The 57671-nt window shown below is 40.7% G+C and carries 60 protein-coding genes and 1 pseudogene (2 of these 61 cut by a window edge); 43 read left to right on the forward strand and 18 right to left on the reverse strand.

What is annotated here, in order from left to right; genetic code table 11:
• Nucleotides 1-522, forward strand: partial view of a sucrose-specific PTS transporter subunit IIBC gene (locus J7E77_RS14060; RefSeq protein WP_285290567.1) — the 3' portion only. 876 nt of this gene lie to the left of the window's left edge; only the last 522 of its 1398 coding nucleotides appear in the window; the start codon falls outside the window, past its left edge; it ends in the stop codon at nucleotides 520-522.
• A 59-nt stretch (nucleotides 523-581) separates the two neighbouring features.
• Entirely contained in the window at nucleotides 582-1436 is an 855-nt protein-coding gene (locus J7E77_RS14065) for a PRD domain-containing protein (protein ID WP_214715158.1), read from the forward strand.
• Between the two features lie 85 nt (nucleotides 1437-1521).
• Here J7E77_RS14065 and J7E77_RS14070 read toward each other — a convergent pair whose 3' ends face one another.
• Entirely contained in the window at nucleotides 1522-5952 is a 4431-nt protein-coding gene (locus tag J7E77_RS14070) for a pullulanase X25 domain-containing protein (protein WP_214715159.1), read from the reverse strand.
• A 391-nt stretch (nucleotides 5953-6343) separates the two neighbouring features.
• Between J7E77_RS14070 and J7E77_RS14075 the strand changes: the two genes are divergently transcribed.
• Together J7E77_RS14075 and J7E77_RS14080 are read left to right on the forward strand one after the other, a co-directional pair.
• Nucleotides 6344-7411, forward strand: a complete 1068-nt coding sequence (locus tag J7E77_RS14075) for a LacI family DNA-binding transcriptional regulator (protein WP_214715160.1) — start codon at nucleotides 6344-6346, stop codon at nucleotides 7409-7411.
• Between the two features lie 483 nt (nucleotides 7412-7894).
• Nucleotides 7895-8971, forward strand: a complete 1077-nt coding sequence (locus tag J7E77_RS14080; protein ID WP_214715161.1) for a Gfo/Idh/MocA family protein — start codon at nucleotides 7895-7897, stop codon at nucleotides 8969-8971.
• Nucleotides 8972-9121: 150 nt separating this feature from the next.
• On the opposite strand, the gene J7E77_RS14085 is transcribed toward J7E77_RS14080, so the two are convergent.
• Complete coding sequence (locus J7E77_RS14085) at nucleotides 9122-9898, reverse strand: AraC family transcriptional regulator (protein WP_214715162.1); 777 nt, start codon at nucleotides 9896-9898, stop codon at nucleotides 9122-9124.
• A gap of 136 nt (nucleotides 9899-10034) precedes the next feature.
• On the opposite strand from J7E77_RS14085, the gene J7E77_RS14090 reads away from it, so the two are divergent.
• From J7E77_RS14090 to J7E77_RS14155, 14 genes are all read left to right on the forward strand, one after another.
• Nucleotides 10035-10796: a sugar phosphate isomerase/epimerase family protein gene (locus J7E77_RS14090; protein WP_214715163.1), complete on the forward strand. Its 762-nt coding sequence runs from the start codon at nucleotides 10035-10037 to the stop codon at nucleotides 10794-10796.
• Nucleotides 10797-10957: 161 nt separating this feature from the next.
• Nucleotides 10958-11941 carry an ROK family glucokinase gene (locus J7E77_RS14095; protein ID WP_214715165.1) on the forward strand — a complete coding sequence of 328 codons (984 nt, stop codon included), beginning with the start codon at nucleotides 10958-10960 and terminating at the stop codon, nucleotides 11939-11941.
• 39 nt (nucleotides 11942-11980) lie between these two features.
• Complete coding sequence (locus J7E77_RS14100; protein WP_214715166.1) at nucleotides 11981-12178, forward strand: hypothetical protein; 198 nt, start codon at nucleotides 11981-11983, stop codon at nucleotides 12176-12178.
• Between the two features lie 225 nt (nucleotides 12179-12403).
• A complete protein-coding gene (locus tag J7E77_RS14105) occupies nucleotides 12404-13132 on the forward strand; it encodes a ThuA domain-containing protein (RefSeq protein ID WP_214715167.1) in 729 nt (242 codons plus the stop codon).
• Complete coding sequence (locus J7E77_RS14110) at nucleotides 13132-14169, forward strand: Gfo/Idh/MocA family protein (RefSeq protein WP_214715168.1); 1038 nt, start codon at nucleotides 13132-13134, stop codon at nucleotides 14167-14169. Before J7E77_RS14105 ends, J7E77_RS14110 begins: the two co-directional genes overlap by 1 nt.
• Nucleotides 14170-14293: 124 nt before the next feature.
• Nucleotides 14294-15262 carry a sugar phosphate isomerase/epimerase family protein gene (locus J7E77_RS14115; RefSeq protein ID WP_214715169.1) on the forward strand — a complete coding sequence of 323 codons (969 nt, stop codon included), beginning with the start codon at nucleotides 14294-14296 and terminating at the stop codon, nucleotides 15260-15262.
• Nucleotides 15263-15295: 33 nt separating this feature from the next.
• Nucleotides 15296-16966, forward strand: a complete 1671-nt coding sequence (locus J7E77_RS14120; protein ID WP_214715170.1) for a glycoside hydrolase family 13 protein — start codon at nucleotides 15296-15298, stop codon at nucleotides 16964-16966.
• 701 nt (nucleotides 16967-17667) lie between these two features.
• On the forward strand, nucleotides 17668-18693 hold the full coding sequence (locus J7E77_RS14125) for a LacI family DNA-binding transcriptional regulator (protein ID WP_214715171.1): 1026 nt from the start codon (nucleotides 17668-17670) through the stop codon (nucleotides 18691-18693).
• A gap of 111 nt (nucleotides 18694-18804) precedes the next feature.
• On the forward strand, nucleotides 18805-20031 hold the full coding sequence (locus tag J7E77_RS14130) for an ABC transporter substrate-binding protein (RefSeq protein WP_214715173.1): 1227 nt from the start codon (nucleotides 18805-18807) through the stop codon (nucleotides 20029-20031).
• A gap of 136 nt (nucleotides 20032-20167) precedes the next feature.
• Entirely contained in the window at nucleotides 20168-21034 is an 867-nt protein-coding gene (locus J7E77_RS14135; RefSeq protein WP_214715370.1) for a carbohydrate ABC transporter permease, read from the forward strand.
• A complete protein-coding gene (locus tag J7E77_RS14140) occupies nucleotides 21034-21855 on the forward strand; it encodes a carbohydrate ABC transporter permease (protein WP_374102973.1) in 822 nt (273 codons plus the stop codon). Before J7E77_RS14135 ends, J7E77_RS14140 begins: the two co-directional genes overlap by 1 nt.
• Before the next feature lie 23 nt (nucleotides 21856-21878).
• Complete coding sequence (locus J7E77_RS14145) at nucleotides 21879-24074, forward strand: alpha-galactosidase (protein WP_214715174.1); 2196 nt, start codon at nucleotides 21879-21881, stop codon at nucleotides 24072-24074.
• A gap of 109 nt (nucleotides 24075-24183) precedes the next feature.
• Complete coding sequence (locus J7E77_RS14150) at nucleotides 24184-25671, forward strand: glycoside hydrolase family 32 protein (RefSeq protein ID WP_214715175.1); 1488 nt, start codon at nucleotides 24184-24186, stop codon at nucleotides 25669-25671.
• A gap of 12 nt (nucleotides 25672-25683) precedes the next feature.
• Nucleotides 25684-25953, forward strand: a complete 270-nt coding sequence (locus J7E77_RS14155) for a SemiSWEET transporter (protein ID WP_214715176.1) — start codon at nucleotides 25684-25686, stop codon at nucleotides 25951-25953.
• Between the two features lie 83 nt (nucleotides 25954-26036).
• Here J7E77_RS14155 and J7E77_RS14160 read toward each other — a convergent pair whose 3' ends face one another.
• Entirely contained in the window at nucleotides 26037-26432 is a 396-nt protein-coding gene (locus J7E77_RS14160) for a YuzC family spore coat inner layer protein (RefSeq protein ID WP_214715177.1), read from the reverse strand.
• Nucleotides 26433-26710: 278 nt separating this feature from the next.
• On the opposite strand from J7E77_RS14160, the gene J7E77_RS14165 reads away from it, so the two are divergent.
• Nucleotides 26711-27049: a rhodanese-like domain-containing protein gene (locus J7E77_RS14165; protein WP_214715178.1), complete on the forward strand. Its 339-nt coding sequence runs from the start codon at nucleotides 26711-26713 to the stop codon at nucleotides 27047-27049.
• A gap of 13 nt (nucleotides 27050-27062) precedes the next feature.
• On the forward strand, nucleotides 27063-28031 hold the full coding sequence (locus J7E77_RS14170; RefSeq protein ID WP_214715179.1) for a bile acid:sodium symporter family protein: 969 nt from the start codon (nucleotides 27063-27065) through the stop codon (nucleotides 28029-28031).
• 83 nt (nucleotides 28032-28114) lie between these two features.
• Here the strand turns inward: J7E77_RS14170 and J7E77_RS14175 are convergent, their stop codons facing one another.
• From J7E77_RS14175 to J7E77_RS14190, 4 genes are all read right to left on the reverse strand, one after another.
• Nucleotides 28115-28324 carry a hypothetical protein gene (locus tag J7E77_RS14175; protein WP_214715180.1) on the reverse strand — a complete coding sequence of 70 codons (210 nt, stop codon included), beginning with the start codon at nucleotides 28322-28324 and terminating at the stop codon, nucleotides 28115-28117.
• Nucleotides 28325-28442: 118 nt separating this feature from the next.
• A complete protein-coding gene (locus J7E77_RS14180) occupies nucleotides 28443-28610 on the reverse strand; it encodes a hypothetical protein (protein ID WP_179195723.1) in 168 nt (55 codons plus the stop codon).
• A gap of 67 nt (nucleotides 28611-28677) precedes the next feature.
• Nucleotides 28678-30414 (reverse strand): adenine deaminase, encoded by a 1737-nt coding sequence (gene ade / locus J7E77_RS14185; protein WP_214715182.1) that lies wholly within the window; start codon nucleotides 30412-30414, stop codon nucleotides 28678-28680.
• 24 nt (nucleotides 30415-30438) lie between these two features.
• Nucleotides 30439-30909 (reverse strand): nucleoside deaminase, encoded by a 471-nt coding sequence (locus J7E77_RS14190; RefSeq protein WP_088085680.1) that lies wholly within the window; start codon nucleotides 30907-30909, stop codon nucleotides 30439-30441.
• Between the two features lie 372 nt (nucleotides 30910-31281).
• Between J7E77_RS14190 and J7E77_RS14195 the strand changes: the two genes are divergently transcribed.
• From J7E77_RS14195 to J7E77_RS14275, 18 genes are all read left to right on the forward strand, one after another.
• Nucleotides 31282-31926: an NTP transferase domain-containing protein gene (locus tag J7E77_RS14195; protein WP_214715184.1), complete on the forward strand. Its 645-nt coding sequence runs from the start codon at nucleotides 31282-31284 to the stop codon at nucleotides 31924-31926.
• A 67-nt stretch (nucleotides 31927-31993) separates the two neighbouring features.
• The gene (gene uraD, locus J7E77_RS14200; RefSeq protein WP_214715186.1) at nucleotides 31994-32509 is read left to right on the forward strand and encodes a 2-oxo-4-hydroxy-4-carboxy-5-ureidoimidazoline decarboxylase; all 516 of its coding nucleotides are present in this window, start codon (nucleotides 31994-31996) and stop codon (nucleotides 32507-32509) included.
• A 14-nt stretch (nucleotides 32510-32523) separates the two neighbouring features.
• The gene (pucL, locus tag J7E77_RS14205; RefSeq protein WP_214715188.1) at nucleotides 32524-33477 is read left to right on the forward strand and encodes a factor-independent urate hydroxylase; all 954 of its coding nucleotides are present in this window, start codon (nucleotides 32524-32526) and stop codon (nucleotides 33475-33477) included.
• Nucleotides 33474-33833, forward strand: coding sequence for a hydroxyisourate hydrolase (gene uraH / locus J7E77_RS14210; protein ID WP_214715190.1), 360 nt, complete (start codon nucleotides 33474-33476; stop codon nucleotides 33831-33833). Before pucL ends, uraH begins: the two co-directional genes overlap by 4 nt.
• 13 nt (nucleotides 33834-33846) lie before the next feature.
• Nucleotides 33847-35205 (forward strand): allantoinase AllB, encoded by a 1359-nt coding sequence (gene allB, locus J7E77_RS14215; RefSeq protein WP_214715192.1) that lies wholly within the window; start codon nucleotides 33847-33849, stop codon nucleotides 35203-35205.
• A 29-nt stretch (nucleotides 35206-35234) separates the two neighbouring features.
• Nucleotides 35235-36494, forward strand: coding sequence for an ArgE/DapE family deacylase (locus J7E77_RS14220; protein WP_214715194.1), 1260 nt, complete (start codon nucleotides 35235-35237; stop codon nucleotides 36492-36494).
• The gene (locus J7E77_RS14225; RefSeq protein ID WP_214715196.1) at nucleotides 36491-36793 is read left to right on the forward strand and encodes an urease subunit gamma; all 303 of its coding nucleotides are present in this window, start codon (nucleotides 36491-36493) and stop codon (nucleotides 36791-36793) included. Before J7E77_RS14220 ends, J7E77_RS14225 begins: the two co-directional genes overlap by 4 nt.
• Before the next feature lie 32 nt (nucleotides 36794-36825).
• Nucleotides 36826-37155: an urease subunit beta gene (locus J7E77_RS14230; protein WP_214715374.1), complete on the forward strand. Its 330-nt coding sequence runs from the start codon at nucleotides 36826-36828 to the stop codon at nucleotides 37153-37155.
• Nucleotides 37152-38864, forward strand: a complete 1713-nt coding sequence (gene ureC, locus J7E77_RS14235; protein WP_214715198.1) for an urease subunit alpha — start codon at nucleotides 37152-37154, stop codon at nucleotides 38862-38864. Before J7E77_RS14230 ends, ureC begins: the two co-directional genes overlap by 4 nt.
• Nucleotides 38865-38874: 10 nt before the next feature.
• Complete coding sequence (gene ureE / locus J7E77_RS14240; RefSeq protein ID WP_214715200.1) at nucleotides 38875-39321, forward strand: urease accessory protein UreE; 447 nt, start codon at nucleotides 38875-38877, stop codon at nucleotides 39319-39321.
• Complete coding sequence (locus J7E77_RS14245) at nucleotides 39314-40000, forward strand: urease accessory protein UreF (protein ID WP_214715201.1); 687 nt, start codon at nucleotides 39314-39316, stop codon at nucleotides 39998-40000. The genes ureE and J7E77_RS14245 overlap by 8 nt, the downstream gene beginning before the upstream one ends.
• A gap of 24 nt (nucleotides 40001-40024) precedes the next feature.
• Nucleotides 40025-40636, forward strand: coding sequence for an urease accessory protein UreG (gene ureG / locus J7E77_RS14250; RefSeq protein ID WP_214715202.1), 612 nt, complete (start codon nucleotides 40025-40027; stop codon nucleotides 40634-40636).
• On the forward strand, nucleotides 40637-41455 hold the full coding sequence (locus J7E77_RS14255; protein ID WP_214715203.1) for an urease accessory protein UreD: 819 nt from the start codon (nucleotides 40637-40639) through the stop codon (nucleotides 41453-41455).
• Between the two features lie 118 nt (nucleotides 41456-41573).
• Nucleotides 41574-42032, forward strand: a complete 459-nt coding sequence (locus tag J7E77_RS14260; RefSeq protein ID WP_214715204.1) for an SRPBCC family protein — start codon at nucleotides 41574-41576, stop codon at nucleotides 42030-42032.
• Between the two features lie 98 nt (nucleotides 42033-42130).
• Nucleotides 42131-43066 (forward strand): dipeptidase, encoded by a 936-nt coding sequence (locus J7E77_RS14265; RefSeq protein WP_214715205.1) that lies wholly within the window; start codon nucleotides 42131-42133, stop codon nucleotides 43064-43066.
• Nucleotides 43063-43197: a hypothetical protein gene (locus J7E77_RS30585; RefSeq protein ID WP_374102974.1), complete on the forward strand. Its 135-nt coding sequence runs from the start codon at nucleotides 43063-43065 to the stop codon at nucleotides 43195-43197. The genes J7E77_RS14265 and J7E77_RS30585 overlap by 4 nt, the downstream gene beginning before the upstream one ends.
• A gap of 5 nt (nucleotides 43198-43202) precedes the next feature.
• Nucleotides 43203-43433 carry an excisionase family DNA-binding protein gene (locus J7E77_RS14270; RefSeq protein ID WP_214715206.1) on the forward strand — a complete coding sequence of 77 codons (231 nt, stop codon included), beginning with the start codon at nucleotides 43203-43205 and terminating at the stop codon, nucleotides 43431-43433.
• 117 nt (nucleotides 43434-43550) lie between these two features.
• On the forward strand, nucleotides 43551-43925 hold the full coding sequence (locus J7E77_RS14275; protein WP_214715208.1) for a DUF488 domain-containing protein: 375 nt from the start codon (nucleotides 43551-43553) through the stop codon (nucleotides 43923-43925).
• Between the two features lie 279 nt (nucleotides 43926-44204).
• Here J7E77_RS14275 and J7E77_RS30590 read toward each other — a convergent pair whose 3' ends face one another.
• From J7E77_RS30590 to trhA, 3 genes and pseudogenes are all read right to left on the reverse strand, one after another.
• The gene (locus J7E77_RS30590; RefSeq protein WP_214732893.1) at nucleotides 44205-44477 is read right to left on the reverse strand and encodes a DUF2179 domain-containing protein; all 273 of its coding nucleotides are present in this window, start codon (nucleotides 44475-44477) and stop codon (nucleotides 44205-44207) included.
• Nucleotides 44463-44971, reverse strand: a pseudogene (locus J7E77_RS30595) (YitT family protein); the annotation flags it as partial. The gene J7E77_RS30590 and the pseudogene J7E77_RS30595, both read right to left, overlap by 15 nt.
• A 121-nt stretch (nucleotides 44972-45092) precedes the next feature.
• The gene (gene trhA, locus J7E77_RS14285) at nucleotides 45093-45740 is read right to left on the reverse strand and encodes a PAQR family membrane homeostasis protein TrhA (protein WP_214715210.1); all 648 of its coding nucleotides are present in this window, start codon (nucleotides 45738-45740) and stop codon (nucleotides 45093-45095) included.
• Nucleotides 45741-45870: 130 nt separating this feature from the next.
• Between trhA and J7E77_RS14290 the strand changes: the two genes are divergently transcribed.
• Entirely contained in the window at nucleotides 45871-46461 is a 591-nt protein-coding gene (locus J7E77_RS14290) for a DUF1836 domain-containing protein (RefSeq protein WP_214715211.1), read from the forward strand.
• Here the strand turns inward: J7E77_RS14290 and J7E77_RS14295 are convergent.
• Complete coding sequence (locus J7E77_RS14295; RefSeq protein WP_214715212.1) at nucleotides 46452-48020, reverse strand: glycosyl hydrolase family 28-related protein; 1569 nt, start codon at nucleotides 48018-48020, stop codon at nucleotides 46452-46454. The genes J7E77_RS14290 and J7E77_RS14295 overlap by 10 nt on opposite strands.
• A gap of 122 nt (nucleotides 48021-48142) precedes the next feature.
• Between J7E77_RS14295 and J7E77_RS14300 the strand changes: the two genes are divergently transcribed.
• The 4 genes from J7E77_RS14300 to J7E77_RS14315 all read left to right on the forward strand — a co-directional run bounded on the left by J7E77_RS14300 (nucleotide 48143) and on the right by J7E77_RS14315 (nucleotide 50895).
• On the forward strand, nucleotides 48143-48796 hold the full coding sequence (locus tag J7E77_RS14300) for a glycosyltransferase (protein WP_214715213.1): 654 nt from the start codon (nucleotides 48143-48145) through the stop codon (nucleotides 48794-48796).
• A gap of 227 nt (nucleotides 48797-49023) precedes the next feature.
• A complete protein-coding gene (locus J7E77_RS14305) occupies nucleotides 49024-49926 on the forward strand; it encodes a hypothetical protein (protein ID WP_214715214.1) in 903 nt (300 codons plus the stop codon).
• Nucleotides 49927-49993: 67 nt separating this feature from the next.
• Nucleotides 49994-50308 carry a DUF3892 domain-containing protein gene (locus J7E77_RS14310; RefSeq protein ID WP_214715215.1) on the forward strand — a complete coding sequence of 105 codons (315 nt, stop codon included), beginning with the start codon at nucleotides 49994-49996 and terminating at the stop codon, nucleotides 50306-50308.
• An 11-nt stretch (nucleotides 50309-50319) separates the two neighbouring features.
• Nucleotides 50320-50895, forward strand: a complete 576-nt coding sequence (locus tag J7E77_RS14315; protein WP_214715217.1) for a GNAT family N-acetyltransferase — start codon at nucleotides 50320-50322, stop codon at nucleotides 50893-50895.
• Between the two features lie 47 nt (nucleotides 50896-50942).
• Here the strand turns inward: J7E77_RS14315 and leuD are convergent, their stop codons facing one another.
• The 7 genes from leuD to ilvB form a co-directional block, all read right to left on the reverse strand.
• A complete protein-coding gene (gene leuD / locus J7E77_RS14320; RefSeq protein ID WP_214715219.1) occupies nucleotides 50943-51527 on the reverse strand; it encodes a 3-isopropylmalate dehydratase small subunit in 585 nt (194 codons plus the stop codon).
• Nucleotides 51528-51530: 3 nt separating this feature from the next.
• Nucleotides 51531-52952, reverse strand: coding sequence for a 3-isopropylmalate dehydratase large subunit (gene leuC, locus J7E77_RS14325; RefSeq protein WP_214715221.1), 1422 nt, complete (start codon nucleotides 52950-52952; stop codon nucleotides 51531-51533).
• 109 nt (nucleotides 52953-53061) lie between these two features.
• Nucleotides 53062-54168: a 3-isopropylmalate dehydrogenase gene (gene leuB, locus J7E77_RS14330; protein ID WP_214715223.1), complete on the reverse strand. Its 1107-nt coding sequence runs from the start codon at nucleotides 54166-54168 to the stop codon at nucleotides 53062-53064.
• Between the two features lie 33 nt (nucleotides 54169-54201).
• Nucleotides 54202-55746, reverse strand: a complete 1545-nt coding sequence (locus J7E77_RS14335; RefSeq protein WP_168242129.1) for a 2-isopropylmalate synthase — start codon at nucleotides 55744-55746, stop codon at nucleotides 54202-54204.
• On the reverse strand, nucleotides 55733-56767 hold the full coding sequence (ilvC, locus tag J7E77_RS14340; protein ID WP_214715225.1) for a ketol-acid reductoisomerase: 1035 nt from the start codon (nucleotides 56765-56767) through the stop codon (nucleotides 55733-55735). The genes J7E77_RS14335 and ilvC overlap by 14 nt, the downstream gene beginning before the upstream one ends.
• 27 nt (nucleotides 56768-56794) lie before the next feature.
• Entirely contained in the window at nucleotides 56795-57316 is a 522-nt protein-coding gene (gene ilvN / locus J7E77_RS14345; protein WP_214715227.1) for an acetolactate synthase small subunit, read from the reverse strand.
• On the reverse strand, nucleotides 57313-57671 hold the 3' end of the coding sequence (gene ilvB, locus J7E77_RS14350) for a biosynthetic-type acetolactate synthase large subunit (protein ID WP_214715229.1). 1369 nt of this gene lie beyond the right edge of the window; the window shows 359 of its 1728 coding nt (coding positions 1370-1728); its start codon lies off the right edge, out of view; the stop codon is at nucleotides 57313-57315. Before ilvB ends, ilvN begins: the two co-directional genes overlap by 4 nt.

A 57671-nucleotide genomic window follows, 5' to 3' on the forward strand; every position in this document is an offset into this window, starting at 1 on the left:
CAATCTGGAGGTGCAATAGCCGGATTTTTATTTGGCGGCTTATATTCTCTCATTGTGGTAACGGGGCTGCATCATACTTTACATGCAGTTGAAATGGAATTGCTTGCAAATCCAAAGATAGGTGTTAACTTTTTATTGCCAATTTGGTCTATGGCCAATATGGCTCAAGGAGGAGCGGGGTTAGCCGTATTTTTTAAAACCAAGAATGAGAGACTGAAAAAAATTGCAATCCCTTCAGCTTTTTCAGCATTTTTAGGTATTATTGAACCGGTTATTTTTGGGATTAATATAAAACTTTTCAAACCATTTATAGGCGCAGCAATAGGAGGTGCTTTTGGAGGAGCGTACGTGGTTCTTACTCATGTAGTTGCAAACTCTTATGGCTTAACAGGAATTCCAATGATTGCTATTGTAGCTCCATTAGGGATTTCAAATTTAATGCATTACCTTATTGGTCTTGGTATCTCTGTAATTACCGCATTCATAGCTACTTTGATTCTTTGGGAGAAGGAAGAAACCTAATATTGTAGTCAAGATTAAAATCACAGGTAATGCAAGAGCAAAAGAGGAAGGTGAAAGATATGAGAATTAATAAAATCTTAAATAATAGTGCGGTTGTAGTGAAAGACATAGACGGAGAAAAGATCGTGATGGGAGAAGGAATAGGATTCCAGAAAAGAAAGAATGATCTGGTGAATCAAGCTAAAATTGATAAAGTTTTTGTCATAAAGGATTCAAATGAGCATAAAAAATTCGAAGAAATATTACAATTATTACCGGAAGAGCATATAAAAATCGCAGAAGAAATCATCACTTATGCAGAAAAGGAATTGGGTGTCATGATAAACGAGCATATCCATGTCGCTTTTTGTGATCACTTATCATTTGCCATTGAACGATTAACAAATGGCATTTCCATTAAAAATGCGCTACTTGATCAAATTAAAATTCTTTATGTAAAGGAGTTTCAAATAGGACTTTGGGCAAAGGCGTTAATCAAAGAAAAGTTAGGAGTAGAAATTCCTGAAGACGAAGTAGGTAATATTGCATTGCATATCCATACTGCTAGGATGAATGCAGGAGATATGCAGGAAACGATTGATACCACTACGACTATTCAAGAAATTACAAGAATAATTGAAAGTTGTTTAAATATAAATATTGTGGAAGATACGATGTCATATGAACGATTAATTACCCATTTGCGATTTTCGCTCAAAAGTTTATTATCAAATGAGACGAACCATGATTATGACCAAAAAATGGCTTCGATGATCAAGGAAAATTTTAAAGAAGCATTTTCCTGTGCAAAAGAAGTTGGCCAATTTGTTGAAGGGAAATACCGTGTAAAATATCCTGATGCAGAGTTAATGTATATTTCCATGCATATTCAAAGATTCTATAATCGAGCTGTTATGCGGAAACAACAGATGTGAAAGCTGATGTCAATACCAAGTCGCTTTTCTTAACTTTCGGCAAAAAAGGTCTGCCATGATTCCGGCAGACCTTTTCGATGACCACTTATTTGGTCTCGCTAATCGTTTTTGTAATGACATCGATTACATAATTCTTTGTATTCTTGTTGATGGAACCGCCGTCCCCTTTAAAGATGGTGGACTTGGTTGTATCATTTGGTGCAATGTGAACAGGTACTTGTGTCTGACCTGCTTGAACGGTAAAGGATTGAGTGAAATTCATATCATTTCCGACTGTCACTTTTTCCCCATTGATAGTGAGGTCAGCTCCCTTAATTGCATTCCCCTTTATAGTCATAGTTGATCCATTGACATCGATTTGGCTGACTGCCAGCGGCATATCAATCCAGCGCAGAATGGTATCCTGTACAACCATTTTGTTGTTCCCTTGGTTAGTGACCACAATTTTCATATCGGTTCCTGCGGCACCATAGCCGTAGTTACTAATATCGTCATCCGAATGATCGGATGGCGTATGATCTGCTAACCCTTCATGATCCCAAGTATTATCCCTCGTATATTTATACGTAAGCTCAGTTCCTTCTTCAAGCTCCACTGTGTATTCCCAATCAGGCGTGACAGCGCCATTACGGCTCATAGTCCAGGCACTAGTATTCCAACCATTCAAGCTGCCTGGTATATTGACCTGCGCTGCTAAAGGTGTATAATCCGGTGCATGAACCTTTAAGGTTACTTGTACCATAACAATTTCAGGGGTTACACTTACCTTGTTGGATTCTACATGGTTTCCAGCCTGGTCATAGACACGCACTTGATATTGGTAGGCAGTTCCATTTGCCACCTGATAATCACGGAAGGTGGCGGCGCTGCCGTCCAATGTTGAAAGAATTTGGCCGTCACGGTATATGACTGTTTTAAATGGCTGATCCGGCTGCGTGAGTTTCCAGTTCAAGTTGACCTGACCGGATTCCTTGATCGGAGTGTCCAAAGTAACATCATTAGCAGGCGGGGTAGTATCAGACGTGCTGTGTGAAAAGGTCACTTCACCAGTAATTGAGTAAACCCATGTATTCCCTAAATCCGGCGTAAAGGCCATTCGGTATTCATATGTGCCCGCCTCATACGCTGTAAAGCTTCCCTGAAACTCATTTGCCTGGTCTCCCTGAGTCTGGCCATTATACAAGGCTTGGTAAGATGTCCAAGCGGTTTGGCCTTTCATTCTTACTTGGAGATCGGCCGTGATTCCTTCTGCTGCACCAGTTTCTGACGCACCTGGCAGGTAAAAAGCTGCTTTAACATTGGAGGACTGTGCCAGATTCAGTTCTCCGTTGTCTAAAGTAGTCAGGTCCTTAATACTAGCCTTTGCAGCATCGTAATGAGGCACAAGGCCGGATGAGGCAGCAGGTACAGATTCATTACCACTTTCATTCAAGGCCGTCACAGTAAAATAGTAGGTACGACCATTATTTAAATCGGAAATGTTCACAGATGTACCTGTAGTTTCCTTCACTTTTGTCCATAATCCACCTGAAACTGTAGATTGATAGACATTGTATTTTGTACCTGTTCCTGTTCCTGTCCAGCTTAAAGTAACCTCCTTAGAACCAGCTGTGCCGGTAACTTCTTTAACAGGCTGTGGTTGTTTAACATCATTAACCGTTATTAACATTCTTCCGGACTCTGCTGGAACTGTTAATGACAGCTTGCCATCCTTCGTTGTAGTCAGATATTTAGGGTCCAATTGATCCACAAAACGAAGACCATTCGCGAGCAGCACTTTTGTATCGATATCAACCGTTTGTGTGGTTTTCCCTCTGTTAATAATGACAAGGCCAGATTTTGTTTCTTTTGTCCGGACATAGGCTAACACATCACCCTTTGCGTATAAGTGGTGCAGATCGCCATGAGCGAATAGGTCAGCATTTTCCTTGCGAATTTGACCAATCTTTTGATAGTGTGCAATCAGGTCTTTGTTTTCGTTCCCCCACGGATATGTGCGTCGGTCATCAGGGTCTTTGGATCCTGTTTGACCCGCTTCATCACCGTAATAAATGGTTGGTGCTCCAGGGTAACCCATTTGCAGGATAGAAGCCAGCTTCAATCGCTTCACACCTTCATTGAAATTGTAGTACGGATCTTGTTCTGCTCTGTTATACGTATCAGTGCCGTTGCCCAGCAGGAATACTGCCCGTGCCGTATCATGGGACCCCATCAGGTTCATGAGGGCATAAAAAGCTTCCTTTGGATAGTCCTCCTGTATAGCGAGAAGGGTGTTTTGTGCATTAGCGGCATTACCGTTCTTTAAGTAATCCAAAATGGCTCCGCGGAAACGATAGTTCATGACTGAGTCATATTGATCCCCTAAGAAGTACTTGGATGCATCATCCCATATTTCACCTAGAATAAGTGGCTCTTCTTCTTTTTGAAGTGTTTTTCCGGCTCCTATCATAGTCTTGGACTTCATTTGCTTGCGGAATTCCTGCCAGAAGGAACTGTCCACTTCATTAGCTACATCCAGGCGCCAGCCAGATGAACCTCGATCAATCCATGTTTTTCCTACTGAGTCCTTGTCATAAAAAATATAATTTGCCAATGCTGTGTTGTTAAGTTCACTTGGATGGTCAACCTTTGTGCCGTTAACGGATTCGAATACAGGAAGACTGTCGTATCCCCACCAGCCTTCATACTTATAATGCTCACCCGTCGAAACACCGTTGACTTTTTCATTTGGAACTTTAACATTTTCAATATGGAACCAGTTTTCAAAGCCGTATGGGCTAAAGGTTTGTCCTTCAGCCAGGAGTTGCTGTTTGGCCTTATCCTTAGCTGCAGTTTCAGACAATTTTTCGTTATTCATTAAATCGTAAATACGAGACCAGTATTCATAGGCACCCACTGTTTTATATTTGTGGTAGCGGTCAAAATAGATGGAATCATCAGCCACATGATTAAATACCCCGTCCAAAATCAGGTGCATGTTCCGTTTAGACAATTCCTTGGCGAAATCCTCGAATTCTTTTTCCGAGCCAAACATCGGATCCACCTGTTTATAGTCTGTTGCATCATATTTATGGTTGGACGGTGCAAGTGCAATTGGGTTTAAATATAGGGTATTGACGCCAAGTGATTGAAGGTAATCAAGCTTCGCCTTAATACCAGCAATGTCACCGCCAAAGAAGTCGTTTGTAAATTCTCCGTCCCCTGTGTAGGAGCCAGTGCCTTGTTCATATGGATTATCCGGCAAGGATGACCAGGAGTCGGGATGTTCTATTGGCTGGCTGCCTCGGGCTCCAATCTGATCCTTTACATGGTCATTTGCTTTGTTGCCGTTATAAAAACGGTCCGGATATATTTGATAAACAACAGCTTCCTTCATCCAATCCGGTGTTTGATAGCCCGGGTCGAAAACGGTCAATTGGAAGAGTCCTGCATTTTTATCCTCCGCTTTACCGGTATGACCTTCCTGTGTGTCTTCTCCGTATTCCACTGTTGTATCCTGATCCCCGGCAATGAATTTATAGCCGTGAACTCCTTTGTCAGACGGTGTAAAGGTGGCTTCCCAGAACTCAATGGCACCTTTGTCTTTTGTGTCTGACCAGCCTGTATTCTTCATTGAAAGAACCTTTGTTGTGCCTGTATTATAGTTTTTCACATACAGGCTGGCTCTGGTCAGGTCACCCTTTTTAGCCGATACTCGGAAGGTGACAGGTTTGCCTGCTGGAACTGCCCCAAACGGCGTCCGGTATACTTGGTCCCATGAATCATGATAAAGAGCATCCTTATCTATCATGCCATCAGATCCAATAGGTTTATAATCTGAATAAACTTCTTTTGTTTGGTTGTTATAGAAAAATGTGATTGTCGTATCAGAGAGTACATTCAGCTTCTCATTTGAACCAGGATAGGATTCCGTCCAGTCCTTGCCCAATACAATCTTGTATTCGTAGCTGCCTCTAGGTACCTTTGCAGTAAAGGAATAGACGTTATCAAAATGGGTGTCCTCCATTAATGCTTTTGAGTCTGCCGGACTCCATGCAGTCCCTGCGTGAATGGCAGGTTGAATGGTTCCTACTAAGCGGGGCTTTTTGTCCTCATTTAAAAGTGTGTAACGGGTACTATCAGCAATGGCATGGGTATTGTCATTGTAGTAGAAGGTGACTTTTTTTTGTTCGGTCAGAGTTAGTTTAATGTTGTTTCCACCAGGCGCGCCGCCGTCTCCGTAATTTTCGGACCAGCCTCCTCCAATGGCGATTTTGTATTCATATGTCCCTGACGGCAGTGTGCCAGTAAGGCTATACAAACCATTTCCTTGGTAATCCATTTGCGTTTTAACAGAAGATGGATCCCAATCTCCTGAATTTCCTAAAACTGCCTGCAGACTGCCAACAAGTACAACCTGCTTTGGTGTTGTTTCTGCCGCTTTGGCTGTTTGACTTGTCACAAGTCCAGAAAATAACTGAAGAATTAGTCCAACTACGGTAACAAGCGACAGTAGTGTTCTCTGATTTCTCTTCATGAAAAATCTCCTTTCCCTAACTCTATTAATATAGGAAAGCGTTTGCATGTAGTTGCACAAAAAAGCCGTATGTAAGATCCTTAGAGGACTGGGTTAGTGTGCAAACGTTTGCGCAATCACTTTCAAAATTTATTATATCTTTTTCTCAGCACAATTCAATAGAAAACCAGAAAAAAATCTAAATTTTCTGATACATCATTACCAAAATCGGGAAGTCATTATTTTTTAGCTGTATAACTGGTTGTAAACACTTTATAATAAAGGGTGGATTGTGCAACCGATTTCGTAAATGTAAGTGCTGTAAAGACGATGGAATATGCAAAAATGACCGTTTCTATTATATTAAAATTAGTAGTAGAATCAATTAACTTCGAATGAGAGGGGAGAAGAAATGGCTGTTACCATCAAGGATGTGGCAAAGCTTGCAGATGTCGCACCATCAACTGTTTCAAGAGTAATTGCCAATAATTCACGAATTAGTGAAGCAACGAAACGAAAAGTTAAAAAAGCAATGGAACAGCTAGGGTATCATCCTAACCAAAATGCCAGAAGTCTTGCCAGTCAATCAACCCAAACAATAGGGCTTGTCATGCCGAGTTCTGGAGATGTCGTTTTTCAGAATCCGTTTTTCCCTTCTATTTTACAGGGAATAAGTGAGGGGGCCCGTGAAAAAAAATATGCTTTGCAAATGACAACAGGGAAATTAGAAAAGGAAACACTTGAAGCAGTTATTAATATGGTACAAGGGAAAAGAGTAGATGGCATGATTCTTCTTAACTCCAAGGTGGAGGATAAAGTCATTTCGTACTTAAGAGAAAGGGATTTTCCTTTTGTTGTTATTGGAAAACCTTCTAAAGATGCAGAAGAAATCACACATGTTGATAATGATAATGTTCGTGCCATGAGAGAAGCTACTGAATACTTAATAGACCATGGCCATCGGAAAATTGCTTTTATTGGAGGGAACCCAGAACTAATGGTTACGGTTGACCGGTTGAATGGGTATAGGCAGGCTTTAAAAAAGGCAAACATTCCTATAAAAAATGAATATATCCTTCATGAGGAATTCCTAAGGGAAGGCGGTCAAGAGGCGGTGAGTGAGTTAATGGCACTTGAGCAACGCCCAACTTCACTCGTAGTGGTTGATGACTTAATGGCACTAGGTGTACTTAGTACATTAGATGAGCTGGGAATCAGGGTTCCGGAAGAAATCTCAGTCGTTAGTTTTAATAACGTCCTCTTAGCAGAAATGTCCAAACCACCCTTAACTTCAATGGATATTAATATTTTTGATCTTGGATACCAGGCATCCTGGAGTTTAATTCAAAAAATAGAAAACAGAACAGAACCAACCAAGCGCATTATCATTCCTCATAAATTGGTTGAACGTCAATCATGCAGTCACCAAATTCCTTTAACCATAGATGAACAAAAGGCAGATGGTAACGAGAATCTATAAAGATTCCCGCTATACCGTCTGCTTTTCATCTATTAAGTTATATATCTTCCTTCGATTTTACATTGGTTATTTTTCGATAATCCACACGTTACTGAAATTCTAGAAGTAATCTATAAGTCAGCTCAAACGGGAGAAGCGATTTATTTTAATGAATAAACATGCCATTATGGCTGTCATTTAGGTGCTTATAAATTTCCAAACTATAAGCAGGGAGTAGATGATTCGAAGCATTCGATGTGATTTGCACCGAGTGCTTTTCTTTATTCTTGCGAAAAATGGGCGAAAGGTCATTTAACACGTTAATTGAACTTTGAAGGAAGAATGAAAAATAGCAAAATAATAGATATTTCAATTATATTATCTATGTTTATTTGCATATCCAAGATATAAGATGTAATCAAATAAGTAATGTTTTGAAAAAGCAGAAGTGAGAATTAAAGAAAACCTATCGAGAAAATGATGGCAAAAAAAGGAGATATAAAAATGACGAATAGAAACTATCATTTAGTTATAGTTGGTTACGGTGGTATGGGAAGCTATCATGGAAAGCTGCTCAAAGAAAACCAAAACATAAATGTCGTTGGAACCTATGATATTCTGGGGGAAAGAAGAGCCGCTTCCTTGGCTGATGGATACAAGGTATATGAAAGTTTAGCTGCTGTTTTAGCCGACGATTCTGTTGATTTTGTTCTTATCGCCACTCCTAACGATGTGCATAAAGAAATCGCTGTCGCAGCCTTAAACGCCAAAAAGCATGTAATTTGTGAAAAGCCGGTCACTATTTACAGTGAAGAGTTAATCGAAATTATGCAGGCTGCAAAAATGAATGACAGAGCGTTTATTGTGCACCAAAACCGCAGATGGGATGAAGACTTTCTAACGATAAAAAAAGTATACGATGAACTGATTATCGGAGATGTCTTTCATATTGAATCACGGGTACAAGGAGCAAACGGCATTCCGGGAGACTGGCGCCATCAGAAGGCATATGGCGGGGGGATGCTGCTGGACTGGGGTGTCCATTTACTAGATCAACTGCTATTTATGATCGACAGTAAGATTACGAGTGTCTATGCCAATTTAAGTTATATTTTAGGGAACGAAGTAGACGATGGTTTTCAAGTGTTTATCACGTTTGAAAACGGCATCACCTCTTTAGTGGAAGTGGGAACAACAAACTTCATTCAACTGCCGCGGTGGTACGCAAAAGGAACAACAGGAACGGCAGTCATCCATGATTGGGATATTAACGGTAAAATCGTGACGCAAAATCGGGGAGTGGAGGTAGAAGCTCCGAAACCGATTAAAGCCGGGCAAGGGTTGACGAAAACGATGGCACCTCCGTCTGAAAAAGCTGTCAGTACATCGGATTTACCGAAAGTAGATAAGACGATGGAAAGCTTTTATGACAATGTGATTTCTGTAGTTGAAGGAAAAGCAGAACCAATCATCAAAAATGAGGAAGTTTTGCGTGTCTTACAATTGATGGAAACGATTTTTAAATCAGCAGAGACAAACGAAGTCATCAAAGACTTTGATAGGGTAAGAAGTCATACCTAATGGACGGGAAAATCCTATTTTAGATATATAAATGTGGATTTTATAAAATTAATAGAAAAGCTAGAAATACTGATGTGAAGTGGGAAACTCAGTGATTTCTAGCTTTTCTAATTTTATTAAAACATTACATGTATAAGGCAAACATGTAATCTAGTATTCTATCCGCCTGTATGCACCAGGAGCAACGCCGTATTTCTTTTTAAATACCTTATGAAAGTAAGGATAGGTTCCGAAGCCGCAGTCTTCAGCAATCTGTTCAAGTGTCAGTGTAGTGTATTTCATCCGCTCAATGGCCGAGGATAAGCGGATTGCCTGCGCGTATTCCATCATCGTTTTCCCAACGCTGCTTTTGAATAGATGAACGGACCTTGAGACGCTGAGCCCAGCATGCTGCGCCACATCCTCCACTTTAAAGGCGATCGTGGCATGCTCCTCAATGTAACGCATCATCCGTGTCACCGTATACGGGTGACTGAAGGATCGGCCGGTTTCGCTGATAGCCCGTTCCAGAGATAAACAGAGCGCTCGCAGCAAATAGCCGGAGAGCTCTTCGTTTTGGCTGGATGATGGACGGCGTTTTTCAATCATGATCTGGCGCCATAAGGTCAACAGCTTTTCATCCAAATCGATTCGGGAAACATCCGGCTTTTCAGAACGGCTCCACCATTCGTCCATCCACGCGCCTTCACAAACTAAGTGATAATCCCCGCTGTTTTGCCCCTCTTTGACAAGCAGTTCGTAGTGATCCCCAGGTTTAATGAGCAGTAGGTCTCCTTTCGCGAGTTCCATTTTTCTCCCCTTCACGACTACTTCGCAGAGACCTTCTGTTTGCAGTCTGAAAAGATACGAAGGGTATCCGGATTTATGTTGAGAATGATATCCATTTGTGTGAAAGGAATAGCCGCAAAAAAATATGTTTGTCGTCATAAGCTCCCTCTATTCTAACAAAATAGAAAAATAGCAAAATAGTAGATGTTTTAATTATATCATCTATGTTTATTTTTAGATATACAATATAAGATGTAATCAAATAAGTAATGTTCCAAGAAAGTGGGGGATAAGGATGATCAAAATTCCAGTAGCTGTACAAATGTATACATTGCGGGAAGAAAGCGCGCAAGATTTTGCTGGCACTTTAAAAAAGGTGGCAGAGCTTGGCTTCGATGGTGTTGAATTTGCCGGGTATGGTGGATTGCCTGCAAAAGAAGTAAAAGTGTTATTGGATGAGCTTGGCCTTCAGGCAGCAGCGAGCCATGTGCCACTTGAACTATTGGAAAATAATTTAGCCGGGGTTATAGAAGATCAGAAAATACTAGGAAGTAAGTATGTTGTCTGCCCTTACATAATGCCAGATCGTCGCAGCGAGGATGATTACAAAGCCCTTATCTCTTTATTAGATAAAGTTGGTGAAACATGCCGTCAGGAGGGCATCACCCTTTGTTATCACAATCACGATTTTGAACTTAATCGTATGTCTGATGGCAGAACGGCGCTCGAAGCTATTTTTGATGATACTAAGGCAGACAATGTGTATACAGAGCTGGATGTGTATTGGCTGACAAAAGCAGGCGAAAAGCCGGTGGAGTGGATCAATCGTTATCAAAAGAGAACCCCGCTCATTCATTTAAAAGACATGACGACAGATGGAGAACAATTTTTTGCGGAGCTTGGTACAGGCGGCGTTGACCTTGATGCAATTTTGCATATGGGAGAAGAAGCCGGTGTTCAGTGGTGGGTCGTCGAGCAGGATTTAAGCCGCCGTACACCATTTGAAAGCATTGAAATCAGCATAAATTATTTGAAAGAAAAACACCGAAATCTGTAGAAATAATAGGAATATGGAAAACCCTTAGTGGAGTTAGTGTATTTTTTGGGGACGCTGCAGGAAACAATTTGGAATTTTTTTTATTTATGATAGAAGATTCAAGTCAAATGCTAATTATGTGAAAAAATCACAAATTTAAAGATGAAAAAGAGTGAATGGATATGGATGCGAAATGGTTAGTTGGTGTGGATTTAGGCGGCACCACGATTAAACTGGCATTTATCAGTCTGAATGGCGATATCATTTATAGCTGGGAAATAGATACTGACAAAAGGGAAAGCGGCCGATATATTCCTACAACGATTGCAAGCACGATTGACCAAAAGTTAAACGAATTAAATCAAACAAAAAATAGGCTAATCGGTATCGGAATCGGAGCGCCGGGTCCTGTTAATGTGGATGGTTCCATTGAGGTGGCTGTTAACTTGGGATGGAGGAAATTCCCTTTACAAGCTATTCTCGAGCGGGAAACTTCCTTGCCGGTTGCTGTAGAAAATGATGCTAATATTGCGGCAATCGGTGAAATGTGGAAGGGTGCTGGCAAAGGAGCTAAAAACTTAATCTGTGTAACATTAGGAACTGGTGTCGGAGGCGGGATTATCGTCAATGGTGAGATTGTGCATGGTGTAAATGGAGCCGGTGGTGAAATTGGTCATATTACATCTGTTCCTAGAAACGGCTCACCTTGTAATTGTGGGAAATCAGGATGTTTAGAAACTGTAGCATCCGCAACAGGAATTACCCGATTAGTACTAGAGAAATTAGCTTCTACCAATGATATTAGTAAATTAAGAGACTATTACGAGAAACATCAAACTATATCGGCCAAGCTGGTTTTTGATGCTGCAAACGAAGGGGATGAACTCGCCAAGCGAGTCATTCAACAGGTTGTATACCATTTAGGATTGGCTCTGGCGAATTTAGCTAATGGATTAAATCCCGAAAAAATTGTCATTGGAGGCGGCGTTTCAAAAGCGGGCGACACTTTGTTAGGACCTTTGAAAGAGGAATTTGTTTTATATACTTTTCCAAGAGTGGCACAAGGTGCAGAGATTGTTATTGCTACATTAGGTAATAATGCAGGCGTAATTGGAGGAGCATGGCTGGCAAAAGAGAGACTAATAAATAAATCCAAAGTTAAATGATATGCCAGGTTTCGGCTGCAATAAATGGGGGTAGTTTTATTGAAATCAAACGAAGAAACCCTTGAGGATTTAAAAAAAGAATTGCTTCGAATCGGATCAACGAAACAAACAGAATATGATTTGTTTAAGAGAAAGGGGCAAGTTTTAAGTACGACAATTTGCCGACGATTGAAACTAAGTTGGCCTGATGTTGTTGCAAAGGCTGATATAAAGATATATAAGCGAGATAGTTGTTAATATTTGTGATAGAGTTTGAGCTCTTTTGGAATCTATTACAAACCAATTATAAATGGACTATTAATTATTCTGGGTTTTTCTCACCTAAATTGTTTTTAATTTAACGTCAAAGGATTATTAGGTTCAATATTTTCCACCCTTCGTGTCAATGTAAGCCGTTTCATAAATTTTTTCTTTCTCTAAAATAATAGTTAAAGTGAACGATAAAGAAGGAGTAGGTAGATTATGGTAAAGGTAACTGTATGGAATGAAAATCGTCATGAGCAAAAAAATCCAGTCGTAAGAGATATTTATCCAACCGGGATCCATGGTACGATTGCCCAATTCCTTCAGTCTGAAGGAATTGTAACAAGAACGGCTACTCTTGATGAGCCGGAACATGGCTTAACCGATGATGTACTAGCTGCTACCGATGTATTAGTTTGGTGGGGACATCTAGCACATGGAGAAGTGAAAGATGAAGTAGTACAGAAAGTACAACAGCGTGTTCTAGATGGAATGGGACTGATTGTTCTCCATTCTGGCCATTTTTCAAAAATCTTTAAAACATTAATGGGGACCAGCTGTGATTTAAAGTGGCGGGAAGCTGATGAAAAAGAACGACTTTGGGTGGTGAGTCCAAGCCATCCGATAACAGAAGAAATCAATGAATATATTGAATTAGAAAAAGAAGAAATGTATGGGGAGCATTTTGATATCCCACAGCCGGATGAGCTTATTTTTACAAGCTGGTTTGAAGGCGGCGAAGTATTCCGCAGTGGCTGTACATACAAACGTGGAAATGGGAAAGTATTTTATTTCAGACCGGGCCACGAAACCTATCCAACCTACCATAACGAGCAAATTCAACGCGTGATTATCAATGCAGTAAAATGGGCCGCGCCTGTCAAAAGGGAACGTCCTGTCTACGGAAATGCGAAACCATTAGAACCAATCAAAGGGGGACAAAAATAATGAAAAAGTTAAAAGTTGGAGTAATCGGATGTGGCAGTATTGCCCAGCATCGTCATTTACCTGAATATAAAGCGAACCAAAATGTAGAGCTAGTGGCTGTTTGTGATATCAATGAAAGCCGGGTTAAGGAAATAGCAGAGAAATATGAAGTCACTGCTTACACAAACTATGAAGAGTTATTAAGCAGCGGAACGGTTGATGCAGTCAGCGTTTGTACACCAAACTATCTTCATGCCCCAATTTCGATTGCTGCCTTAAATGCCGGCCTTCATGTTCTTTGTGAAAAACCAATGGCAACTTCTAAACAAGAAGCCGAAGCAATGATTGCCGCGGCCAAAGAAAGTGGCAAGAAGTTAATGATTGCTCATAATCAGCGTTTTGTCCCTTCCCATCAAAGAGCACGTCAGCTGATTGCAAGCGGGGAAATCGGCAAAATTTATAGTTTCCGCACAGCATTCGGGCATGGCGGTCCAGAGGGATGGAGTGTAGATGGGAAAGAAAGCTGGTTTTTTGAAAAAGAAAAAGCCTTCGTTGGTGCAATGGGCGATTTAGGTGTCCATAAGACCGATTTACTGAGGTATGTACTAGGTGAAGAAATTACCGAGGTGGGTTCTTTCGTTGAAACAAGTGCCAAAGAATTTGCTGATGTTGATGACAATGCGGTTTGTGTATTAAAAACAGAAAGCGGGATTATCGGAACACTTGCGGCAAGTTGGGCTTATGTCAGTAAGGAAGATAATTCAACGATTATTTATGGTGAAAAAGCCATTCTACGGTTAGAGGATGATCCAACTAATTCACTTGTCGTTCAATATGTCAACGGTGAAGTCGTAAATTATCAGCTTGGAAAAATTCAGTCGAATGCTGCGGGCGGCCAACGTACGACACATGTAATCAACCATTTTGTAGATGCTGTTATTCATAACCAAGAGCCACCTGTTCCTGGTGAGGAAGGAAAAAAATCACTAGAGGTGATTTTAGCAGCCCTTCAATCAAGTGAAACAAAACAAATTGTTAAAGTGAGCGAGCTATCATAATTTTGCGTTAGATAAGAAGGGTGGTGGACCATACTGGGCCGCCATCTCTCTATTGATGTCTACAAGTTACCTATCACGGATCAATCGTATAAAGAGCGAGCAGTTATAGAGAGGGGAATTCATTATGAGACTTGGAGTTTTTACCGTATTATTTGCTGAAAAATCATTCGAGGAAATGCTTGATACAGTTAAAGAAGCCGGACTACATGCAGTTGAAATAGGAACGGGATGCTATCCTGGAAACAACCACTGTGATTTAGATGGGTTATTGGAAAGTGAAGAGGATAGACGTGAGTATATCCAAAAGGTAGAGGAACGCGGACTGGTAATCAGTGCATTCAGCTGTCATGGAAACCCGATTTCTCCTGAAAAAGAATTTGCTAACAACTCGCATGAAACACTCTTAAAAACGATTAAACTTGCTTCGCTTCTCGAAGTGCCGGTTGTTAACTGTTTTTCAGGAACAGCAGGAGATCATGAAGGGGCGAAATATCCAAATTGGCCTGTAACACCTTGGCCTAATGAATATGGCGACGTGTTAAAGTGGCAATGGGAAGAAAAACTGATTCCTTATTGGAAGGAAGTTGGCCAATTTGCTAAGGAGCACAACGTGAAAATAGGCCTTGAACTACACGGAGGTTTTTTAGTCCACACACCATATACACTCTTGAAGCTGCGTGAGGAAACCTGTGATGCCATTGGCGCTAACTTAGACCCAAGTCACCTATGGTGGCAGGGAATTGATCCAGTTGCTGCTATTAAAATTTTAGCCAAAGAAAATGCCATTCACCATTTCCATGCAAAAGACACATACATTGATCAGGAAAATGTGAATATGTATGGATTAACTGATATGCAACCGTATGGGGAAGTACGTACACGTGCTTGGTCCTTCCGTTCGGTTGGCTGCGGACATAGTTTAAAAGAATGGTCTGACATGATGAGTGCGCTCCGTACTTATGGTTATGATTATGTTGTCAGCATTGAACACGAGGATCCGATTATGTCGATTGAAGAAGGATTCAAACGTGCAGTCGTTAATTTGAAGTCTGTCTTAATTGAAGAGCCCGTTTCACAAATGTGGTGGGTGTAAGGGGTCTTACTTTTTAAAAATAGAGGTGCGAGAATGAATAAAAAATGGTGGAAAGAAAGTGTCGCTTATCAAGTCTATCCCCGAAGCTTCATGGATAGCAATGGGGACGGAATTGGGGATTTAAAAGGAGTTACGTCAAAATTAGACTACCTAAAAGAGTTAGGCATCGATGTTATTTGGCTTTCTCCGATGTACAAATCACCGAACGACGATAATGGGTATGATATTTCCGATTATCAAGATATTATGGATGAATTCGGAACGATGGCTGATTTTGATGAGCTGCTTGAAGAAGTGCATAAGCGCGGCATGAAATTGATCCTTGATTTGGTCATCAATCATACGAGCGACGAACACCCTTGGTTTATTGAGTCCCGCTCCTCTAAAGACAACCCGAAGCGTGATTGGTACATTTGGAGAGAAGGTAAGGATGGCAAGGAACCGAACAACTGGGAATCTATCTTCAGTGGTTCTGCATGGAAATATGATGAAGAAACAGCGCAATATTTCATGCACATCTTCTCCGCCCGCCAGCCTGATTTGAATTGGGAAAACCCTGAGGTAAGAAATGCCTTGCACGATATGGTCAATTGGTGGCTGGATAAAGGAATCGACGGCTTCCGGGTCGATGCGATTTCTCATATCAAAAAGGAATCGGGATTCCCAGATATGCCAAATCCAGAAAATCAAGATTATGTATCCTGCTTTCCATATATGATGAATGTGGAAGGTATTGATGACTGGTTAACGGAGCTCTCGCAAAAAACGATCAAAAACTATGATGTGATGACGGTCGGAGAAGCAAACGGTGTCGGGCTTGATGACGCCGATCGCTGGGTTGGCGAAGAAAACGGTTATTTCAATATGATTTTTCAATTTGAGTTTTTAGGCCTGTGGGATAAAGATTCAGAGGGCCGTGTCAACGTACGTGCGTTGAAAAAGAATTTAACCAAATGGCAAATGGGTCTTGAGGGTAAGGGTTGGAATGCCTTGTTTATCGAAAACCATGACCAGCCGCGCCGAGTTTCAAGCTGGGGAAATGAACAGGAATATTGGAAAGAAAGTGCGAAAATGCTTGGCGCCATGTACTTCCTCATGAAGGGTACTCCGTTTATTTACCAAGGCCAGGAAATTGGGATGACCAACGTCCAATTCCCTTCTATTGAAGATTACAATGATGTTGGAATGGTTAATTACTACAAGATTGAAACAGCCAAAGGCCGTTCTCACGATGAAATTATGGACATCATTTGGAAGCAATGCCGTGACAATGCCCGGACTCCGATGCAATGGGATGCAACAAACAAGGGTGGGTTTACAACGGCGGACCAAACCTGGCTCGGTGTAAATCCTAATTACACAGAGATTAACATAGAAGCACAGGTAAATGACCCTGACTCTATTTTATCTTTTTATAAAAAATTGATTCGCCTAAGAAAAGACAATCCACTATTTGTTTACGGCACTTACGAATTGTTATTAGCCAATCATCCGAAGCTATTTGTTTACACTCGCCGATTAGGTAAGCATAAGGCGGTTGTGATTAACAATTTTAGTGAAAAATCAACAAGGTTTCGTGTTCCAGGCGGCTTATCCTATTCTAATTCTAAGCTTGTCCTTCACAATTATGATGTTGCGGATAAGAAACTACGGAAAGATTCCACGCTAAAGCCTTATGAAACAAGGGTATATTTATTGAAGTAATTAAAAAGGGGCATTTGCCCCTTTTTTATTTTTTTTTTTAGCTCTATTAGTAACCTTTTGTTGATTTTATATATTCCAATTGGCGATGGAAAGTGATTAAGGCTGCCTTTGAATGTTCATGGCGACGGAGGGACTGTCCACAATTACGGATCTTGAGGACAAAACTCCCGAGAGTCGGTGGGAACTGTCCACAATCACGGCTCTTGAGGACAATACGCCTCATGAAACGGAGGCAACTGTCCTCAATCAATGGAAAGAAAGTCCTCATGGGGTGATCATGGGGACGTAACCAAAAAGAAAATATCAAAGTGGTCATCATGAAGTCTTGGAGACCGAAGTAGCTTTGGATTTGAATGGATCCACGTTAGGAATCACTTTTTTTCCTAAAACAACAACACTAATTAACAAAGCCTTTTTTTTAAAAAGTCGGTTTACTACAAATATAAGCAGGCATTCTACAATTTGGTACTAAAGATGTGTTATAACATATAAGCGTATATTTCAGGGTAAAGTAAACTAGTTACTTTACCTTTTTTTATTAGTAAACATAACTAGTAAAATTAGCCGGTTTTACTTAAAATGATGAAAATTTCACGAAATTTAACTGATATTCTAGAAAATATGTTGAATGTAAGCGGTAACGGTGGTATATTAATAATAATAAATTTAGTTAAGTTAACTAAAAGAAAAGATGTGTGAGAATGGCAACTATTAAAGACATAGCGGAGCAGGCAAATGTTTCAACGGCAACGGTATCAAGGATATTGAACAACGATCCCACACTTTCTGTGGCAGAGGAAACCCGAAAAAAAGTTATCGAAGTGGTCAATGAGTTAAATTATAAACCTTTGAGAAAAAAGACTGTAAAAGCTGATAAAAAAACCGAATCCTATAATATTGGTTTAATCATTTTAAATGATGAAACAATAGACCCGTATTTTCAGTCTATCCGACTTGGGGTAGAAAGTACTTGTAATGATTATTCCCTAAATATCATTTCTACGATGACAGTTGGAAAGAGCAACATTACAGCAGAGGGCTTGAGTGGTTTAGATGGTCTCATTGTTATTGGAGATGTGGATATAGAAGATTTAAAAGAAATTTACTATGAGAATAACAACATTGTAGCTGTGGACTATTTACCTCGTGAGAATAATGTTGATACCGTGATTTCTGATTTAGAGGGAGCAACATACCAAGTTTTAGAGCATTTATTTAGCCTTGGTCATTCAGATATCGCCTATTTAGGCGGAAAAGGATTGGTCTTCGGGGTTAGCAGTAATAAAACCATTGAAAAAGAAGATACGAGGAAAAATGCTTTCGAAAAAATCATGAAAGAGAAGGGGCTATACAATCCTGCTAAAGTCTTAGAGGCTGATTGGGGACCAACCAGTGGGTATACTTTAACGAAACAATTAATTGAAACTGGCCAGATGCCAAGTGCGATTGTAGTAGGAAGTGATCCCATGGCTTTAGGGGTGCTTCGGGCCCTGCATGAAGCAAGTATCAAAGTTCCGGAAGAAGTATCGGTGTTTAGCTTTGATGATATCGAAGCTGCTGCTTTCATGAATCCGCGTCTTTCAACTGTAAAAGTACATGGGGATGAAATGGGGAAAACAGCGGTAAAAATGCTCTATGATCGTTTAAAGGGAAGATCCGTACCGCTGAAGGTAGTCCTTCCAACGGAGTTAATTATTCGAGATAGTGTCAGCGCCAAAAAATCATAATAAGGTTATTCGAATGGATTCGGTAAGGTTATCAGATACATTTTTGTAATCGTATCCAAATCCATTTGTTAGATAAAAATAAAAAACTATTAAATCTTGGAGGGGTTTTCTATGAAAAAATCAATCTCGTTAGTAGCAACTGGTATGCTTGCTCTGTCTGTTCTAGCAGGGTGCGGCAGCAAGGATGAAGCTTCAGGCGGTGCAAATGGAAAGGTTAAAATTGAGTTTTTAGAGTACAAATCCGAAGCAAAAGGTACATTTAATGAATTAGCCAAAAAATTTGAAAAAGAAAACCCAAATATTGATATTGTTGTTACTAATCCACCAGATGCTGTAACCGTATTAAAAACACGGGTAGCCAAACGTGATCTCCCAGATGTCATCGGGATGGGCGGGGATGTATCATATGCAGAGATTTCAAAGGCTGGAGCATTTAAAGATGTTTCGAAAGACAGCGCATTAAATGATATTCAGCCAGCGTATATTGACATGTTAAAGGATATTTCAAAACAGGACAAAGTATATGGAATCCCGTATGCGGCAAATGCCAATGCAGTAATTTATAACAAAGCTATTTTCAAAGAATTAGGCATTGAAGTACCAACAACTTGGGAAGCGTTTATCGCGGCAGCGGAAAAAGTAAAAGCTGCAGGAAAAATTCCATTTTACTTTACCTTTAAAGATGCATGGACGGCCTTGCCCGCTTACAATGTGCTCGCAGCAAACACACAGGGAGAAGATTTCTTTAAAAAGTTAGATAAGAAAGATACGAAATTTGCAGAAGGGCACAAGGAAGCAGCTGAAAAGCTAGTAACCTTGCTCAAATATGGCCATAAAGATCAGGCTGGTAAAGCGTATAATGACGGAAATGTAGCCTTTGCAAAAGGTGAGTCTGCTATGTATCTTCAAGGTATTTGGGCGATTCCAGAAATTAAAAAAGCAAATCCAAACATTGAGGTAGGCGTATTCCCTTACCCAATTGGTGACTCAAAGGTTGTATCAGGAGTCGATTTATTACTGGCGCAGTCTGCGACAACCAAGCATCCGAAGGAAGCTAAAAAGTTCATTGAATTTCTTTTAAGTGATGAAAATATGAAAAAATATCTTACACAGCAAAACGCCTTTTCAGCTAAAACAGGTGTCGTACAGGAAGCACCTGAGTTAGAAGGATTAAAAGTAAGCTTTGAAAAAGGTGCAGTTGTTGACTTTCCTGACCACTATGTACCAACTGCTGTTGCCCTTGAAAAGCAATTGCAAGTACTTACACAGAAAAAAAATGTTAATCAATACTTGAAAACTCTAGATACCGAATGGGAAAAAGTAGCAAACCGTAAATAATAATTTAATCATGGAGAAAGTGGGGGAATCCTAATTTCTCCATCTTTATAAAGGAGTGAAAGAAGTGAGTAAAGAAGATTTCGCCTTAAAAAACGGTAGTATTCCCTCTGCTAGGATAAAAGAAAAGAAGAAAACTATGAAACTCAAAAACTTACCTTTTTATATAATGACAGTACCTGCACTTCTCCTTTTCGCTATTTTTCATACATTTCCAGCTATTCAAGGCATTTATTATTCATTTACAAACTGGGACGGCTTAAGTTTCACTTACGACTTTGTAGGATTCAAAAATTATTTTAATTTATTTAAGGACTTTAACATATTAAATTCTTATTTATTTACCTTTAAGTTTGCGATTATTTCAACGATACTCGTTAACGTTTTGAGTCTAATGATAGCCATGGGACTAAATGCAAAAATTAAAGGAAAGAATTTTTTTCGTGCTGCATACTTTTTACCAAATGTCCTTGGCGTGTTAATTGTTGGTTTTATCTTCAATTTTATATTTTCTAATGTAATCCCACAAATAGGAGATAAACTGGATCTTGGATTTTTATCGACTAATATTCTAGGGAGTGAAAATTCTGCATGGATAGGAATCGTCATTGTAGCTGTATGGCAAGCATGTGCCTTCAATGTCATTCTCTATTTATCAGGTTTGCAGACAGTTCCAACAGAACTATACGAAGCATCAAGTCTCGATGGAGCGAATAAATGGCAGGAATTTTGGAAGATAACATTTCCAATGATTGCTCCTTTCTTCACAATCAATATGGTGCTTTCTATGAAAAACTTCTTAATGGTTTTTGATCAAGTAGTTGCCTTAACAGGTGGCGGACCAGGCCGTGCCACGGAGTCCATTTCACTTCTCATTTATAAAGGTGGCTTCCAAGGCGGAGAATTTGCTTACCAATCAGCCAACTCAGTTATCTATTTTATTGTGATTGTTATCATCTCTGTATTTCAAATCAAGGTTCTCCAAAGAAGGGAGATGGATATGTAATGTTGAAACAAAAGACGAATTGGCCAGTTACGATTCTAATTGCATTAGGATCATTATTTATACTTTTCCCATTATATATTGCAGTTTCAATTGCGTTAAAAACACCTGATGAGCTCGCGCAATCTGTACTTTCTCTTCCTTTAGGTTTTCATTTCGATAACTTTAAAAAGGCGATTGAATCTACTAACTTTTTTGCAGCATTAAAAAACAGTGCATTTATTACAGTAATTACAGTTGTTTTTACGATTTTAACAAACTCATTGGTTGCTTATGCCATCGCCAGAAATTTGCATCGCAAATTTTTCAAAGGTCTATATTACTATTTTGTCAGTGCCTTGTTTATCCCATTTCCGATTATTATGCTACCACTGGTAAAACAGACCGCCGCTTTTGGTATGGATAACCAAGGTGGACTGATCTTTTTATACATTGTGTATGGAGCTGCATTAAATATCTTTATTTACACAGGATACATTCGGTCGATTCCAAAGGAACTGGAGGAAGCGGCCATCGTAGACGGCTGCAGTACTTGGGGAGTGTTTTGGAAAGTGATTTTCCCCTTGTTAACCCCGATTAATGCAACTGTTGGAATTTTAACATGCTTATGGGCTTGGAACGACTTTATGCTGCCATTGATCATCTTAAATGATCCGGCAGATGCGACTCTTCCTTTGGTTCAATATATTTTCCAGTCTGAGTTTGGTACGGACTTTAATTTAGCATTTGCATCATACCTATTAGCTCTATCACCAATGGTCATTGTCTACATCTTTGCACAGAAATGGATTATCGGCGGTGTGGTAAAGGGAGCTATTAAATAGCAGTTAAGGAGTTGAAGTTTTTCATGGGAATCCAATTTGATTCAAAAAATAAAACGTTTCATTTACAGGCCAAGGATACAAGTTATGTCATGGAAATTCTCCATGAAGGATATTTGGTGCACCTTTATTGGGGCCGAAAAATCAACACCTATCGTCATTCTAATTTTCTGCAGTTTTTAGATCGCGGTTTCTCAGGAAACCCTTATCAGCATAAAGATGACAGGACTTTCTCCTTGGATACACTTCCGCAAGAGTATCCGCAGTATGGGAATACAGATTTTAGGAAGCCTGCTTATCAAATCCAGCTCGAAAACGGTTCAACCATTACTGACCTAAGATACCTAACCCATTCGATTTTTAAGGGGAAAGCTCCTTTGGAGGGGCTGCCTGCAACGTATACAGAGAGTGACAACGAGGCGGAAACGCTTGAAATTACAATGGAAGATTCCTTAATCGGCCTGAAAGTGATCCTAAGTTATACTGTTTTCGAGCAGTTTAATGTCATTACACGTTCCGTACGATTTATAAATGAGGGGAGTCAGTCACTAAAGTTGGTAAGTGCGCACAGTCTCTGTGTTGATTTTAGGGATGCAGAATTTGACTTTTTACATCTTCATGGTGCCCATGTAAAGGAACGACATATTGAACGATTGCCGCTCCGTCATGGAATCCAGTCAGTTGAAAGCACAAGAGGTGCCAGCAGTCATCAGCATAATCCTTTTATTGCATTGTTAAGGAAAGGCACAACAGAAGATTCAGGAGAAGTATATGCCTTTAACTTTGTATACAGTGGTAATTTCCTGGCGCAGGCGGAAGTGGACCAATTTAGGAACACGAGAGTCACTATGGGGATCAATCCCTTTGATTTTAACTGGAAGCTTGAACCTAATGAAGCCTTCCAAACACCAGAAGTTGTTATGGTATATTCATCAGAAGGTGTAGGCAGTATGTCAAGGACGTTTCATGAGTTGTACCGTACGCGCTTAGTGAGAGGCAATTACCGGGATAGAGAACGCCCAATTTTAGTGAACAATTGGGAAGCAACTTATTTTGATTTTAATGCGGACAAGATTTTGGATATTGCAGAAACAGGACGTGAGTTAGGAATCGAATTGTTTGTCTTAGATGATGGGTGGTTTAGTAAGAGAAATGATGATAAATCTTCATTGGGAGATTGGTTCGTTGATCGCCAGAAACTTCCCGAAGGTTTGAATCATCTCGCTCTTCGTGTCAAGGAGTTGGGACTGGATTTTGGACTATGGTTTGAACCGGAAATGGTTTCTGTTGACAGTGATCTATACCGTGAACATCCAGATTGGTGCCTACATGTTCCAGGGCGCAATCGTTCGGAGAGTCGTAATCAATTAATACTCGATTTCTCAAGGGAGGATGTCTGCTATGAAATTACAAAGAGAGTTTGTAATATTTTAGCAAGTGTCCCAATCTCATATGTGAAATGGGATATGAACCGCCATATGACCGAAATCGGTTCGGCTGCACTTCCTCCTGAAAGACAAAGAGAGACAGCGCACCGTTATATGCTTGGATTATATAAGGTGATGGAATCTATCACATCTTCCTTCCCGCATGTTCTATTTGAAAGCTGCTCGGGCGGAGGAGGAAGATTTGATCCGGGAATGCTCTATTACATGCCGCAGACATGGACAAGTGACAATACGGATGCTGTCTCACGGTTAAAAATTCAATATGGCACAAGTCTTGTTTACCCGATTGTTACCATGGGCTCACACGTATCTGCTGTTCCGAATCATCAGGTTCATCGCAGTCCGTCTATACAGATGCGTGGCGATGTAGCGATGTCTGGGAATTTAGGCTATGAACTTGATTTATCGAATCTATCAGAGGATGAAAAAGAAATTGTCAAAGAGCAAGTTTCTCACTATAAGGAAATTCGTCAATTAATCCAGTTTGGTGATTTTTATCGATTGCAAAGTCCATTTGAAGGAAATGAGACATCTTGGCTTTTCACTACTAAGGACAAGACAGAAGCAATCGTCTATTATTACCGGGTTTTGGCAGAACCAGCTGCACCAACTGCAGTTTTAAGGCTAAAGGGAATTGATCATTCAAAACAATATCGAGTTGACGGTACTGATCAAGTATTTGGCGGGGATGAACTCTCTTATGTTGGACTCGCTATTCCGGTGGAAATAAAGGGAGACTTTCAAAGTTTTGTTTGGCATTTGAAAGAACTATAGTTTTTGATAGTTAAAGTCCATAAATTGTTATAAGGGAACGATGAAAACCAATGAGTTAAATGGCTTCATCGTTTTTCTTTTTTGTAGATAAAAAAAGTGAGGGATATTCATGGAACAGAGTCATCAACAACGTTTGTCAAAAGCAGAAATCGCCATCGAGGAGGCGAGTAAATTAGTAAAAAATACTCCATTTCGTCTTGGTTATCATATTATGGCTCCTGCAAACTGGATTAATGACCCAAATGGCGTGATTCAGTGGAACGGGGAGTATCACGTGTTTTTTCAACATCATCCATTTAGCGAAAAAGGCGGTCCGATTCACTGGGGACATGTGAAAAGTAAGGATTTGGTGTTGTGGGAGCATCTTCCGATAGCATTGGCCCCAGGTGAAGAGTATGACAAAAGTGGATGTTTTTCTGGCAGTGCAGTTGACAATGATGGCAAATTAACATTGATTTACACTGGACACGTTATAATGAACGAGGAAACAGATGAATTTATCGAATATCAGTGTATTGCGGAAAGTAACGATGGTATCCATTTTGAAAAACATCCGAATAACCCTGTCATTGCGGAACCTCCAAGCGACGGCTCGCCCCATTTTCGTGATCCAAAGGTCTGGAAGCATGAAGATAAATGGTATATGGTAATCGGAAGTCAAAAGGATAACCTCGGAAGAGTAGTTTTATATGAATCTAACGATTTAATTTCTTGGAATTATCAAGGTGTCTTAGCAGAGAGTACAGGCAAACTTGGCTATATGTTTGAATGTCCTGATTTCTTTGAATTAGCCGGAAAACAAATTCTCCTTTTTTCACCCCAGGGAGTTGAACCTGAAGGAGACCAATACCAAAATCTATACCAAAATGGTTGTTTAATTGGAGAGTTTGATTACCATTCCAAGAAATTTTCTCACGGTGAATTTTTGGAATTAGATAAAGGGTTCGATTTTTATGCAGGTCAATCTTTTCTAGATGACAAAGGAAGAAGAGTTGTTATTGGTTGGATGGATATGTGGGAATCACTTATGCCAGAGCAAGAGCACGGTTGGGCAGGAGCAATGACCATCCCGCGTGAATTGAAATTCAATGACAATGGCAACTTATCTATGGTCCCTGTTGAAGAGTTGCAGAAGTTACGGAATGAATACATTTTTGTACCGCAAACGCACATTTCAGAAAAAATAACTTTGGAACATATCCAGGGGGAATGTCTGGAAATTATTGCAGAGTTTTCTTTAAACGAATGTTCTGCTGAAAAGTTTGGCATCCATGTTCGCTGTTCATTGGATGGGCAAGAAAAAACTTCTGTAATTTATGATGTCAAAGATGGTAAAATTTATGTGGACCGAAATTACTCGGGCAAAGGAGAAGGCGGAATTAGAACAAGTGTGGTGCATGGAAATCATGATTCTATTAAACTCCACCTATTTATTGACAGGTCATCGTTAGAGTTGTTTGTCAATGATGGAGAAACAGTAATGACAACACGTATATATCCTGACCCGTTAAGTACTTCTGTAGAATTATTTAGTGAGGGAGGAGTAGCCAACTTAATAAAATTAGATTCATGGACTTTAAACGATATATGGAGATAAGGAGACATAAGAATGCAGGAGCTCGTTCCACTTTTTGGCTATGTTGCAGCTATTTTAACCACCCTTTCATTCCTACCACAGGCAATTAAAACAATCAAAGAGAAAAATACAGAAGGAATATCATTAGTCATGTACAGCTTGTTCACTAGCGGAGTTTTAATGTGGATGTTGTATGGACTATTTGTAAATGATATTCCAATAATTGTTGCAAACGCTGTAACGTTAATTTTAGCTGTAACAATATTAACTTTAAAAATTAAATATAGTGCAAATCCTAAATAATGCGAAAAAGACGATTCGGAGCCGAACCGTCTTTATTCATGTTTGTTACCCTAAATTTAAATCCGTGTAGTCGTTTTCAACAATTAAATTCCCCATTTCATGGACACCTTTAAAGTGCAGCAGCTGGCAGGATTATTTTGGTTTGGTTGTGTGGTGAGTTCGAAGATGATGTCACTTGGCGTAAATGTAGTTATCACAGGGACTTTTAATCCGACGGTACTGATTAAATGATCAACATCCGCTTTTTTTCCTTCCTGGGCAGCACTCATCATTTTTCGAGCGAAAACTAAATCCCCTAAGCGATCTAGCAAAATACTTCCTTGAGCCATTAATAGTCGAAATGACTTGACTGAGTTTTCAAATATTTTTACATCTACTGGTGGATAACTCCTTGGAATTGGTTGGAATTGATACCCCATTTGAGGTGGGTAAACGGGCAATGGAGGATAGATTTGATATTGATATGGGTAATAATACATTGTTACTCTCCTTCCATAGTTAAAACACAAGCCAGAATAGGATATGATATTTTCACGGTTTTTGTTACCTAGAAATGAAAACGCGTTTGGATTAGAAATCCTTGCGCTTTTCGGTATTAATGGATATACATATTACCACTGGACACATCCAGGTCTATTTTGTACTTTTTTATGACATGTATTTTTTTTTTTTTTTTTTTCGGTTTTCGAAAGAATTCTTGAAACATGAATTAAAATGAAAAGAAAGTGTGGTATTCTTTGTAATGGGGGTGCATTCAATGACAATTAATAAAATAACGCCAAAAGAGCTCTATGAAAGGCTTCAGGGTGAAGAAAAATTAGTTCTTCTTGATGTTCGGGATAAAGAAAAATACAATCAATTTCATATAGAAGAAAGTAGTAACGTACCGAAATCAGTAATTTTTGGCATTGAAGAGTCTGGTGAAATCACACTGCAGTCCTTACCCAAGGGCCAAGAAATGATCGTGACTTGCACTACGGGGAATTCAGCAACGAAATGTGCACAGATTCTGGACGCTCATAATTATCAAGTGACGGTTTTAGACGGAGGAATTACTGCTTGGAAGGCATATATAAGTTCGCTACGAGACGAATAGGGAGACACTCTACATGCTGCAAAAGATAAATAAACAACTAGAAAGAATCATGCCATTAATTACCCCGGTTGGTGTATTGACTGGAGTATTGTTCAGTGGCCATCTTAAGGACTTTTCATATTTAATTCCTTGGATTTTTGCTTTTATGACCTTCGCTGGGAGTTTAAGTTCCAATTTCCATTCATTAAAAGAAGTAATCGTTCATCCGTTTCCAATTTTTATTGCAATGGCAATCCTTCATGTCCTCATGCCAATTTGGGCCTGGGGTGTAGGTCATGTCGCCTTTTCTGGTGATGTTTACACGATTACCGGACTTGTCTTGGGAATGGTCATTCCAACAGGAGTGACAAGCTTTATGTGGGTAGCCATTTACAAAGGAAACATTCCATTAGTCTTATCGATCATATTAATTGATACCTTGCTTTCACCAATCATTGTTCCATATTCGCTATCGTTATTTATAGGTGAAAAAATTGAAATGGACTTTATCAATATAATGAAGGGTCTATTGGGAATGGTGGTCATTCCTTCCTTGATTGGGATGTACTTAAACCAAGTTACAAAGGGGAAAATTAAAGACCGATTAGGGACACGTCTTGCTCCCTTTTCGAAAATTAGCCTAGGATTTGTGGTCATGCTTAATGGGGCAGTGGTTGCACCATATTTAAGAAATCTTAATCTTAAACTTGTGAGCATTATCTTAACGGTCTTCTTAATTGCGCTGACTGGTTACCTGTTTTCATTTTTAATTGGTAGATTTTTTAAAGGTGGACGAGACAACGTCATTTCACTGACATTCACTGGCGGGATGAGAAATATTAGTGCTGGGGCAGTTATAGCTATTACTTACTTCCCAGCTGCAGTTGCGGTACCAGTAGTGGTTGGGATGTTATTTCAGCAAATACTCGCCTCGTTAAATGGGCATTTTCTCAATCGTTATTATAATAAAAATGTGGAAAAGCAAGAATCGGTTGCAATGTAAAACGATGTTTAAAAAAGAAATCCCCTCGGAATTATTTGCGAGGGGATGTTTTTATGAGGGAATTCCCTCAAAAGAGCCGATTACTATGTTGCATACTTGATAATTCCGGATAAATAAACGGAGCAGTCTCGTTGGACAACTTCTCTCATTTTTATTTTTCCGTCTTGTACTAATTCTCTAACCAAGCCTTCAATAAGTTTTTCATCTTCTTTTACAGCCTTTGGAATCTCAATTGAAAATAAATTACTCCGACTGGCGTAGTGTAGATTTTTTAATAATTCAGCTTTATTCATTGGACAACCCCTTTACCTTATCTTCGACATGAAGGGGGCGTTCTCCTTTGAATTAATACAATTATCTCCATTCACAAGGATTTCAGCAGTAAAATCTTCTTTTTCAATGGAATGGAAATTATTCTTTCGTTAGTTCTTCTTCAAAGAAAAAGGTATTCGGATGTTCATTGACAATATAAGAGTACCTTTTCATGTTTTTTACATATTGAGATTTATTGATTGTTACTGATTCACCCGAAGAACGAATATTTACTTCATCACCCTCATTAAATATACTTTTCTTCATTTTCCCATCCTTTCAAACCAGGGTGTTTTCTTCTTTCCAGCACCTTTGCTGGATATTTTATTATTTCCTAAGCATCGAGATCTATATGCTCAAACTTACTAATCTGGAACAAACCCTTATCAGTTAACTTTAGTTCCGGTATGACAGGAAGTGATAAAAACGAAATCGTTAAAAATGGGTTGAAGTGGTCGTGTGCACCTAGTTTTTTGAGGGCAAGATTTATCTCATTTAAACTGGAATAAACCTCTTGATACGGGCGATCTGACATTAACCCTGCGATGGAAAGTCTTAATGAGGCAATCACTTCGCCTTGATTGACAACAACTAGACCCCCTTGGATATCTTTGATCGCTTTGGAAGCAACTACCATATCCAAATCGGTTGTTCCGGCAATAATAAGATTATGGGAATCGTGAGCAATGGTGGTTGCAATCGCACCGGATTTTAAACCTAAACCTTTGACAATACCTAATCCAATTTCATTTTTCATATGATGGCGCTCAATCACGGCCAGCTTTAATTGGTCTTTTATGATAGAGGGTTGAAATATCCCTGAATCACTAGCATTAACTTTTTCAATAATATGACGCGTTACAAGACTATTGGGGATAATTTCAATAATATTTGCTTTGTTCGTTTTTAATGGAATTTGGAAATGATTTTCCGTTAATTCATGAAAACGAACAGTATTTTTTAACCGGTCTGTTTCAACCAAGGAATGGTCCTGTGATTCAATAATAAGCCGTCCATTCTCAACAACGGCAATCCCATCTTTATAAACGGTTGTAATAGTAATGTTCTCAAGGTCATCAAACAGGAAGAAATCCGCTTTGTATCCAGGTGCAATCGCACCCTTAGCCTCCAGCCCAAAGCATTCTGCTGCATTAATGGTTGCCATTTGTATCGCTGTTATGGAAGATATACCTGAGGCGATAGCCAGCCTTACGTTGTGATCGATGCTGCCATCGTGGATAAGGTCGTCTAAATGCTTATCATCCGTTACAAATAAACATCTTCTTGCATTTCGCTCATTGACGATGGGAATTAATTGTTGTAAGTCTTTTGCCACCGTACCTTCGCGAATCATTAGGTACATTCCTCTTCTGAGACGTTCTTTTGCTTCTATTGCTGTTGTACTTTCATGATCTGTTCGAATGCCTGCTGCCAGATACACATTCAAATCATTGGCCGATAACCCCGCCGCATGGCCGTCAATTTTTTTGCCAGATTGTTTTGCTGTTAGGATTTTTTCAAGCATGTCGTCCTCAGCCTTTAGAACTGCTGGGAAATTCATGACTTCAGCCAATCCTAAGACTCGTGGCTGCTGGTAAAAGGGTTGTAGATCTTTTGCATTAAGAGTAGCGCCGGAATTTTCAAATTCGGTCGCAGGAACACATGAAGGAAGCATGAAGAAAAAGTCAAACGGTAAGTTTTCAGAGGAATCAAGCATGTATTGTATCCCCTCAGCGCCTAATACGTTGGCAATTTCATGTGGGTCTGCAATGATGGTAGTTACACCGTGCGGAAGAAGAACCTTTGCAAATTCATTTGGAGTGACCATTGAGGACTCAATATGAACATGACCATCGATAAAAGCTGGGGATATATAGCGGCTATTTGCATCAATCACCCTATTCCCCTCATAATCACCTATACCGGCAAAGTATCCATCAACAATCGCAAGGTCTCCTTCAATAATTTCTCCATTAAAGACATCGATAATTTTCCCATTTTTAATGACCGTATCCGCTGGCTCTCTTTTAGATGCTACAGAGATTCTTCTCTTTAACTGATTTGCCTCCATAGGACAACATCCTTTTCTGTCATATTAATACTCTACTTTATCTTGTGAATTCTCCCATGTTCTAAACGGAATATCTCCATCTGGTGGAAAAATCTTTTTCATAGGTATTTTTCGATATTCGATGGGGAGGGAGAGTTGATCATAAATAAATTGATCATCAAACCCTATTTTCGCTGCATCTTGTTTGGTGCAAGCATAATAAACAGCCTTGGGGCGTGCCCAATAAATGGCGCCGATGCACATCGGACAAGGTTCACAGCTGGTATAGATTTCACAATCGTTAAGCTGAAAGTCGTTTAAATTCCGGCAGGCATCGCGAATGGCTTGCACTTCGGCATGTGCAGTGGGATCGTTTGTCCCGGTTACTTCATTTCGGCCGATTCCAATGACCTTTCCGTCCTTGACGACGACCGCTCCAAATGGTCCCCCTTGCTTCGTCAAAACATTATTTAGCGCTAGTTCAATTGCCTTTTCCATAAAGTGAGAATCTGTCATACAACCTCTCCATTCCAGTTAATTAATTTAAAATACATTATTCTACATGATGATTACAATTGCTCAATTGTTGTAGGTATATCTAACATATTTTTTTATAAAATAGCTCTGGTTACTTGCCTGTTGATTTCCGCTCCAATCAACAATTTTTCTATGTTAGATTATATGACATTAGTGTAGATACTATTTCCCCTTTTGGATATTATGGTGAAAAAAGATGACATAAGCTTTGTTAGTAATGTTCGTCTATCTACTGAAAATCTACCCAGTATCAGAAAATTGAAAAAGAACATGGGTGTATTTTGGGAGGTCTATCAATATATATAGTGTTAGATAGCACGGAAGAATAGGGGGTCATGATGGTGGTTTCTCTTGAAGGATAACGACGGAGTCATCGCAGTCTATCTTGCGGCGGGTAAGAGCCGCCGGATGGGGGTTAATAAGCTGGCACTCCCTTGGGGGCAGAAAACTGTTGGTAATTCAGCCTTAGAAAAGGCAGTGAATTCCAAACTGGACTATACGATTGTGGTGACAAGGGATGAGGATACGCTCAACTGGATAGATGGAACCCTTTTCAGAACCCCCCTCCGAGAACGCTGGAAAGCTTTGAGATGCCGTGATGCTGATAAAGGGCAGGCGCATTCCTTGCAATGTGGATTGCTTGCAGCAATGGAAATGGAACCCAAAGGAATCATGATCCTTCTCGCTGATCAACCTCTCTTACCCGTAGGAATTATCAATGATTTGGTTATACGATACCTGAAGGTACATCAGGAAAATAAAAATGTTCCGTTTATAGCGGCTAGCTTTCAGGGGATTCCGAGACCGCCCATTATTTTTTCGCCAAAGGTGGTTCCTGATTTACTGAAACTAGAGGGGGATGAAGGGGCACGACAGCTTTTTAAAAAGGAAAAATTAACTGGCATACTAGTTAACTATGAGAACGGTTGGGACTTTTTTGACGTCGATACCAAAGATGAATATGAATGGCTGAAAGGGTGGAGGCACGAGTGGTGAAGAGAGGCAAGTTGTCTGTTTCTCCTGAAATCCTGCGGAAATCAGTTAGGTTGGGAGAGATGAAACCATGGATGTAAAGGAGAATAATCAAGGCTCCATAGAGGAAATAAATCAAATGAACAAAGAGGAATTTGTGAGAACAGTAGGCTGGGTGTTTGAGCACTCCCCGTGGGTGGCTGAGAAGGCATGGGAGAGTATACCCTTTCAATCTCGTGAGGAACTCTTACAAATAATGGTGACAGTTGTAAAAAATGCAGAGGCAGCCTTTCAATTGGCCCTGCTCCGAGCCCATCCGGATCTTGGTACTAGATTAAAAAAATCAGAGGTTTCGCAAAAGGAGCAAGCTGGAGTAGGTCTTGATCGGCTCTCGAAGAATGAACATAGTGAGTTTGTTTCACTCAATCAGAGGTATGTCGAGCAATTTGATTTTCCTTTTATTATGGCAGTGAAGGGCCAAAGCAAGGAAACAATTCTTGCAGCGATGAAAGAACGTGTGGGCAATACCTATGAACAAGAATTCCCGACAGCCTTGGATGAGGTCTATAAAATTGCAGGGTTCCGCTTAAATGATGTTATTCAATAAAGGGGGATGATGATATGCAAAGAACGATGCGCTACGGAAAAGCAGATGTTTGGGTTTATCGCACCTACGCAGCCCCATTAACAGGAGTCCGTCCGATTCCTGAATCAGCCTTTACGGGCCGAAGCAATATTCTGTTTGGAATGAATGTTAAGGTGGCAGTAGAAGGCGAAGCCTTCTTATCGTCGTTTAAAGATGGGGATAATACATTAGTTGTGGCAACCGATTCGATGAAAAATTTCATTCTAAAACATGCTGGTGATTATGAAGGTTCAACACAAGAAGGATTCCTAGAATTTGTCGCTCGCCGTTTCCTTGAAACGTATCCTCATATGAGTGCTGTCGATATCTCTAGCGAACAAATCCCATTTGACGAGCTCTCAGTACCAACGAAAGATAGTTTTGAACCGAGTCCATTCGTATTCCGCTATTCATTAAATGAACAATCGTTGGCTCAAGTTGAAGTGAAACGCTCTGGAGAAAAGATCATCACAGCCGATCATCTCAGCAGTTTGAAGGGACTAAAGCTTTTAAAGGTACGTGGCAGCTCCTTTTATGGATTTGTGAAGGATGAATATACGACACTGCCAGAATCCTATGACCGGCCGCTATTTATCTTTTTGAATATTGGGTGGCGCTATAACGATTTCGATGCTGCAAAGGGCAGTACCACAGATGGGTATGTCGCAGCAGAGCAAGTTAGAGATATTGCTTATACGGTTTTTCATGAAGAGAATTCTCCCTCCATTCAAAATCTTATCTACCGCATTGGTCTTCGTATATTAGAGCGTTTTCCACAGTTAGTGGAGGTTCACTTTGAATCCAATAACCGGACCTGGGAAACCGTTTTAGACGAAATTCCTGCCTCACAAGAAGGGAAAGTTTTTACCGAACCGCGTCCTCCGTTTGGGTTTCAATGTTTTTCCATGACACGTAAAGATTTAGAAAATCCAGGGGAATCACCGAAATGACTGGAAAGGTAACAACCCATGTCCTTGATTTAAGTTTGGGAAAACCGGCAAGTGGCGTCCTGGTGGAATTATGGCAAGTTATTCCAGACAACAAATTCGAATTCATTCAAATCAGCTATACGAATGAAGATGGCCGGGTCAATCAACCTCTCCTCGAAGGGGCATCCATGAAAAAGGGAATCTATGAAATACGTTTTCATGTCGGAGATTATTTCAGCAATCGCAGCATATTACTCGGTGACCCTTCGTTCTTAGATTGTGTTCCCGTTCGCTTTGGCATTTCTGAAACCGCCTCCCACTATCATGTACCATTGTTGATTTCACCGGGTGGGTACAGTACGTATCGAGGGAGTTAAGGAGGGTCATAAGATGAAAGAACTTTGGGTGAAGAATGGGCTTGTTTTTACAGAGGAAGGCTTTCGAGAGGTAAATATTCGAGTCCTTGATGAGAGGATTGACTCCCTTGTAAAAAGTGAAGGAGAACCATTGAAAGAGGAAACAGATACGATTATTGATGCAAGCGGGTGTCTAGTGGTTCCAGGCTTTATTGATGCCCATGTCCATTTCAATGATCCAGGAAGAACGGATTGGGAAGGAATTGAGACAGGCAGCCGAGCTGCAGCTATCGGCGGAACCACTACCATTTTTGATATGCCACTGAATTGTGCACCTTCTGTTACTAATTTTAAGAATTTACTTGATAAAAAAGATTATTTAACCTCTATGTCTCATGTCGATTTTGCTCTCTGGGGTGGAATGACAGACACGAACCTCGCTAACCGGCAAGAACTCACTCAAATGAGTAAGGGGATTATTGCCTGGAAAGCATTTATGAGTGAGAGTGGGATTGAAGATTTCCGCTTTGTCTCACCTGATGGATTGAAACAAGCCATGCAGGCTGCAAAGGAGCATAAGAAGATTCTCGCTCTCCATGCGGAATGGGAAGAGGAGATTAATAAATTTACAGCTTTCTATAAACATAGGGTCGGGATCAATGAACGAAAAGCCTTTCTCGCGAGCAGGCCCGTATCAGCGGAAGAGAAAGCGGTTAGTTATGCCTTAGAGCTTGCTGCCAAATACGGAACAGCCCTTCATTTTGTTCATATTAGTTCGGCGAAGGTAATCGGGCTCATAGAGCAAGCCAAAAAAAGCGGTGTAGATGTCACGCTGGAAACCTGTCCGCATTATTTAATCTTTGATGAAGAGGATTTTATTAAAAGTGGTGCCATCCTCAAATGTGCACCGCCGCTAAGACCGCGCGAAGAGGTAGAGGGGCTATGGGACTGCATTCAGAAAGGATGGATTGACACGATTGGATCTGATCATTCTCCGTGTCTTTATTCGATGAAAGCAACGGATTCCATCTGGGATGCATGGGGAGGGATTCAAGGGGTTCAATTTACATGGCTTTCACTGCTTGATGAGGCCCTTAAACGGAGAATTAACCTTAAACAAATTTTACCATTAGGGACGTCGAATGTGGCTGAACGGTTTGGAATAGCAGACCAAAAAGGGAGAATTCGTCCCGGCTTAGATGCTGACCTTGTTTTGATACGGTTAGATGAATCAACGATTGCTGATAAACAATCATTGGCTTTTAAAAATGCCTATTCACCATATGAAAATAGAGAGTTTTTACTTAAGGTGAAGAAAACGATTTTACGAGGAAAGGTCATTTATGATGATCAATCCGGGGTGATCCAGGAGAAAGTTGGTGTTTGCCTGTAAGTGGACACGCAGCAAAAAGGAGGAGCTTTATGAATCAGGATAAGAAAAGTTTGGTCCAGTGGATTGAGGAGCACCAAGCAGAAATGATTGATTTTTTAAAAAAAATAGTGCAAGTTCCTTCAGATAACCCTGCTGGAGATTGTTACCCTATTGCTGCCTTCTTACACCACCAGCTTCAAGAACTTGGCTTTGTGGATGTATCTCTATTAGAGGTAGATGAAGAGGAAGTCAAAGCCGCTGGAATGATTAGTTTGGCCAATGTCCTTAGCAGCACCGAGTTTGGGAACGGGGCAGGAACAAATATTGTCTTAAATGCACATGGTGATGTGGTGCCCCCTGGGTTAGGCTGGAGTGTTGATCCATACGGAGGGGAGATCATTAATGGAAAGATGTATGGACGGGGCGTGGCAGTTTCAAAATCCGATATTGCTGCCTATTCATACGCTGTTTTAGCCTTAAAAAAAGTCAAAATCAGTCACCCTCTGCACGGGAAAGTCGACCTTGCTTTTACTTTTGATGAAGAAACAGGCGGAGAATTAGGACCAAAAAGGCTGCTTGATCAAGGGAATATCAGTCCTGACCAGGCGATTGCAGCTGGCTTTACCTATTCGGCAGTTAATGCCCATAACGGCTGTTTACATTTTGAAGTGAAAACAACAGGGAAGTCTGCCCATGCCGCTCTGCCGCATACAGGAATTGATGCGCTTGAGGCGACGACAAAGATTTTAAATGGTTTATACGAATATCGGCAGACTCTCGCGGCCAATAAATCTTCTGTGCCTGGGATTGACCACCCAACCTTGGTTGTCGGTCTCATTTCTGGAGGAATTAACACAAATGTTGTACCTGACGAATGTACAATAAGGGTTGACCGAAGATTGATTCCAGGTGAAGACGGGGACCAAGCGGAAGCGGAATTTAGAAAAGTTGTGGAAGAAGCGGTTAAGACGACCAAAGGAATAAAAATAGAAATTCGAAAAATACTTCATGCAGAAAGCTTCGGGCCTGTTCCGGAAGATTCACTACTGATTTCAGCATTATCCGCGAACTGGCAGTCCATTATGAAAGGGAAAGGTGAATTAGCAATAAACGGAGTACCGATCTATGCAGATGCCCGCCATTTTTATGAAAAAGGCATCCCAACCATCATGTTTGGTGTTGGGCCCAAATTGCTGGAAGAGGCTAATGGGCACCGGGCGGATGAAAATATCCGTGTAGATGATCTGGTGGATGCCACAAAGATTATTGCCTGTACACTTTACGATTTACTAGGGGGAGGTAAGGGATGAAATTAACCCAGCGGGAGCAGGAAAAATTAATGATTGTCATTGCAGCAGACTTGGCCAGGCGCCGAAAGGACCGGGGTCTAAAATTAAATTATCCCGAAGCGATTGCCATCATCACCTACGAAATTATGGAGGGGGCAAGAGATGGGAAATCGGTGGCTGAATTAATGAGTGAGGGAACAAAGATATTATCAAGCGAAGATGTGATGGAAGGGATACCGGAAATGATTCACGATATCCAAGTAGAGGCAACATTTCCAGATGGAACCAAGCTTGTTACCGTACATGAGCCGATTCGCTAGATTGATATTTTTATGGATAAGGGGGTGCGATGTTGATACCAGGAGAATATCGATTAAGACAAGAGCCGATTATTTGCAACCAGGGTAGGAAGGCTTCTAAAGTTATCGTGCTCAATCAAGGTGACCGGCCAATTCAAATCGGGTCCCATTTTCATTTTTACGAAGTGAATTCCGCACTAAAATTTGAACGAGACCAAGCATTTGGCAGGCACCTAAATATCCCTGCCGGTACGGCTGTCCGGTTTGAACCAGGGGATGCGAAAGAAGTAGAACTCGTTCCCTTCGCCGGTCAGCGTGAAGTCTATGGGTTAAATAATAAAACAGATGGCCCATTGGACCAAGGAGAGGGGAATCCGTTATGAGCTTTCGAATGTCGAGAAAGCAATATGCAGACATGTTTGGTCCTACAACGGGTGATGCCATCCGGCTAGCGGACACCGATTTATTTATCGAAATAGAAAAGGATCTTACCGTTTATGGTGATGAGGTCAAATTTGGCGGCGGAAAAGTAATCCGTGACGGGATGGGACAGCATCCGCTTGCTACACGAGCAGATGGGGCACTTGATGCTGTCATAACCAATGCGATTATTCTAGATTATAGCGGGATTTATAAGGCGGACATTGGAATTCGTGATGGCCGAATTGCTGGGATTGGAAAAAGTGGAAATCCTCTTTTAATGGAAGGGGTAGACATGATCATTGGGGCTTCAACGGAAGTCATTGCTGGAGAAGGCATGATTGTAACGGCTGGCGGCATTGATGCCCATATCCATTTTATAAGCCCGCAGCAAATCGAAACCGCCCTTTCATCTGGGATTACAACCATGATTGGCGGCGGCACTGGTCCGGCAACCGGAACAAATGCAACCACTTGTACACCGGGAGAATGGAATATTCACCGAATGTTAGAAGCTGCCGAGGAATTCCCAATGAATCTTGGGTTCTTAGGAAAGGGGAATTCGTCCGCTGAAGAACCGTTGATTGAACAAATCAATGCCGGTGTGATTGGACTTAAACTGCATGAAGACTGGGGGACGACCGCCTCAGCCATTGACCACTGCCTCAGGGTAGCGGACAAGTATGATGTCCAAGTTGCCATTCACACCGATACATTAAATGAAGGCGGTTTTGTCGAAGATACTTTGGCAGCCATTAATGGCCGAGTTATCCATACCTATCATACAGAGGGGGCCGGCGGCGGTCATGCTCCCGATATTATTAAGGTCGCAAGCTTCCCGTATATCCTGCCGTCATCCACCAATCCAACACGACCTTATACAAAAAATACCTTAGATGAACACCTAGATATGCTAATGGTTTGTCATCACTTAGACCCGGACGTACCTGAGGACATTGCCTTTGCTGATTCACGCATCAGAAAAGAAACGATTGCAGCGGAAGATATTCTCCACGACATGGGTGTATTCAGCATGATAAGTTCAGATTCACAAGCAATGGGAAGAGTCGGCGAAGTGATTACTCGAACCTGGCAAACCGCTGATAAGATGCGAAAGCAACGAGGCAAGTTGGCTGAAGACACAGGAGTAGGAGATAACTCCCGTGTAAAGCGATACATTGCCAAATATACGATTAATCCGGCAATTACGCACGGTATTGCTGAGGAGGTTGGTTCGGTGGAAGTGGGGAAATTGGCGGATCTCGTCATTTGGGAACCTGCATTCTTTGGCGTTAAACCAGAGATCGTCATTAAAGGTGGAATGATTGCCCACAGTTTAATGGGAGATCCGAATGCCTCCATTCCTACTCCGCAGCCAGTTCTGTACCGTCCAATGTTTGCTTCCTTCGGAAAAGCCAAGTACAGCACCTCGATTACTTTCATGTCAAAAGCAGCCATTGAACTTGGTGTACCTGAAAAGCTTGGACTAAAAAAACAAATCAAACCAGTACAGGGAATTCGCCAACTATCAAAAACAGATATGAAGCTCAATGCGGAAATGCCAACAATTGTAGTCGATCCACAAACCTATGAAGTTATTGTGGATGGTGAGCTAGTGACCTGTGAACCAGCAGAAGTATTACCGATGGCACAGCGTTATTTCTTATTTTAGGAGGAAAATCATGATTATTGAACAAATCGTGGGAAATGTAGATGAAATCGCAGCCTCTGGCCGACACATCGAAAGAGTATATTTAGCCAGTGATGACTTAGTGAAGCGAATTCAGCGGGTGACAACGGACCACGGTAAAGAGATTGGCATCCGGCTGAAAGAACCAAAAGACCTGATTGATGGCGATGTATTATTCATGGATGACCGAAATATGATCGTTGTCAGTGTCACGAGGGACGACTTGCTGGTAATTCATCCGACAAGCTTTAAGCAAATGGGGGAAATTGCGCATCAGTTGGGTAACCGACACTTGCCTGCACAATTTGAAGGCCAGGTGATGCTCGTCCAATATGATTATCTTGTTGAAGAACTGCTGAAACAATTAGAGATTCCATACGCAAGGGAAGATAGAAAAGTGAAAAAGGCATTCCGGCATATCGGTCACTCCCATGGATAATCAACTCTTGTCCTTATTGCAAATAGGGGATTCCAATTTTCCGTCCGGAGCTTTTTCACATTCATTTGGATTGGAAACCTACATCCAGGAAGAAATCGTCTATAGTAAGGAAACCTTTTTTGAATGGATTCGAATTTACTTGGAAAAACAAATCGCCTATACCGATGGACTTGCCTGCCGTCTAACCTTTGACGCCTTACTTAAAGATGATATCGAAGGGCTATGGGTGCTCGATCAAAAATTGTTTGTCCAGAATATCCCTAAAGAAGCACGAGAGGCAAACCGGAGGATTGGGGAAAGATTGATTCGGATGGGAATTGATTTATATTCGATACCATTATTAGAAGAATACCTAAAAAAGATACGTGCCAAGGAGGCGTATGGTCATCCTGGAATTGCTTTTTCGATTATCTGCCAGTACTTAGGAATCGAGAAAAGACAAGGAATACTGACTTTCCTGTATTCAAGTATGGTGACCCTTATTCAGAATGGTGTAAGAGGGATACCACTAGGGCAAACAGCCGGTCAACGTATTCTTTTAGAATTACACCCTTATTTACAAAAGACTACAGAGATAATTGAAGGAATGGATGCTGATGACTTTGGAGCTGTGGCTCCTGGAATTGAAATTTCACAAATGCGACACGAGAGATTACATACCCGTTTGTTTATGTCCTAAAAAATGATGAAAGAAGGGGTAACGATGGAACCGATACGTATAGGAGTTGGCGGACCAGTTGGAGCAGGGAAGACGTTGCTTGTGGAGCGATTAACGAGACACCTCAAAGATGAATATAACATGGCGGTCGTAACCAATGACATTTACACCAAGGAAGATGCACAATTTTTAATAAAAAATAGTGTACTTTCAGAGGATCGAATTATTGGTGTGGAAACAGGAGGATGCCCGCATACGGCGATCCGGGAAGACGCATCCATGAATTTCGCTGCCATTGATGAGCTAAAGGAGAAACATCCGAATCTATCACTTATTTTTGTCGAGAGCGGCGGCGATAACCTAGCTGCCACCTTTAGTCCCGAACTCGTAGACTTTTCTATTTATATTATTGATGTAGCCCAAGGGGAAAAAATTCCGCGTAAAGGCGGCCAAGGGATGATTAAATCTGATCTGTTTATCATCAACAAAATTGATCTAGCCCCATATGTAGGAGCAAGCTTAGAAGTCATGGAGTCAGATACAAAGCTGGCAAGAGGCAAGAAGCCATATATCTTTACAAACTTAAAAGAGGATGTTGGTGTAAACGAGGTTATTGAGTGGCTCAAGTTAAATGCGCTATTGGAAGGATTAGGGTAGGTGGAACAGCGGACCGGATATTTGCGACTAACGGGTGCAAGGAAAGGTAAGAAAACGATTTTAAAAGAATCCTATTCAGAGGGTGCATTAAAAATTACTAGACCTGTTTACCTAACAGGAGGCGGCGAAGCCTATCTTTATGTGATGAATCCAGGTGGGGGATACATTGATGGTGATTCCTACCAAACGGTCATCTTATTGGAGGAGAATGCTGAGGTAGTTGTTACCACCCAATCCTCTACTAAAATATATAAAACACGAACCTCTCCGGCTTTTCAGGAAATGGACATACATTTGAAAAGCGGAAGTGTTTTAGAATATCTGCCAGATCCAGTCATTGCTTACCAGCATGCTCGTTTCAAGCAGCGTACGGTCATTCGAATGGAACAAAACTCTTCCCTTATTTGCACGGATATTTTTACTCCGGGTTGGGCTCCTGATGGGACACTTTTTAAATATGACTTACTCCAAGCAAAAATGGAAATTTATATGGAAGACAAACTTATTTTATTTGATCATGTAAAACTTCAACCTGACAATGATCTTAAAGGGATTGGCATGATGGAAGGGTTTTCTCATTTTGGGACGATGATTGTTATTGATCATCGTATCAATCCTGCTTTAGTAGAAGAGTTGCAAGAAATTCTCGATACTTTCCTTGATGTTAGAATTGGTATTTCGATACTAGCCGTATCAGGGTTTGCGCTAAGGGTATTGGCGAATACCACACAGGTTATAGAAAAAGTCTTACATGTCTGTCATGAAATCATTAGGATCAAAGTATTGGAAAAAGAACCTGTATTTCTAAGAAAATATTAATCGGCTGATGTATCATCATCGCCGATTTTTTCTTGTCTATACTGGAATAATTGTAGTTAGGTTTTTCATTGAAGTATAATGAGAGTATCTAGAATGCCTATATTTGAGGAGGAATGAAATGGGTAAGCTTTTTGTTGACCAAACGATTGAAATCAATGCTCCAGCGTCTAAGGTATGGGATGTTCTTACGGTCAGTGAGTATAATAACCGTTGGGCGACGGAATTTTCAAGCGGCGGACCACAGTTTCAACTCGAATCCACTTGGGAGCTTGGAAGTCCTGTCCTATGGAAAGGCGAGGATGGGACCGTAATTGTCGAAGGGAATGTGACGGCTCTCGAGAAGAATAAACTCCTTCGGTTTACTGTATTTGATGTTCGGAGCGAGGAAAAGGCACTTGTCACGGAAGAAGACGGAATCACCTTCCAATTGTCTGAGGATAATGGAAAGACGACACTACATATTTTACAAGGGGATTTCTCAGTGATGCTGGAAGGGAAGAAATACCGCGATTTAAGTGCAGAAATTTGGGACAAGGTGCTCCCAATGGTCAAAGAAATGGCGGAATCGACTAACTAGATTTTTATGAAAAACATAAATTTATGTTGGGCTAGGTAAATGATTCTCCTAGCCTTATTTTGTTGTGTTAAAATTTTTATAAAAAGGAGACTTACTAAATGAATATCATTGACTTACATTGTGATGCCCTAATGAAACTCCAAGAAGCGCATGGTACGTTACGATTTGCTGATGCGCCGGAGTTACAAACTAGTAAAACACGCCTCCAGCAGGGCCAAATCAAAGTCCAGTGTTTTGCGATATTTATTGAACCCGAAATAAAGGGGGACCAGAAATTTCAGGTTGTCCTTGAGCAAATCGATTATTTTTACAAGGAAGTGCTTGGAAAAAATCCAGACATGGTCCATATCAAAGAATGGTCGGATTTTGATCGCTTAAAGATCGGTCAGATTGGCGCAATGTTAACGCTTGAAGGCGTGGATCCAATTGGCAACGATTTATCGAAGCTCCATATTCTCTATCAACTAGGTGTCCGTTCCGTTGGTTTGACATGGAACCAAGCCAATCTGGCCGCTGATGGCGCTGGTGAACCGCGCGGCGCGGGGCTGACGCTGTTCGGAAAAGAAATTGTCGAGTTTAATAACGAGCATCAAATCCTGACCGATGTTTCTCACTTAAGCGACAAAGGGATTTGGGAAGTCATTGAATTAGCCAAGTATCCGATTGCGAGCCACTCGAATGCTCGAGCACTTTGCAACCATCTGCGAAACCTCACAGATGAACAGGCAGCGGCGATGTTTGCTAAAGGCGGGTTGATTCATGTTGTTTACAATCCACCTTTTGTAAAAGAATTTGGAGAAGTGACGATTCCAGACCTTGTTAAACATATTGATCACTTTTGCTCATTAGGAGGGGTAAAGCAAATTGGATTCGGCTCGGATTTCGATGGGATTTCAACATTTATTACTAATTTGGAAGACGCCTCTAAGAGCCAAAATCTTATTAATGAACTATTAAAATATTACAGTGAAGAAGTGGTCCGCGGATTTGCCTATCAAAACTTTCTTGACCATCGGCCAGGGATGATCCGATGAAGAATCAACTTTTTACAGCGGCGACGGAAGCAGCTGAGGAAACGATCCTCAATTCATTGTCACAAGCAGTCAATACAATGGGAAAAGCAGGCCGGGTTGTCCAACAAATCAATTTATTAAAAGAGGAGTAATCATATTGTACATTACTATAAAAGAGACAGCAGAATATTTATCGGTTCCTGAGGCAACTGTCAAAAGCCTCATCCAACAAAAGAAAATCCGCGCCCTATTTGACGGGGAAGAATACCTAATCTACAAAGAACAATTCAGGACCCACCTAAAACAAATGGAAAAATACAAACAACTAATCGAAGAAATCCTGAACGAACCCATCCCAGAAAGTATCGACGTAAAAGACGAAGATTAACTGGGTCGCATTTGATACCATTTCAATTTTGGTGCCTGACACCATTCGTGGACAAATCAATGTATTTGTCCATACGGGGTGGACACAAAAACTAATATAAGAATGAGGTGAATTATTATGTCTAATCTTTTTATGAAAAGGATCTATGAGCCCTATGAGGAAATGGATGGCTGCAGAATCTTAATTGACCGCTTATGGCCGAGGGGGATTTCGAAAGAAGCCGCGAAGCTTTCGTTTTGGTTTAAAGATCTAGCTCCAAGCAACGAATTGAGGAAATGGTTCTGTCATAAACCTGAGCTATTTGAAGAATTCTGCATTAGATACCTAGAGGAACTTCGCACGGACGAACAAAAGCGGGAATACATCCGGCAAATCATTGAAATGGAAGCTAAGGGCCCAGTAACACTCCTCTATGGAGCAAAGGACCCGGTCCATAATCACGCACTGGTATTGATGGAGGAACTTGGTAGATTAATTGGGATAGAACGATGAAGTAGGAGGGATTTCAATCGTATGATGCCCGTGAAGGGTGGGAAATCGGTTCAGAGGTAATCATACGACTCGTATGATGCCCGTGAAGGATGAAAAATTGGTCTGACGGTAACCAAAGGAAGCGTATGATGCCCGGAAAGGCTGAAAAGATGGTCCAGCGGTAACCAAAGGAACCGACTAATGCTCGTGAAGGCTAAAAAATCAGCCCAACGGTAACTAGTGCATACGACTAATCCCTTCAACCAAAAAAAATTAAGTTCCATGGGCATCAGCCCCTCTTTAATCCCTTCGGAAGCGTCCCATTACCTCCATCGTTTGCATGATGTTCACAAAAGCCTTCTGATCCACCGTTCTAATCGTGTGTTTTGTTTCATTTAGTTCGTATTTTGTAATCACCGTGGTTAACACTTTTTTGGGCTTATGGGTGTATGCCCCTTCTGCATACGTTACCGTGACCCCTCGTGCATGCAAATGAATTAGTGCATCCGTAAGCTCTTCATACTTATCCGTCACAATCGTTAGGGTTAATTTATTCTGATTAGTGTATACCATATCAACGGCACGACCAGACACATAAATGGTGATAATCGTATAAAGTGTGATGCCCCATCCAAAATAAGTTCCTTTTTTTTTGCAAGTGTGAGACTAACTATATCCGTTCCGCCAGTCGAGCCTCCAATCCGAATGATAATTCCAACCGCGATACCATAAAGGGCCCCTCCAATGATGGAAGAAAGAAGAATATCATGGCTAATGGGATGAATCGGAATAAATTTCATGCTGAATGATAAAACAATAACGGCATAACCAGTGAGCAAAATGAATTTTTTTCCTAAATATTTTAGTCCTACTAAAAATAGAGGAATATTGATCAGCAAAATAATCCAGCCAGTATTGATATGTAAAAAATGGTGAATAAAAAAGGCGATGCCTGTTACACCGCCGGAAGTTAGTTTATGTGGAATAAGAAACGTATTAAAGGCAAATCCAAATAACATCGAACAAAGTCCAATCACAATCAGTTGAAAAATCAATCGAAACAACATAAACACCTCTATCTTTTTGTGGTGCTTTATTAATAGTCCTAGTATTATTTTGTGCTATTTTTAAAAAGATATTTCAAAAACAAAAAACGCCAATAACGTAGGCGTTTTGAAAGTCTCGAAATTAAATGACGTAAAGGAACACGGTTAAAAAATGTGCCAAACTTCCTAGTAAAATGAAAATATGAAAAATCTCATGGAAGCCCATGTACTTTGACTGCAAGAACTTAGGTTTTGCACCGTAGATGATCCCGCCAATCGTATAAAAAATTCCCCCGAGGATGAGCAAAAATAAACCAATCGGGTTTAAGCTTCCAGTTAGCGGCGAGAATACAAACACAATCATCCAACCCATCGCTAAATACAAGGAGGTAGAAATCCAGCGAGGGCAATTAAACCAGACCATTTTAAAAACAACCCCGCTAATCGCTATTCCTGCAATAATTGAAAATAGAATCGCACCTATTTTTCCGTTCAAACTGATAAAGCAAAAAGGAGTATACGTACCTGCGATTAAAATGAAAATCATCGAATGATCCAGCCGTCGTAAAAAGGCAATTACTTGATCGTGAGCAATCACCATGTGATAGGTGGCCGATGCCGAGTAAAGCAGAATCATACTAACGCCGAAAATAATGACCGCAGTAATTGCAGACGGTGAACTTGTCGTCGCAGCCGCCTTGATAACCATCGCAAGGAGCCCGACAAAGGCTAAAACTGCTCCGGCTAAATGGGTTAGTCCGTTGATAGGTTCGCGAATGTAATTGTTCATTTAAATGCCCCCTAGCACAGCATGTAGTTTTGATAACTACATATAATGATACTGGTATTTTTATATCTAGTCAATACATATCTGTTTAGGTATAATAAAAAATATAAAGCAAATGAACGGGGTCTTTAAATTGGAAAATATCAATCAAATTATTGAAAATCTTGGCCTAGATACGAACTTAAATTTAAATGAAATACCCAAAATAGACTTATATATGGATCAAGTCATTCAATTATTCGAAAATAAATTTAATGAATCGAAGCGGAATGAAGAGGAAAAGGTACTTACTAAAACGATGATTAATAATTATGCAAAAGGGAAGCTAATTTTTCCGATTCACAATAAGAAATATTCAAGAGAACACTTGATCTTAATGAGCTTGATTTACCAGCTTAAAGGGGCACTATCAATTAATGATATTAAGGTAACCCTTGATGGGGTAAATAAGAAGATTATCCAGGATGAGATAGACCTAGATTCTTTTTATACTAGTTATTTGAACCTAAACGGCCAAAATGTCGAGGATTTTAAAGAGGATATCGAAAAAAGAGTGACCGAGGTAAAAGAGGAAATTGAAGAGGCACACAATGAAACTTCCCTCTACCTTGAGCAGGTGCTAATGATCTCATCACTCGTTCATATGAGTAATTTATATCGGAAAGTGGCCGAAAAACTAGTCGATGACATAACAGTAGAAAAAGAAGAAAAGCGTCACAAATAATTGTCGACGCTTTTCGCATTTTCAATGGTAATATCTTTGACCCCTAATCCGACCTCGATCGCTTTTGGCGCGGAATTTTGACTCATCACATCATAAATTTGAATAGAATCCGCTCTATTTTCACCTCCGAATACTTTAATATCGCTCCCCGCTTTTTTAAAATCTTTAACAGATATATGTTTTAATATCACATTTCTGGCCCGATATTGAACGGCAATTACCGGGTGGCCTTTGTAGTCATAATTGGGGTCACCAGCCAAAGTAAAATGGTTAATGACTACATTTTTATAAGCTGAGACAACCATACCGCGCGGCGTTGAGCCTTTATATAACTCAGTAAAAATCGGCGCGATGGATACAAGATTGGCAGCACTAATATTGTAAGCAGTTTGTGACTCAGCCTCCGTGCTTTTGTGATGTCCAATATGCCGGAAATTAAACGAGCGGTTATCGTGGACCGAAATATGCCCGATAATTTGTACGTTTGAAGCGGCTGAAGAATTTTCGTGCGCTTTTATTTCCACCCCGCCAAAGCATCGGGCAGAAGAATTATTAACAAGCAACACATTCCTCGAACCATCATCGACCTCAATCCCGTTGGAGTTAGAAAAGCCCATCTTGTGGGCACGACCACTTGGGTCACACAGATGGCAGCGGGAGATAAAGACATAATCACTGTGATGGGTGGTGATACCATCATCACCGAAACCATAGCCATTCAAGTTATCGAGCCAGACATACTTGCTGCCGCCGCGGGCGCGAAAGCCGTCACCCGCATAATTGTACAGAGTTGATGTAACATCAAAGCAATGCAGTCCTGGATTCATTCCTTCAACATCCTTAACCCAGCCATAAGTAACATTTGCATACGTTAAGCAGCTGGAGTGATTTCCCCAAGTACTTGTTTTCGCCACGTTGCCAAGCCTTTCGACATTCCAGTCCAAACTTAGGGAGCCGACATAAAGATGATGATTCCCTTTCCAGTGATTCCTGTTAGTAATGAGCCGAGTACCTTTATCGGCAACATCATGAAGTTTAATCGTCGTTACACCTTTTCCTGCGCCAACAAACATGGTCCAAGAGGGCAGTTGGATTCCCTTTGTTATAAATACTCCAGCTGGTACAACCACTTTCACCTTGCCGTTGCCAATCGCTTTTTTAAATGCAAAGGTGTTATCCGTCTTCCCATCGCCAATTGCTCCAAAATCTTCAACATGGACCTCTTTCACCATATTCTTATGTAAATTCAAGTATTCTTCATCCAACATGCCTTTCCAATCCGGAATCACATTTCCTTCAGGATCTATCTTAACCTTTCCTTGATCATCAGAATTAGCGGTCGTCGATAAGTGGCGAAACAAAGCTGTTGTCATTTTTTGAGGAAGTGATCCGGTCAGATGACGAATTTCCTTCTGACGAGGAGAGGCTTCATTCCTTCGTGTTCGATTGAAAAGCTGCTCGGTTTCTTGAATGGCCCTTTTTAGGTCCAATTGGTTTGTAAATTGGGCAAGGATTGCGGCATTCTTTCTTGGATCATGGTTTTTCTCTAAATAAAGCAATCATTTCTCACTCCAAAGGACATTCTTATTAAAATTATTATGACATTATTCGGCGATAAATAATATTTTCATTTTTAGGGAAAAATCCTTTTGAATTAACTTTACTAGAAGGAGATTATCATTTGAAAAAATTTTCTAAGAAATTTACTCTATTGCTATTGTCTATAGCCTTAATTTTACCTGCCATTAGCGTGAAGGCAGCCCCGCCCCCACCACCAGTTAACCAGAAGCAGACCATGAGTGAGTCTGCACACCAGCTAAAGTTTAACTTTAGAAGACTTTGGATGGAGCATGGCATTTGGACAAGAAGTTATATTGTTAGTGCGGAAGCAAATCTTAAAGACCAACAAATGGTCCTGACAAGACTTTTGAAAAACCAAGATGATTTAGGAAATGCAATCAAACCTTTTTACGGTGAAGCAGCAGGAACAAAGCTTGCACAATTATTACGAGAGGATATCCTGCTTGCCGGAAAGGTACTCGAAGCTGCCAAAGCCAATAATCAAGTTGATTTGCAAAAATATAATACTGCATGGTACAAAAATGCCGATGATATTGCAGCATTTCTCAGCAGTGCAAATCCAAATTGGAATAACACTGCATTGAAGCAGTTGTTACATGCGCACTTAAAAATGATTACACAGAGTGTACTTGCAAGACTTAAAAATGATTGGAACGGAGACATTCGTGCGTTTGATGAAGGGGAAATCCATCTAATAAAAATTGCTGACGTCTTATCAGATGGAATCATCAAACAGTTCCCTCAGAAGTTTTAACAAAAGGAAAGATTAGCTTGTGGACAAATTTCACCAGTCTACAAGCTTTTTTTTTGCCTGAAATTACTCTTTATTGTTAACGCCGTAAAGGAAACAGCTTTACGATTGATTAAGTTCTGAATTTTTTGTGAACAGCCAGGTAGCGGTTAGTTTATTTAAATGAGTTAGTTTAGGATGTAAATAAGAACATATAGAGTAATTACTATTTTAGAAGGGAGGAATTCAACATGAAGAACCAAAAGTCTATAAGTATGCTTGTCTTTGTAATAACCCTTTTATCGATTATTGCAACGTCTTACGCAATTTTTCCAAATCAAGGAGCAGGGGAGTACGAATATAAGTCTATTTTTGGAGAAACCGTTTCAATTTATGGGAAGGGTCTATACAAACATGATTCCGTATCGATGGCAGCACAGGCAATCGCCCAGGATTATGTGACATTATTCTTTGGCGTACCTTTACTTGTCTTTTCACTATATTTGTCTAGAAAAGGACTGTTAAAAGGGCATTTGCTCCTCACTGGAACGCTTGGGTATTTCTTGTACACCTATGCATCCTATTCATTTCTATCTATGTATAACTCCATGTTCCTCGTTTATGTAATCCTTATGGCGGCAAGCTTCTTTGCTTTTACACTGGCAATGATGTCGTTTGAGATTGCGAAATTACCGCTATCATTCAAAGAAAAACTACCTGTGAAAATAATTGGCGGCTTCTTACTCTTTGCTTCGTTTGTATTTGGAATGATGTGGCTCGGGAAGATAGTAAAGCCACTAATGAATCACACCCCTACAGAAGGTATCGAACACTATACTACACTCGTCATTCAGGCATTAGATCTTGGGTTTGTTGTTCCTGTGGGAATTATATCGGGAATACTGCTCATTAAGCGAAAGCCATTTGGCTATCTTCTAGCATCCGTCATCATCATCAAAGATATCACCTTGTTAACAGCCCTCTCAGCGATGATTTTCCTTCAAATTCAGGCCGGTGTTGAAGTAAGTTCAGCAGTTGTGGTGCTCATTCTACTCCTAAATATCGTTGTCATTTATCTCATGTATTTAATTTTGAAAAACATAACTGAAGAGTCGGGCAATTCCTGTAACAGGACAAATTTGAAAAATTTTTGACAATTTCTTAAGAGCGGATATTTTTAATAAAAAGAAAAATACTAACAAATGTTCGGAGGTGGAATCAATGGATCAAAAAGATTTTGAACAAATTTATGAGGAATACAAGCAGGAGAGTCAGCAGCAAGCCCAAATGGAAGCAGGTGATAGTAATCCAGATGGCAAAGAAGAGTTCGTTTCCGTCAGGAAGAACGATGATGGAGATATTATCGCTTTTAAAACAAGCGCTGGACGCGAGTTGGATTATATCACGGCTTTGAATGAGGCGAAAGCTGGCAAGATCGCTCATGTGGATGTCTTTCACAAATATGGTCGTGACATCATCCGTAGTGAGCCAGACGGAATTAAAGAAAATAATCTTGATCAATTACCTGGTTTTTAAGGAGTGTGTCCATGCATTGGTATGAAAAGTTGAATCAGTATTTTCCTGTTGAAGAAATGAAATCAAGAGCTCACATGGAAACCTTACTGAAAGAACGTTCAAACATCTATCATAAAGATGAGGGGCCAAACCATGTTTTGATGTATGCGGAATTAGACAATTTTGTGTTTATTGATTATTTATTTGTTTCAAAAAATGCTCGTGGTGAGGGACTAGGCCATAAACTCTTGGAAAAGTTAAAACAAAAAGGGAAGCCGATCATCCTTGAAGTGGAACCAGTCAGCTATGAGGATAGCGATACAGAAAAACGTCTTCATTTTTATAAAAGAGAAAAATTCGAGCACGCCGTGTCCATTGGATATGAGAGAAAATCATTGGCGACAAATGAGGTAAATAGGATGGAAATCCTCTACTGGGCGCCTAATGAAGAATCAGAAGAAATGATTTTTGAAGCTATGAGAAAAACATATGATATGATTCACACCTATAAAGATCATCAGTTTTATGGTGAATCCTACGAGCCAGTTGAGGAGGTCCTGACCTTTAACGAAGAACCTGAGAATAGAAATATATTAAACAAGCTGTGAGAAGCAATAAAAAATGAGCCTGGATTCCAAGCTCATTTTTTTAATGGTTATTTACTTGCAAGTTCATATTGCTCTATTTTATCCTCGTACGTTAAGGTAACTCCAATTTCATCCCAGCCATTAAGCAGCATGACTTTTGGATACGGGGCAATTTCGAATGTAACCTTAAAGCCTTCGTTATCATAAACCACTTGATTCTCAAGGTCTACGGTTAATTGGTATTCTTCGGATTCAGCTTTTTTAATAATGTACTGAACTTGTTCGTCACTAACCTGGATAGGGAGAATCCCATTTTTTACACAATTGTTTTTAAAAATATCTGCATAACTTGGGGCAATGACAATTTTAAAGCCAAAATCTTGAACTGCCCATGGAGCGTGCTCACGAGAGGAGCCGCAGCCAAAGTTTTCACCAGCAACCAAAATCGATGCGCCTTTATATTTTGGATCATTCAGAGAAAAATCAGGACGAAGATTTCCATTGTCATCAAAACGCCAATGATAAAACAGGAATTGTCCAAAGCCGCTGCGTTCAATCCGCTTTAAAAACTGCTTTGGGATAATTTGGTCAGTATCAATGTTTGACCGGTTTAATGGATAAACAAGGCCTTGATGGGTTTTTAAAGGTTCCATATATTATCTAACCTCCTGTGCTGCAGTAAATTGTCGAACATCAACGAAGTGGCCTGCAACAGCGGCCGCGGCTGCCATTTCAGGACTGACCAGATGGGTTCTGGCCCCGTTACCTTGGCGCCCTTCAAAATTTCGGTTAGAAGTAGATGCGCAGCGTTCCCCCGGTGGAACGATATCATCATTCATCGCAAGGCACATGCTGCAGCCAGCCTCGCGCCATTCAAAGCCTGCATCCGTAAAGACTTTATCAAGTCCTTCTTTTTCTGCCGCAAGCTTAACGCTAAATGAACCAGGAACAACGATGGCGGTAACAGATGGGCTGACCTTTAAGCCCCGTATAACCTCAGCTGCACTTCGTAAGTCGCTTATGCGCGAATTAGTGCAAGAACCGATGAAAACATGGTCAATTTTTACACTTGAAATAGGCTGACCTGCTTCAAGGCCCATGTATTCAAGCGCACGGTTAATCTCGTCCTTCTCGCTTGTCTTCTCAGTTTCATCAGGGTTTGGTACATTGGAAGTAATTGGAATACACATTCCTGGATTTGTTCCCCACGTTACCTGTGGTTCAACTTCGGCTGCTTCAATTTCAACAACCCGATCATAGGCAGCATCTTCATCCGTAGCAAGAGCCTTCCATTGTGCAACTGCTTCTTCAAACGCTTCACCTTGAGGGACATGCCGTCTTCCTCTTAAGTATTCAAAAGTGGTTTCATCCGGAGTAATAAGCCCGGCTCTAGCGCCCGCCTCAATGGACATGTTACAAACGGTCATTCGTTCTTCCATGGAGAGGGCGCGGATGGCTTCACCTGTATATTCCATCACATAGCCAGTTCCAAATTGGACACCGAATTTACCGATAATGGCAAGAATTAAGTCTTTAGCAGTTACGCCAGTACCTAGCTTTCCGTTCACTTTTACATTTAACGTTTTAGGCGGTGCTTGCCAAAGTGTTTGTGTTGCAAGAACATGCTCAACCTCACTTGTACCAATTCCAAAAGCAAGTGCACCAAATGCACCATGTGTAGAGGTATGACTATCACCGCAAACAATCGTTTTACCAGGCTGGGTAAGACCAAGTTCAGGTCCAATTACATGGACAATCCCGTTATCAGGATGATGAATATCAGCGAGTGTAATCCCGAATTCCTGACAATTCTCTTGCAGTGTATCGATTTGTTTTTTTGAAATAGGGTCATTGATTACAAGACGCTGGCGAGTTGGAACATTATGATCCATCGTTGCGAAAGTAAGGTCCGGTCGTCGCACCTTGCGCCCGTTCATTCGCAAGCCCTCAAATGCCTGAGGAGAGGTTACTTCGTGAACAAGGTGTAAATCAATATATAATAAATCCGGCTTTCCTTCTTCTTGATGTACAACATGCTTTTCCCAAATTTTTTGGATAATATTTTTTGGTGTTTGCATAGCGTCCTTCCTCACATTTATGAATTTTATTGTATGACTAACTAACAAATATTTTGGATAAATTTAGGGGTAAATCGCAACAAAGACGATTTACCCACCCAATCAATCATTAAAAATAACAGCTGGCGATACATTTCGAAGCGTTTTGCGATTTAATATAATCTGCAATAAGCTTAGTCATTTCCGCTGTCCCAACAAGGCGTCCATTTGCAACTTGAAGATCGCCTGTGTGGAAGCCAGCATCTAAAACCGATTGGACAGCATCTTCAATCACTTTTGCTTCGTCATTCAATTGGAAGGAATAGCGAAGCATCAGTGCTGCAGACAAAATCATTGCAACTGGATTGGCTATACCCTTACCAGCGATATCTGGGGCAGAGCCATGAACAGGCTCATAAAGACCAACCCCACTTTCATTTAAACTAGCAGAAGGAAGCATACCTAATGATCCTGTGATTACTGAGGCTTCATCGCTTAAAATGTCACCAAATAGATTCTCCGTTACGATTACGTCGAACTGAGTTGGGTTTGTGATTAATTTCATAGCAGCAGCATCTACTAAAACATGTTCAACGGCTACATCTGGATACTGAGCTTTTTTCTCTTCGACAATTTCGCGCCATAGCTTACTGGATTCAAGTACATTTGCTTTATCAACCGAAGTAAGATGACCGCTGCGCTGCTGGGCTGCTTGAAAGCCCTTATCGACAATTCTTTCAATCTCTTGACGAGAATAAACAAGCGTGTCTACAACGGAGTTTCCGTTGTCGCGGCGTTCACTTGGTGTTCCGAAATAAAGGCCGCCAGTTAATTCACGAACGATAAGGAGGTCGCTCCCAGAGACTACTTCTTCCTTTAAGGGTGATGCATGAAGAAGGTTTTTAAATCCTTTGATCGGCCTTAAATTCGCATATAAATCAAGTGCCTTCCGGATTCCAAGCAAGCCTCGTTCAGGACGTAAATGGGAGGGATTGGTATCCCATTTTGGCCCCCCAACAGCACCCAGCAAGACCGCATCTGCCTGTTTACAAGCATTAACGGTTGTTTCAGGAAGCGGTGTGCCGTAAAGGTCAATGGCTGCTCCTCCGATTTCATGGCTTTCAAAGCTAAAAGTATGATTGTATTCTTCAGCAATTGCATTTAACACGTCTTTTGCAGAGTTAATAACTTCCTTACCAATGCCATCACCGGGAAGTAAGACAATTCGTTTTTTCATTAGAAGCAACCTCCTCATTTTTTGTTTGATTTTTTATATTTTCGCCGTTTCCTTCACAGTTGAACTTTGGTTGAAAAATACACGATTCACTGCATTCAAGAATGATTTTGCTGATGCTTCCAGAACATCCTGTGCTGAACCACGGCCGGTTACAGGTGATCCGTTTACTGTCATTTTGACATGAACCTCAGCAAGTGCATCACGTCCTTGACCGATCGAGCTTAATCTAAAATCAGTAAGATGGATTTCTTCTTTAATCAATGCTTCTAAGGTATTCATTAAAGCTTCGACACTGCCTGAGCCTGTGCGCGCCGTTTCCACGCGAATACCTTCGGGAGTGGTTAGCGCCACAGTTGCGGTTGGCAAGTTTGCTGAACCGTAATGGACTTGGAAGGCAACCAGTTCATATTTTTTAATATCAACAGCCGTTGTTTGGATATCGGTTAAAATTGCAAATAAATCTTCGTCTGTTACTTCTTTCTTACGATCGGTTAATAGTTTAAAAGCAGTAAACGCTTCGACTAGTTTTTCGTCCGAGAGTTCAAAGCCCATTTGCTCAATTTTATCTTTGAATGCATGGCGGCCGGAATGTTTGCCAAGAACTAAATCATTAGATTTAACCCCTACTAATTCAGGCGTAATAATCTCATAGGTTAACGTATTTTTTAAGACGCCATCCTGGTGGATCCCTGATTCATGTGCGAAGGCATTTTTTCCAACAACTGCTTTATTCGGAGGAACAATCATACCTGTAAAGCGGCTGACAAGGTCACTCGTGCGTTTTATTTCTTTTAACACGAGATTCGTAGTATAAGGATACTTATCTTTACGAATATTTAAGGCAACTCCAATTTCCTCTAAAGCTGCATTACCTGCGCGTTCTCCAATTCCATTAATCGTACCCTCGACTTGCGTAACCCCGTTTTCGATAGCAGCTAGGGAATTGGCAACGGCCATCCCTAAGTCATCATGACAATGGCAAGATAATGCTGCTTTATGAATATTTGGAACGTTGTCGCGGATGTAGCGGAACATGCGTCCATATTCTTCTGGTGTGGTATATCCGACTGTATCCGGAAGATTGATGACTGTTGCACCAGCATCGATGACCTTGGTAATAATTTGAACAAGAAAATCAAGGTCAGAGCGAGAAGCATCTTCAGCGGACCACTCAATATGCGGGAAGTTCCGTTTAGCATATGAAACCATGTCTACCGCTATTTGGGTGACTTCCTCAGGTGTTTTCATCAGTTTATATTGCATATGGATAGGAGAGGTGGCAAGGAAAACATGCAACCTTGGTTCTGCAGCATCTTTTAACGCATCCCACGCAATGTCAATGTCCGATTTCGTCGCTCTTGCCAGGCCTGTGACTGATACATTTTTAATATTCCGGGCGATTGCTCTTACTGCTTCAAAATCACCTTGGGAGGAAGCCGGGAAGCCGGCCTCCATAATGTCAACACCAAACCGTTCAAGTTGTCTTGCGATTTCCAATTTTTCAAGCTGGTTTAAATTTACACCAGGGGACTGTTCGCCATCGCGTAATGTCGTATCGAAGATGTTAACGTGAACCATTTACCACCACTTCTTTCTTTGCATTTACTGGTTTGTTTTTAATAAACGGCATTAATGCACGAAGCTCACGACCTACTTGTTCAATTTGGTGATTGTTTTCAGCGCGATTAATTGCGTTGAATTGTGGGCGGTTTGCTTGGTTTTCAAGGATCCAGCCTTTAGCAAACACACCAGTTTGGATATCTGTTAATACGTCCTTCATCCGTGCTTTGGTATCCGCATTTACGACACGTGGTCCAGAAACGAAATCTCCCCATTGTGCAGTATCGGAGATTGAATAGCGCATATTTTCAAAGCCACCTTCATATAAAAGGTCAACGATTAATTTTAATTCATGTAAACACTCAAAGTAGGCAACTTCAGGCTGATAACCAGCTTCAACAAGAGTTTCAAATCCAGCTTTGATAAGGGCAGTAGTTCCGCCGCAAAGAACAGCTTGTTCTCCAAAAAGATCTGTTTCTGTTTCTTCTTGGAAGGTAGTTTCTAAAACACCTGCACGGGCTGAGCCAATACCTTTTGCATAGGCAAGGGCAAGATCACGTGCTTGACCAGTGTAGTCTTGATAAACTGCGTAAAGTGCTGGTACACCAGCGCCTTCAGTGTAAGTACGACGTACTAAATGACCTGGGCCTTTTGGTGCTACTAAAAATACGTCTACATCTGCAGGAGGAACGATTTGGCTAAAGTGAACATTGAAACCATGGGCAAAAACAAGGGCTTTACCTGCTTTAAGGTGTTGTTCGATGCTTTCTTTGTAAACCTTTGGCTGCATTTCATCAGGAAGAAGAACCATAATAACGTCAGCTGCTGCAGCTGCCTCTGCAACTGAAGTAACTTCAACGCCATCTTCAACTGCTTTATCCCATGATTTTCCGCCTCTTAATCCAACTACTACATCAAAACCGCTCTCTTTTAAATTAAGTGCATGTGCATGACCTTGTGAACCATATCCAATTACTGCGATTTTCTTTCCTTGTAAAACCTCTTCTTGAATATCTCCGTTATATAGTACTTTTGCCATGATCTATCATCCTTTCAAGGTAAATTATTATTTTTGTAGGGTGTGGTGAGTTAGTTCGTTTACGTGCGGTTGATGCCCGCGTAAAAGGGCGGTCAACCCTGTTCTGGCAATTTCTTTAATTCCATAAGGGCGAAGCAATTCTAGTAATGCATCGATTTTTTCAGGTTTGCCGGTGATTTGAACGGCTAAGCTATCCTTACTTACGTCAATAACAATCGCACGAAATGGATCAATAATTCCGTTAATCTCACTGCGGAGCTGGCTGCTGCTGGCTACTTTAATCAAGGCCAATTCGCGGACAACGACTGCTTTATCAGTAATATCAGAAACCTTTAAAACATCAATCTGTTTATTGAGTTGCTTTGTCACTTGTTCGAGACGCTGTTCATCTTCAATCTCGACAACCAGGGTCATTCTTGAAACACCTTCCGTTTCTGTTGGACCAACGGAAATACTTTCAATATTGAATTGCCGTCTTTGCAAAAGTCCAGTAACGCGGTTGAGTACACCGGCTCGATCCTGAACGGTTGCGGTTATGATTCGTTTCATGGTTTCACCCCAATCATTTCATGGATTCCTTTGCCAGGAGCAATCATTGGGAATACTTTCTCTTGTTGAAGTACACGGCAATCAACTAATACCGGACCATTATGAGCAAATACTTCCGGTAAAACAGTGATCAGTTCTTCTTGATTATTAACCCGATAACCCTTAATCGAATAGCTGTCTGCAAGTTTGACAAAATCAGGCTGTGTATGAAGGATCGATTCTGAAATACGGTTTCCGTGTAATAGTTCCTGCCATTGGCGAACCATTCCAAGTGCGCCGTTGTTGACAATAATGATTTTTACAGGAAGGTTTCTTTCATAAATAATCGATAATTCCTGAAGTGTCATTTGAAAAC

The sequence above is a fragment of the Bacillus sp. ISL-77 genome (assembly GCF_018613105.1).

What these genes read in the sequence shown, in the direction of transcription:
- J7E77_RS14065 (WP_214715158.1), top strand. Translation starts at nt 582, where the DNA reads ATGAGAATTAATAAAATCTTAAATAATAGTGCGGTTGTAGTGAAAGAC.
- J7E77_RS14070 (WP_214715159.1), bottom strand. Translation starts at nt 5,952, where the DNA reads ATGAAGAGAAATCAGAGAACACTACTGTCGCTTGTTACCGTAGTTGGA.
- J7E77_RS14075 (WP_214715160.1), top strand. Translation starts at nt 6,344, where the DNA reads ATGGCTGTTACCATCAAGGATGTGGCAAAGCTTGCAGATGTCGCACCA.
- J7E77_RS14080 (WP_214715161.1), top strand. Translation starts at nt 7,895, where the DNA reads ATGACGAATAGAAACTATCATTTAGTTATAGTTGGTTACGGTGGTATG.
- J7E77_RS14085 (WP_214715162.1), bottom strand. Translation starts at nt 9,898, where the DNA reads ATGACGACAAACATATTTTTTTGCGGCTATTCCTTTCACACAAATGGA.
- J7E77_RS14090 (WP_214715163.1), top strand. Translation starts at nt 10,035, where the DNA reads ATGATCAAAATTCCAGTAGCTGTACAAATGTATACATTGCGGGAAGAA.
- J7E77_RS14095 (WP_214715165.1), top strand. Translation starts at nt 10,958, where the DNA reads ATGGATGCGAAATGGTTAGTTGGTGTGGATTTAGGCGGCACCACGATT.
- J7E77_RS14105 (WP_214715167.1), top strand. Translation starts at nt 12,404, where the DNA reads ATGGTAAAGGTAACTGTATGGAATGAAAATCGTCATGAGCAAAAAAAT.
- J7E77_RS14110 (WP_214715168.1), top strand. Translation starts at nt 13,132, where the DNA reads ATGAAAAAGTTAAAAGTTGGAGTAATCGGATGTGGCAGTATTGCCCAG.
- J7E77_RS14115 (WP_214715169.1), top strand. Translation starts at nt 14,294, where the DNA reads ATGAGACTTGGAGTTTTTACCGTATTATTTGCTGAAAAATCATTCGAG.
- J7E77_RS14120 (WP_214715170.1), top strand. Translation starts at nt 15,296, where the DNA reads ATGAATAAAAAATGGTGGAAAGAAAGTGTCGCTTATCAAGTCTATCCC.
- J7E77_RS14125 (WP_214715171.1), top strand. Translation starts at nt 17,668, where the DNA reads ATGGCAACTATTAAAGACATAGCGGAGCAGGCAAATGTTTCAACGGCA.
- J7E77_RS14130 (WP_214715173.1), top strand. Translation starts at nt 18,805, where the DNA reads ATGAAAAAATCAATCTCGTTAGTAGCAACTGGTATGCTTGCTCTGTCT.
- J7E77_RS14135 (WP_214715370.1), top strand. Translation starts at nt 20,168, where the DNA reads ATGAAACTCAAAAACTTACCTTTTTATATAATGACAGTACCTGCACTT.
- J7E77_RS14140 (WP_374102973.1), top strand. Translation starts at nt 21,034, where the DNA reads ATGTTGAAACAAAAGACGAATTGGCCAGTTACGATTCTAATTGCATTA.
- J7E77_RS14145 (WP_214715174.1), top strand. Translation starts at nt 21,879, where the DNA reads ATGGGAATCCAATTTGATTCAAAAAATAAAACGTTTCATTTACAGGCC.
- J7E77_RS14150 (WP_214715175.1), top strand. Translation starts at nt 24,184, where the DNA reads ATGGAACAGAGTCATCAACAACGTTTGTCAAAAGCAGAAATCGCCATC.
- J7E77_RS14155 (WP_214715176.1), top strand. Translation starts at nt 25,684, where the DNA reads ATGCAGGAGCTCGTTCCACTTTTTGGCTATGTTGCAGCTATTTTAACC.
- J7E77_RS14160 (WP_214715177.1), bottom strand. Translation starts at nt 26,432, where the DNA reads ATGTATTATTACCCATATCAATATCAAATCTATCCTCCATTGCCCGTT.
- J7E77_RS14165 (WP_214715178.1), top strand. Translation starts at nt 26,711, where the DNA reads ATGACAATTAATAAAATAACGCCAAAAGAGCTCTATGAAAGGCTTCAG.
- J7E77_RS14170 (WP_214715179.1), top strand. Translation starts at nt 27,063, where the DNA reads ATGCTGCAAAAGATAAATAAACAACTAGAAAGAATCATGCCATTAATT.
- J7E77_RS14175 (WP_214715180.1), bottom strand. Translation starts at nt 28,324, where the DNA reads ATGAATAAAGCTGAATTATTAAAAAATCTACACTACGCCAGTCGGAGT.
- J7E77_RS14180 (WP_179195723.1), bottom strand. Translation starts at nt 28,610, where the DNA reads ATGAAGAAAAGTATATTTAATGAGGGTGATGAAGTAAATATTCGTTCT.
- ade (WP_214715182.1), bottom strand. Translation starts at nt 30,414, where the DNA reads ATGGAGGCAAATCAGTTAAAGAGAAGAATCTCTGTAGCATCTAAAAGA.
- J7E77_RS14190 (WP_088085680.1), bottom strand. Translation starts at nt 30,909, where the DNA reads ATGACAGATTCTCACTTTATGGAAAAGGCAATTGAACTAGCGCTAAAT.
- uraD (WP_214715186.1), top strand. Translation starts at nt 31,994, where the DNA reads ATGGATGTAAAGGAGAATAATCAAGGCTCCATAGAGGAAATAAATCAA.
- pucL (WP_214715188.1), top strand. Translation starts at nt 32,524, where the DNA reads ATGCAAAGAACGATGCGCTACGGAAAAGCAGATGTTTGGGTTTATCGC.
- uraH (WP_214715190.1), top strand. Translation starts at nt 33,474, where the DNA reads ATGACTGGAAAGGTAACAACCCATGTCCTTGATTTAAGTTTGGGAAAA.
- allB (WP_214715192.1), top strand. Translation starts at nt 33,847, where the DNA reads ATGAAAGAACTTTGGGTGAAGAATGGGCTTGTTTTTACAGAGGAAGGC.
- J7E77_RS14220 (WP_214715194.1), top strand. Translation starts at nt 35,235, where the DNA reads ATGAATCAGGATAAGAAAAGTTTGGTCCAGTGGATTGAGGAGCACCAA.
- J7E77_RS14225 (WP_214715196.1), top strand. Translation starts at nt 36,491, where the DNA reads ATGAAATTAACCCAGCGGGAGCAGGAAAAATTAATGATTGTCATTGCA.
- ureC (WP_214715198.1), top strand. Translation starts at nt 37,152, where the DNA reads ATGAGCTTTCGAATGTCGAGAAAGCAATATGCAGACATGTTTGGTCCT.
- ureE (WP_214715200.1), top strand. Translation starts at nt 38,875, where the DNA reads ATGATTATTGAACAAATCGTGGGAAATGTAGATGAAATCGCAGCCTCT.
- J7E77_RS14245 (WP_214715201.1), top strand. Translation starts at nt 39,314, where the DNA reads ATGGATAATCAACTCTTGTCCTTATTGCAAATAGGGGATTCCAATTTT.
- ureG (WP_214715202.1), top strand. Translation starts at nt 40,025, where the DNA reads ATGGAACCGATACGTATAGGAGTTGGCGGACCAGTTGGAGCAGGGAAG.
- J7E77_RS14260 (WP_214715204.1), top strand. Translation starts at nt 41,574, where the DNA reads ATGGGTAAGCTTTTTGTTGACCAAACGATTGAAATCAATGCTCCAGCG.
- J7E77_RS14265 (WP_214715205.1), top strand. Translation starts at nt 42,131, where the DNA reads ATGAATATCATTGACTTACATTGTGATGCCCTAATGAAACTCCAAGAA.
- J7E77_RS30585 (WP_374102974.1), top strand. Translation starts at nt 43,063, where the DNA reads ATGAAGAATCAACTTTTTACAGCGGCGACGGAAGCAGCTGAGGAAACG.
- J7E77_RS14275 (WP_214715208.1), top strand. Translation starts at nt 43,551, where the DNA reads ATGTCTAATCTTTTTATGAAAAGGATCTATGAGCCCTATGAGGAAATG.
- J7E77_RS30590 (WP_214732893.1), bottom strand. Translation starts at nt 44,477, where the DNA reads ATGGTATACACTAATCAGAATAAATTAACCCTAACGATTGTGACGGAT.
- trhA (WP_214715210.1), bottom strand. Translation starts at nt 45,740, where the DNA reads ATGAACAATTACATTCGCGAACCTATCAACGGACTAACCCATTTAGCC.
- J7E77_RS14305 (WP_214715214.1), top strand. Translation starts at nt 49,024, where the DNA reads ATGAAGAACCAAAAGTCTATAAGTATGCTTGTCTTTGTAATAACCCTT.
- J7E77_RS14310 (WP_214715215.1), top strand. Translation starts at nt 49,994, where the DNA reads ATGGATCAAAAAGATTTTGAACAAATTTATGAGGAATACAAGCAGGAG.
- J7E77_RS14315 (WP_214715217.1), top strand. Translation starts at nt 50,320, where the DNA reads ATGCATTGGTATGAAAAGTTGAATCAGTATTTTCCTGTTGAAGAAATG.
- leuD (WP_214715219.1), bottom strand. Translation starts at nt 51,527, where the DNA reads ATGGAACCTTTAAAAACCCATCAAGGCCTTGTTTATCCATTAAACCGG.
- leuC (WP_214715221.1), bottom strand. Translation starts at nt 52,952, where the DNA reads ATGCAAACACCAAAAAATATTATCCAAAAAATTTGGGAAAAGCATGTT.
- leuB (WP_214715223.1), bottom strand. Translation starts at nt 54,168, where the DNA reads ATGAAAAAACGAATTGTCTTACTTCCCGGTGATGGCATTGGTAAGGAA.
- J7E77_RS14335 (WP_168242129.1), bottom strand. Translation starts at nt 55,746, where the DNA reads ATGGTTCACGTTAACATCTTCGATACGACATTACGCGATGGCGAACAG.
- ilvC (WP_214715225.1), bottom strand. Translation starts at nt 56,767, where the DNA reads ATGGCAAAAGTACTATATAACGGAGATATTCAAGAAGAGGTTTTACAA.
- ilvN (WP_214715227.1), bottom strand. Translation starts at nt 57,316, where the DNA reads ATGAAACGAATCATAACCGCAACCGTTCAGGATCGAGCCGGTGTACTC.